Annotated in this window: 51 protein-coding genes and 1 riboswitch; of the genes, 23 read left to right on the plus strand and 28 right to left on the minus strand. The window is 59.7% G+C overall.

Annotation, left to right across the window (positions count from 1 at the left end; translation table 11 throughout):
* Positions 1-330: transposase (locus DXD16_RS10500; RefSeq protein WP_233502656.1), on the plus strand; the 330-nt coding region annotated here is incomplete at its 5' end.
* A 129-nt stretch (positions 331-459) separates the two neighbouring features.
* On the opposite strand, the gene DXD16_RS07000 is transcribed toward DXD16_RS10500, so the two are convergent.
* The 5 genes from DXD16_RS07000 to DXD16_RS07020 all read right to left on the minus strand — a co-directional run bounded on the left by DXD16_RS07000 (position 460) and on the right by DXD16_RS07020 (position 3788).
* On the minus strand, positions 460-726 hold the full coding sequence (locus DXD16_RS07000) for a ribbon-helix-helix protein, CopG family (RefSeq protein ID WP_117655604.1): 267 nt from the start codon (positions 724-726) through the stop codon (positions 460-462).
* Between the two features lie 8 nt (positions 727-734).
* Positions 735-1001 (minus strand): hypothetical protein, encoded by a 267-nt coding sequence (locus DXD16_RS10305; protein ID WP_158551634.1) that lies wholly within the window; start codon positions 999-1001, stop codon positions 735-737.
* A 159-nt stretch (positions 1002-1160) separates the two neighbouring features.
* Positions 1161-2345, minus strand: a complete 1185-nt coding sequence (locus DXD16_RS07010) for a hypothetical protein (protein ID WP_117655606.1) — start codon at positions 2343-2345, stop codon at positions 1161-1163.
* A 318-nt stretch (positions 2346-2663) separates the two neighbouring features.
* Complete coding sequence (locus DXD16_RS07015) at positions 2664-2909, minus strand: glutaredoxin (protein ID WP_117655607.1); 246 nt, start codon at positions 2907-2909, stop codon at positions 2664-2666.
* A gap of 51 nt (positions 2910-2960) precedes the next feature.
* Positions 2961-3788 carry a TipAS antibiotic-recognition domain-containing protein gene (locus tag DXD16_RS07020; RefSeq protein ID WP_117655608.1) on the minus strand — a complete coding sequence of 276 codons (828 nt, stop codon included), beginning with the start codon at positions 3786-3788 and terminating at the stop codon, positions 2961-2963.
* A 141-nt stretch (positions 3789-3929) separates the two neighbouring features.
* Between DXD16_RS07020 and tsaA the strand changes: the two genes are divergently transcribed.
* The 4 genes from tsaA (at position 3930) to DXD16_RS07040 (ending at position 9194) form a co-directional block, all read left to right on the plus strand.
* Positions 3930-4667 carry a tRNA (N6-threonylcarbamoyladenosine(37)-N6)-methyltransferase TrmO gene (tsaA, locus tag DXD16_RS07025; protein WP_233502657.1) on the plus strand — a complete coding sequence of 246 codons (738 nt, stop codon included), beginning with the start codon at positions 3930-3932 and terminating at the stop codon, positions 4665-4667.
* A 111-nt stretch (positions 4668-4778) separates the two neighbouring features.
* A complete protein-coding gene (locus tag DXD16_RS07030; RefSeq protein ID WP_117655642.1) occupies positions 4779-5993 on the plus strand; it encodes a MalY/PatB family protein in 1215 nt (404 codons plus the stop codon).
* Positions 5994-6135: 142 nt separating this feature from the next.
* Entirely contained in the window at positions 6136-7005 is an 870-nt protein-coding gene (locus DXD16_RS07035) for an ABC transporter substrate-binding protein (protein ID WP_117655610.1), read from the plus strand.
* Positions 7002-9194: an ATP-binding protein gene (locus tag DXD16_RS07040; protein ID WP_117655611.1), complete on the plus strand. Its 2193-nt coding sequence runs from the start codon at positions 7002-7004 to the stop codon at positions 9192-9194. Before DXD16_RS07035 ends, DXD16_RS07040 begins: the two co-directional genes overlap by 4 nt.
* 70 nt (positions 9195-9264) lie before the next feature.
* Here DXD16_RS07040 and DXD16_RS07045 read toward each other — a convergent pair whose 3' ends face one another.
* Together DXD16_RS07045 and DXD16_RS07050 are read right to left on the minus strand one after the other, a co-directional pair.
* On the minus strand, positions 9265-9744 hold the full coding sequence (locus DXD16_RS07045) for a pyridoxamine 5'-phosphate oxidase family protein (protein ID WP_117655612.1): 480 nt from the start codon (positions 9742-9744) through the stop codon (positions 9265-9267).
* 41 nt (positions 9745-9785) lie between these two features.
* Positions 9786-12590: a transporter substrate-binding domain-containing protein gene (locus DXD16_RS07050; protein ID WP_158551637.1), complete on the minus strand. Its 2805-nt coding sequence runs from the start codon at positions 12588-12590 to the stop codon at positions 9786-9788.
* Positions 12591-12885: 295 nt separating this feature from the next.
* Here DXD16_RS07050 and DXD16_RS07055 point away from each other — a divergent pair, with 295 nt between their 5' ends.
* The 3 genes from DXD16_RS07055 (at position 12886) to DXD16_RS07065 (ending at position 15311) form a co-directional block, all read left to right on the plus strand.
* A complete protein-coding gene (locus tag DXD16_RS07055) occupies positions 12886-13311 on the plus strand; it encodes a potassium channel family protein (RefSeq protein ID WP_117862347.1) in 426 nt (141 codons plus the stop codon).
* Positions 13312-13346: 35 nt separating this feature from the next.
* Positions 13347-13880 (plus strand): TIGR00730 family Rossman fold protein, encoded by a 534-nt coding sequence (locus DXD16_RS07060; RefSeq protein ID WP_117655615.1) that lies wholly within the window; start codon positions 13347-13349, stop codon positions 13878-13880.
* 126 nt (positions 13881-14006) lie between these two features.
* Positions 14007-15311, plus strand: a complete 1305-nt coding sequence (locus DXD16_RS07065; protein WP_117655616.1) for a chloride channel protein — start codon at positions 14007-14009, stop codon at positions 15309-15311.
* A 95-nt stretch (positions 15312-15406) separates the two neighbouring features.
* On the opposite strand, the gene DXD16_RS07070 is transcribed toward DXD16_RS07065, so the two are convergent.
* Genes DXD16_RS07070 through DXD16_RS07080 form a run of 3 tightly spaced genes read right to left on the minus strand, consistent with a single transcriptional unit; the run spans position 15407 to position 17339 of the window.
* Positions 15407-16105 carry an ABC-2 transporter permease gene (locus DXD16_RS07070; RefSeq protein WP_117655617.1) on the minus strand — a complete coding sequence of 233 codons (699 nt, stop codon included), beginning with the start codon at positions 16103-16105 and terminating at the stop codon, positions 15407-15409.
* Entirely contained in the window at positions 16102-16983 is an 882-nt protein-coding gene (locus tag DXD16_RS07075) for an ABC transporter ATP-binding protein (RefSeq protein ID WP_117655618.1), read from the minus strand. Before DXD16_RS07075 ends, DXD16_RS07070 begins: the two co-directional genes overlap by 4 nt.
* Positions 16984-17006: 23 nt before the next feature.
* Entirely contained in the window at positions 17007-17339 is a 333-nt protein-coding gene (locus DXD16_RS07080; RefSeq protein ID WP_233502669.1) for a GntR family transcriptional regulator, read from the minus strand.
* Positions 17340-17602: 263 nt separating this feature from the next.
* On the opposite strand from DXD16_RS07080, the gene DXD16_RS07085 reads away from it, so the two are divergent.
* From DXD16_RS07085 to DXD16_RS07095, 3 genes are all read left to right on the plus strand, one after another.
* Positions 17603-19216 (plus strand): peptide chain release factor 3, encoded by a 1614-nt coding sequence (locus DXD16_RS07085; RefSeq protein WP_117655619.1) that lies wholly within the window; start codon positions 17603-17605, stop codon positions 19214-19216.
* A gap of 156 nt (positions 19217-19372) precedes the next feature.
* Positions 19373-20095, plus strand: a complete 723-nt coding sequence (locus DXD16_RS07090; RefSeq protein WP_233502658.1) for a VUT family protein — start codon at positions 19373-19375, stop codon at positions 20093-20095.
* A gap of 9 nt (positions 20096-20104) precedes the next feature.
* Positions 20105-20785: an SDR family NAD(P)-dependent oxidoreductase gene (locus DXD16_RS07095; protein WP_117655620.1), complete on the plus strand. Its 681-nt coding sequence runs from the start codon at positions 20105-20107 to the stop codon at positions 20783-20785.
* 50 nt (positions 20786-20835) lie between these two features.
* Here the strand turns inward: DXD16_RS07095 and DXD16_RS07100 are convergent, their stop codons facing one another.
* Both DXD16_RS07100 and DXD16_RS07105 read right to left on the minus strand, forming a co-directional pair.
* A complete protein-coding gene (locus tag DXD16_RS07100; RefSeq protein ID WP_158551640.1) occupies positions 20836-21561 on the minus strand; it encodes a uracil-DNA glycosylase in 726 nt (241 codons plus the stop codon).
* An 88-nt stretch (positions 21562-21649) separates the two neighbouring features.
* Entirely contained in the window at positions 21650-22552 is a 903-nt protein-coding gene (locus tag DXD16_RS07105; protein ID WP_117655622.1) for a DMT family transporter, read from the minus strand.
* A 158-nt stretch (positions 22553-22710) separates the two neighbouring features.
* On the opposite strand from DXD16_RS07105, the gene DXD16_RS07110 reads away from it, so the two are divergent.
* The gene (locus DXD16_RS07110; RefSeq protein WP_117655623.1) at positions 22711-23577 is read left to right on the plus strand and encodes a LysR family transcriptional regulator; all 867 of its coding nucleotides are present in this window, start codon (positions 22711-22713) and stop codon (positions 23575-23577) included.
* A gap of 27 nt (positions 23578-23604) precedes the next feature.
* On the opposite strand, the gene DXD16_RS07115 is transcribed toward DXD16_RS07110, so the two are convergent.
* Entirely contained in the window at positions 23605-24987 is a 1383-nt protein-coding gene (locus DXD16_RS07115; protein WP_117655624.1) for an MATE family efflux transporter, read from the minus strand.
* Positions 24988-25150: 163 nt separating this feature from the next.
* Between DXD16_RS07115 and DXD16_RS07120 the strand changes: the two genes are divergently transcribed.
* The gene (locus tag DXD16_RS07120; RefSeq protein WP_117655625.1) at positions 25151-25963 is read left to right on the plus strand and encodes a putative RNA methyltransferase; all 813 of its coding nucleotides are present in this window, start codon (positions 25151-25153) and stop codon (positions 25961-25963) included.
* A 125-nt stretch (positions 25964-26088) separates the two neighbouring features.
* Here DXD16_RS07120 and DXD16_RS07125 read toward each other — a convergent pair whose 3' ends face one another.
* On the minus strand, positions 26089-26490 hold the full coding sequence (locus DXD16_RS07125) for a hypothetical protein (protein ID WP_117655626.1): 402 nt from the start codon (positions 26488-26490) through the stop codon (positions 26089-26091).
* A 435-nt stretch (positions 26491-26925) separates the two neighbouring features.
* Between DXD16_RS07125 and DXD16_RS07130 the strand changes: the two genes are divergently transcribed.
* Positions 26926-27630, plus strand: a complete 705-nt coding sequence (locus tag DXD16_RS07130; protein WP_117655627.1) for a class I SAM-dependent methyltransferase — start codon at positions 26926-26928, stop codon at positions 27628-27630.
* A 67-nt stretch (positions 27631-27697) separates the two neighbouring features.
* Here DXD16_RS07130 and DXD16_RS07135 read toward each other — a convergent pair whose 3' ends face one another.
* Positions 27698-27994, minus strand: a complete 297-nt coding sequence (locus tag DXD16_RS07135; RefSeq protein WP_055310006.1) for a hypothetical protein — start codon at positions 27992-27994, stop codon at positions 27698-27700.
* A 76-nt stretch (positions 27995-28070) separates the two neighbouring features.
* Here DXD16_RS07135 and DXD16_RS07140 point away from each other — a divergent pair, with 76 nt between their 5' ends.
* The 4 genes from DXD16_RS07140 to DXD16_RS07155 all read left to right on the plus strand — a co-directional run bounded on the left by DXD16_RS07140 (position 28071) and on the right by DXD16_RS07155 (position 34538).
* Positions 28071-28559 (plus strand): N-acetyltransferase, encoded by a 489-nt coding sequence (locus DXD16_RS07140; protein ID WP_117655628.1) that lies wholly within the window; start codon positions 28071-28073, stop codon positions 28557-28559.
* Between the two features lie 257 nt (positions 28560-28816).
* A complete protein-coding gene (locus DXD16_RS07145; protein ID WP_117655629.1) occupies positions 28817-30820 on the plus strand; it encodes a translation factor GTPase family protein in 2004 nt (667 codons plus the stop codon).
* Between the two features lie 93 nt (positions 30821-30913).
* Positions 30914-32032: an AAA family ATPase gene (locus DXD16_RS07150; RefSeq protein ID WP_089572898.1), complete on the plus strand. Its 1119-nt coding sequence runs from the start codon at positions 30914-30916 to the stop codon at positions 32030-32032.
* Between the two features lie 10 nt (positions 32033-32042).
* Entirely contained in the window at positions 32043-34538 is a 2496-nt protein-coding gene (locus tag DXD16_RS07155) for an excinuclease ABC subunit UvrA (protein WP_233502660.1), read from the plus strand.
* 41 nt (positions 34539-34579) lie between these two features.
* Here DXD16_RS07155 and DXD16_RS07160 read toward each other — a convergent pair whose 3' ends face one another.
* From DXD16_RS07160 to DXD16_RS07195, 8 genes are all read right to left on the minus strand, one after another.
* The gene (locus DXD16_RS07160; RefSeq protein ID WP_117655631.1) at positions 34580-35680 is read right to left on the minus strand and encodes an ATP-binding protein; all 1101 of its coding nucleotides are present in this window, start codon (positions 35678-35680) and stop codon (positions 34580-34582) included.
* A 111-nt stretch (positions 35681-35791) separates the two neighbouring features.
* Positions 35792-36391, minus strand: coding sequence for a tRNA (cytidine(34)-2'-O)-methyltransferase (locus tag DXD16_RS07165; protein ID WP_117655632.1), 600 nt, complete (start codon positions 36389-36391; stop codon positions 35792-35794).
* Between the two features lie 99 nt (positions 36392-36490).
* Positions 36491-37621, minus strand: coding sequence for a GTP-binding protein (locus tag DXD16_RS07170; RefSeq protein ID WP_117655633.1), 1131 nt, complete (start codon positions 37619-37621; stop codon positions 36491-36493).
* An 86-nt stretch (positions 37622-37707) separates the two neighbouring features.
* Entirely contained in the window at positions 37708-38049 is a 342-nt protein-coding gene (locus DXD16_RS07175) for an arsenate reductase family protein (RefSeq protein ID WP_055252194.1), read from the minus strand.
* A gap of 17 nt (positions 38050-38066) precedes the next feature.
* Entirely contained in the window at positions 38067-38690 is a 624-nt protein-coding gene (locus DXD16_RS07180) for a flavodoxin family protein (RefSeq protein WP_117655634.1), read from the minus strand.
* A gap of 111 nt (positions 38691-38801) precedes the next feature.
* Positions 38802-39605 (minus strand): diguanylate cyclase domain-containing protein, encoded by an 804-nt coding sequence (locus DXD16_RS07185; RefSeq protein WP_117655635.1) that lies wholly within the window; start codon positions 39603-39605, stop codon positions 38802-38804.
* On the minus strand, positions 39602-40333 hold the full coding sequence (locus tag DXD16_RS07190) for a GGDEF domain-containing protein (protein ID WP_117655636.1): 732 nt from the start codon (positions 40331-40333) through the stop codon (positions 39602-39604). Before DXD16_RS07190 ends, DXD16_RS07185 begins: the two co-directional genes overlap by 4 nt.
* Positions 40334-40458: 125 nt before the next feature.
* The gene (locus tag DXD16_RS07195; RefSeq protein ID WP_117655637.1) at positions 40459-43176 is read right to left on the minus strand and encodes an EAL domain-containing protein; all 2718 of its coding nucleotides are present in this window, start codon (positions 43174-43176) and stop codon (positions 40459-40461) included.
* A 319-nt stretch (positions 43177-43495) separates the two neighbouring features.
* On the opposite strand from DXD16_RS07195, the gene DXD16_RS07200 reads away from it, so the two are divergent.
* On the plus strand, positions 43496-44365 hold the full coding sequence (locus DXD16_RS07200; RefSeq protein ID WP_187365011.1) for a patatin family protein: 870 nt from the start codon (positions 43496-43498) through the stop codon (positions 44363-44365).
* Positions 44366-44466: 101 nt separating this feature from the next.
* On the opposite strand, the gene DXD16_RS07205 is transcribed toward DXD16_RS07200, so the two are convergent.
* From DXD16_RS07205 to thiM, 3 genes are read right to left on the minus strand one after another with little or no spacing between them, the layout of a single operon-like run.
* Positions 44467-45162, minus strand: coding sequence for a thiamine phosphate synthase (locus DXD16_RS07205; RefSeq protein WP_006234517.1), 696 nt, complete (start codon positions 45160-45162; stop codon positions 44467-44469).
* Positions 45159-45500, minus strand: a complete 342-nt coding sequence (locus DXD16_RS07210) for a thiamine-binding protein (RefSeq protein WP_233502661.1) — start codon at positions 45498-45500, stop codon at positions 45159-45161. Before DXD16_RS07210 ends, DXD16_RS07205 begins: the two co-directional genes overlap by 4 nt.
* A gap of 3 nt (positions 45501-45503) precedes the next feature.
* Complete coding sequence (gene thiM / locus DXD16_RS07215) at positions 45504-46343, minus strand: hydroxyethylthiazole kinase (RefSeq protein ID WP_233502662.1); 840 nt, start codon at positions 46341-46343, stop codon at positions 45504-45506.
* 51 nt (positions 46344-46394) lie between these two features.
* Positions 46395-46505, minus strand: a riboswitch (TPP riboswitch).
* Between the two features lie 163 nt (positions 46506-46668).
* Here thiM and DXD16_RS07220 point away from each other — a divergent pair.
* The 4 genes from DXD16_RS07220 (at position 46669) to DXD16_RS07235 (ending at position 51230) form a co-directional block, all read left to right on the plus strand.
* A complete protein-coding gene (locus DXD16_RS07220; RefSeq protein ID WP_158551643.1) occupies positions 46669-47577 on the plus strand; it encodes an HAD-IIB family hydrolase in 909 nt (302 codons plus the stop codon).
* Between the two features lie 10 nt (positions 47578-47587).
* On the plus strand, positions 47588-48484 hold the full coding sequence (locus DXD16_RS07225) for a LysR family transcriptional regulator (RefSeq protein ID WP_117563541.1): 897 nt from the start codon (positions 47588-47590) through the stop codon (positions 48482-48484).
* 155 nt (positions 48485-48639) lie between these two features.
* Positions 48640-49773, plus strand: a complete 1134-nt coding sequence (locus DXD16_RS07230; protein WP_233502663.1) for a 5-methyltetrahydropteroyltriglutamate--homocysteine S-methyltransferase — start codon at positions 48640-48642, stop codon at positions 49771-49773.
* Positions 49774-49895: 122 nt separating this feature from the next.
* On the plus strand, positions 49896-51230 hold the full coding sequence (locus tag DXD16_RS07235) for a uracil-xanthine permease family protein (protein ID WP_089572925.1): 1335 nt from the start codon (positions 49896-49898) through the stop codon (positions 51228-51230).
* 61 nt (positions 51231-51291) lie between these two features.
* Here the strand turns inward: DXD16_RS07235 and DXD16_RS07240 are convergent, their stop codons facing one another.
* Together DXD16_RS07240 and DXD16_RS07245 are read right to left on the minus strand one after the other, a co-directional pair.
* Positions 51292-51957, minus strand: a complete 666-nt coding sequence (locus tag DXD16_RS07240; protein ID WP_117655640.1) for an alpha/beta hydrolase — start codon at positions 51955-51957, stop codon at positions 51292-51294.
* A gap of 207 nt (positions 51958-52164) precedes the next feature.
* Positions 52165-53853: a hypothetical protein gene (locus DXD16_RS07245; RefSeq protein ID WP_117655641.1), complete on the minus strand. Its 1689-nt coding sequence runs from the start codon at positions 53851-53853 to the stop codon at positions 52165-52167.
* Positions 53854-54038 lie beyond the last annotated feature (185 nt).

The raw sequence follows: 54038 nt of genomic DNA on the forward strand, positions 1-54038 counted from the left end.
ACCGCGGCGCAGCTCGCGGTGTCGGTCGACATCGCGAGGTTCCCGGACCACGACCACCTGGCCTCGTACTGCGGCATAGCCCCGAGGGTGAGGAGCTCCGGCACGTCGGTGAGGTCGGTCAGGGCGTCCAGGCGCGGCGACGCGAGGCTCAAGTCCCTGCTGATCTTCTCGTGCAACAGCCTGGTGAGGTCGTCGGGGCGCTACGGCGAGTACTACCGGGCCTGCAGGGCGCGGGGCATGGGGCACGGGCGGGCGCTCAAGGCCGTCGCGAGGAAGCGGCTCAGGGCGATATACGCCGTGATGCGCGACCGGGTGCCCTACCGGGAGTAGCGTCGAAGGTTGACAAAACTATAGGAACACCCAATGACTAGATCAAAAAGCTGTACGTCAGCATCCAAAGATGTCGAAAAATGTCGACTTTGGATGCTGACGTACATGTTTGGGTCGGCGGGGGGGGGACTAGGCAATCATTGCATCGAGTGTAATGAGTTCCCTGAGCCGCTCCGTGCGCGTTTGCCCATGGCGCTTTGCCTTAGCGTCAAATGCTTCAAGAACCGATTCACCCACACGTGCCGATAAAACAACGCTTGGCTCATCGGAGATCGGCGGCCTTCCCAACTTGATGGTGCGACCCTTCGGCCACTCATCTTTTTCGTATGCCTCCGCAGCCTTTTCCAGCTCTCCGGGAGCAAACCCCATCATCTTTTCGAGCTGCTGAGCGTCCATAGCGCCTCCTATCGATCGATTCCGATTTCCCTGAGCACCTTGCGCGTAGGAGGGACAAGGGCGTGGTAAATGATGTAACCATCGCGATCGGGGCAACATCGAGCGATGAGCTCCATGAGACGGTTTCTTCCATCAAGTCCAACGAGAACGTAATCGATGCCTCCATTTTCAAGATCGCGCCTGAACCATGCGAAAGCGGAGTTCCAAGCGCAGGTAATATCCGTCTCCGTCAACCCATGTTTAAGGGCATGGGGGTGGATTGCGATGAGCTCCATAAGGACCTCTCTTTATGTATACAGTTTTGTAGACAAAAATACAAGCAGCTAATTATGTTAAGCGGCCTGTTTTGGTTGGACTATTCGTTGTAAAGCCGACGTCGGAGGGTCCACCACTCCTTCGCTTTTTAGCTCGGTATGTGAACGTCCGTTGAACTCTCAGAGGGGAGCGTCTTCATAGATTATCGAGAGGAGTTTGGAGACCTCGGCTGTTTTATTGCGTTCGTAAAACTCGGGCCGTACGACAATCAATAAGAAAGCTGCGTCTTCGGTAATTTGCTGTGCTGTCGGCGTTCCGTTGAGTCCAACGGAACGTAAAAGCTTTGTCATGATGAAATCGAACTCATCTTCTCTTGCATGGAGATCAGATGCCTTGAGCTCAGGGTCTCTCAGGACGTACTGCTTGAGTCGCTCGGCAGAGCGACTGCACTTTATATGTCCGCAGATGACTTCATCATAGCTAAGCTTTTTGATTGGAAGACGTTCGTGACCGGCGAATATGGCTGCCATCCTAATGCTAACGCGTCGTTCGCGCAGCGCGCGCATCTCACCGGTGTATTCGCTGTGTCGTTCATATTTTCGATAAGAGTATCCGTAGTCATCATAGTAATAAGGGGCTTCATCAACAGCGTCATCGGGCTCTGGCGCTATGAGATAGAGTTTTCTATCTCTGGATATAATGCAGGGATTGTCGATTTGCCCCGATTCGTTCCTGATTTGCCAAATAGTCTCATTTATCTCAAATCTCGAGACTGGATTGGGGGCACAGGAGTTGTAGAGCTCAATAAGTTCATCGAGTGAAATGATTCCACAGGCATCTGTGTAGGCGCGGGCGAAGCGCCGTACTTCTTGATTTGATTCAAGCACACGGCGCTCCCAAGCATCCAAAGTGTCCTGCGGATTTCGATAGCGGGCATGACGATCGATGCGCAACGCGCTCCAATGGTTATCTGCGGCAACGTTCATCAGATCTAAGCGCAGATCTTTGTCGGCGATGTGAGCGAGCGACTGATAATGTTCCAGATCAAGCTCCGGTCGAAAACCCATGTCTTCCGGAACAAATCGTGCGAGCTTTATGCAACGCTTGAGATAAGTCGGGCCCAGGCTTGGGCTAAAGTGCTGCTTGAGGTGGCGAGCGATGGGCGAGAGTAAGCCATTGAGATTGGAGATGGGGTATCCGGAAATCTCTTGCTCGAGACGGCGCCCGATGAGCAGAGCCCCTTCCGAAGATGTCTCATGGTTGATACCTTTCTGGCCGAGGTGTTTGGCCTCGACAATCCTGCTGATATCTGAGCAGGTGTTTGAAATAATGTCGGATGAAAGGGTTGGAATCTTTTTAGCCATAGCGATGCACTCCTGTGTGACTCACGGATAACGGAAACGTTTGGTTGTGAGTGTCGTTCTTTGATGGCGACGACGAACAGGAGCGCAGCCTGTCTGAGATGGGCGAGTGCGGTAACCACCGATCTTACTTACCGAGCTCGCTCCAGCGTGTCATTGGGGACCTCCGCGGGAGCTCTCGACCAGTCTCATGCCTTGAGGCGAGTATAGCATATAAGCAAACATATGTTCTATTAATTTGAGAAACTGAATTCCTACCTACTCATTCAAGTACGTCCCCAATGAGTGAAACTACTCATTTAAGTGCGTCCCCAATGAGTGCTAGAGCAGATGTTCTTGTGCCCAGGTGATGATGTCGCTCGATTCGTAGAGTGGCTTGCCGTCGATGAACAGGCAGGGAACCTGGCGCTTGCCGCCGACGGCGATGAGTGCCTGCTCGGCATCGGGGTCGGTCGAGATATTGCGCTCGGGAATGGTCACGCCGTTATCGGCCAGGAAGCGCTTGACCTTAATGCAATACGGGCAGCCGGTCATAACGTACAGCGCGAGCTCGTGATCAGTAGCCATGGGTCTCCAATCGGTTGAGGTTTCGATTGAGATACCCAAAGCCGCCGCGGTCTATGCGCGAGTCGGCGACGACTCGATGGCCTGAACCAAAAACGCCGTGGCACCTGTCCCGCAGGGCTTGTCGTAGTAGTCAACAAAGCGCTGATCGGCAAGATAGCCGTGGGCGAGGCCCAGATACGCTTCGTCCTGGGGCGCGGCCCCCCAGTTAAGGCCAATCCATCGACGGTGCATTGCGACAAGTTTGCGGGCATCGTTGCCTTCCGGTTCGCCGTCGTCCATGGCAATCGAGAGCTGGCCCAGAATGGCGCGTTCAAGTTCTTTCATGTCGTTCCATGTCTGAGGATCCATGTCCAGTAACGTTTCGTTTGCTGCATCGATAGCCTCGTCGCCATAGCGCGCCCGCGCCTCGGCACCGTAGCGCTCCTCGTTTTCCTGCACGGTGCGCCAGCGCTCCAGTTGCGGCAGCACGGCGCCCATGAGCGAGACGGCTTCGTCGAGCGACATGCCGGTGTTTTGTGCCAGCCGCGGGGCACAATCCTCGATCATCGCCTCCATTGTGGTGTCGTAGGTGTACTTGCCGTGGTCGTAGCACCACTTGCAGTAATGGTCGGTCGTGGCGCCCGTGGCGTCGGTGCCGCAGTCGTCGGGTGTGAGTATCATGCCGCAGCTCTGGCAATAGTGCTCGGGCATTTCGAGCAGGTGAGACAGGGGCTCGCCGGTCACGGCGGCGATGAGCTTCATCATATCGATGCCCGGTGTGACCTCGCTGCGTTCCCAACGGCTGACGGCTTGGCGTGTGACGAAGAGCTTGGCGGCGAGCTGCTCTTGGGTAAGGTGATGGGCGCGACGGACAGCGATGAGCTTTTCTGCAAAGGCCATAACGGCTCCTTTCTGCTGGTTGATGGCTTAAGCATACGCGGCGGCCGGCACCCTTCCAAGCAACCGTTGGTTGCACGACGGGGGACCGCGGCGAAGAATTGCGCGCAACGCCCTACACCTCCATGCCGTACAATGACCGGCATGGAACCTATTGCTCACATACATACCGACCTGCCGCAGAAGTTCGGCATCCCACGCAACAGCTTTTTGGCGCCCCATCTGCAGGGACGCATCGTCTTTGAACCGGAATTTGCCTCCAACGCAGCAGTTGAGGGTCTGGATTCCTTCTCTCACCTATGGCTGCTCTGGCGCTTCGAAAACGGCACGCCCGGCGGCACGGCTAAGGACATAGCTGCCGATGCCAAGACGCAGAACAGGTCCGGCACTAATGCCAAGTGGTCGAAGACCGTGCGCCCGCCGCGTCTGGGTGGAGCCGAGCGCGTGGGCGTGTTTGCCACGCGCAGCCCGTTTCGCCCTAATCCCATCGGGCTCACCTGTGTCAAGCTCGATCGTGTTGAGCTTACCGACGATGGTCCCATCATTCATGTGCTGGGGGCCGACCTGCGCGACGGCACGCCCATCTACGACATTAAGCCCTACATTCCGTTTGCGGACTGCCACCCGGATGCAACGGGCGGCTGGATTGAAGACGCGCCGTGGCAAGAGCTCGACGTCGAGTTTCCGCAAGTGCTGCAGGATATGGTCCCGCCCGCAAAGCTTCCCGGTTTGGTCGAGGTTCTTCACCAGGATCCGCGCCGCGCGGGCAGCAAACACGAGCCAAACCGCATTTACCATTTGGCTTACGCTGGGCTCGACATATCGTTTACGGTCGACGGAACCAGGTTGAAGATAACCGCCGTCAACGGCGCGCAAGACTAACCAGCCATTCGCCCGCACCCGTCAAATTAAGCGCCAAACCCCATGCCAAAATCGCCCGTGCTGGTGGACAATAACGCCTACCAAAACAATCACTTTGCACGGGAGCTCAGCATGAAATACGACTTTAGCTCGCTAATCGACCGCCATAGCATGGACTCCATCGCCGTTGACTCCTGGGGTGAGATTCCCGGTATGGCTCCGAACGCACCCGACGAGGGCTTCGACCGCATCCCCATGTGGGTAGCGGACATGAACTTTGCCACGGTGCCCACGGTCCAGGAGTACATCATTCAGCGCGCCCAGCACCCCATGTTTGGCTATTTCGATCCGCGCCCCGAGTACTTCGACCGCATCATCGAATGGCAGAGTCGCCGTAATGGCGTCGAGGGCCTGGCACCTGAGCACATCGGCTACGAAAACGGTGTGCTGGGCGGTGTCGTGTCGACGCTGCGCGCATATGTCCAGCCGGGCGATGCGGTGCTGGTCCACAGCCCCACCTACATCGGCTTTACCAAGTCCATCGAGGCCGCGGGCTATCGCATTGTCCACAGCCCGCTTAAGCTCGACGACCAGGGCGTGTGGCGCATGGACTTTGAGGACATGGAGCGCAAGCTCGCCCAAAACCACATCCATGCCGCGGTGTTCTGCTCGCCGCACAACCCCTGCGGCCGCGTATGGGAGCGCGATGAGATCGAGCGCGCCATGGATACCTATCGCCAGCACGATTGCGTGGTGATCTCGGATGAGATTTGGTCCGATATCATCCTGCCGGGGCACAAGCATATCCCGACGCAGTCGGTGAGCGAGGATGCCCGCATGCGCACGGTTGCCCTCTACGCGCCCAGCAAGACGTTCAACCTGGCGGGCTTGGTCGGCAGCTATCACATCATCTATAACGAGACGCTGCGCGACCGTGTGTGCGCCGTGTCCAACAAGACCCACTACAACGAGATGAATGTCCTTTCGATGCATGCGCTTATCGGCGCCTACCAGCCTCAGGGCTACGAGTGGGTCGACGAGCTCAACCAGGTCATCCAGGGCAACATCGACTTCTTCTGCGATTATGTGGACGAGCATTTTAAGGGCGTGTCCTATTCGCGACCGCAGGGCACGTACATGGTGTTCCTGGACTGTACGGAGTGGTGCGGCGAGCATGGTTGCGATATTCAGTGGTTGCTCGACGAGGGGGCACGCGTGGGCGTAGGGTATCAGGACGGCCGCCCGTTCCACGGACCCTGCCACATTCGCGTGAATCTGGCACTGCCGATTTCGCGCGTAAAGGAAGCGTGCGGGCGCCTGGACCGCTACGTTTTTAATGCACAGTAAGTGAACGCTGTGTGCGGGGCTTTTCTGCCAGGTCGGCTGGAAATCCCCGCATGGTAAAGCATCGGTAACCATTGGCGCTCGCGTGGTTTCGTCTGCTATTATTTCAGCGTTTCAGTCTGTAAACAGGACCGTCTGGAGCTCGATGAAAAGACCCCGTCGCTCGGTTGCCATATCGTTGTTTGTTGCGCTTGCGGTAGTGAGCGCCTTCGTCGTGGCGATAGCTGGCTGTTCTGGGTCGAATGACGGAGCCTCGACGTCTGCACTAGAAGACTCGGCCTCCTCGCAGGTCAAAGACGACAGCCTTAAGACGCTCAACGTCGGAAGCGATCTCTATCCACCGTTTGTGTATAGCGATGAGTACGGCGATATCGTTGGCCTGGATGTCGAGATTTTGACCGAGGCGCTGGCCCGCATTGGTTACAAGCCAAAATACCAGCTGATCGACTGGGAAAAGAAGAAAGAGCTGCTGGCGAGCGGCGAGCTCGATTGCGTCATGGGTAGCTTTAGTATGACGGGTCGCGAAAGCGAGTATCGCTGGGCCGGTCCGTACCTTGCGAGCCGCCAGGTGGTTGCTGTCGATCCCGAAAGCGATATCTATACGCTTGCCGATCTTGAGGGTAAGGTCGTGGCGGTCCAGTCCACCACCAAGCCCGAATCGATTCTGCTCAATCGTACCAACGAAAGCGTTCCGCAGATCAAGGAGCTCTACAGCTTTTCGGACCGCTCGTACCTGAACCCGGCGCTCGTCGAGGGCCTGGTCGATGCCATTGCCTCGCATGAGTCCTCGCTGCTCACCTACGAAAAAGACTATGGCGTGACGTATCGCATTTTGAATGAGCCGCTGCTAGAGGTTGGTCTGGGCACCGCCTTTGATATCAACGATACGCGCGGCATCGACGTTAAGCTTACCCGCGCCTACCAAGAAATGCTTGCCGATGGCACCATGGAACGCCTGGTGTCAAAGTACTTTGATGACCCTTCGCCATTTTTGAATATGGAGGGCCTGTCATGATTGATGCGCCCGACCACACTGTAGAGGAGCGGGGCGATCGTTCGCCCCGGATATGGCTCCTTGCCACCCTGCTGGGGATAGCGCTCTCGGTTGTTGCCGGCATGTTGAGCTACGGTTACACGACGGCCCAGGCCGAGCAGCGCTTTGCCGACGTTGTCGATTACGTGGCGACGCAGAGCCTTTCCTACGATGCGTTCAACAGCGCCTATGCGACCAAAAACCTGATTCGTGTTATGGAGATTGCCGGAGAGGCGGCGCGCGATATGGAGCGCGACGGCTCGGTGGATAACGCCACGCTAAAACAATATGCCGACCAGCTCAACGTGAGCGCGCTGATCGTGACGGACGCATCGGGCAACTTGGTGTCCGAGTCCTCGACGGATGACGTGGGATACGAATCGCTCGCCGCGCATCTCAAAGAAGCACCTGTGCTGGAGGTGGCGGCCCATCCGCTTAAGTCCTATTCCGCCCGCATCACGCTTGCGGACGATTCGGTCGCAGACATTGGCTGCGTGACTCGGCGGGACGGCGAGGGTATCGTTATCGCGGTAAGGCACCAGAGTGCCAAGGCGGTCGCGAGCAATACGCTCAAGTTGCAGAGCTTGCTCGGTGGTTATGAAACCATCGATAGCGGCAATATCGTGATCGAAAACGATGGCAAGGTTGTTGCGACTAATGCCGTTGAACCCACCACGTCGGGCGCATTCGTTTTGCCTGTGACAGACGCCACCATAGTTGACGGTATTAAGGAACGCTGCCTGGCCGGTAAGGTTAGATTGGTCAACGCCAACGGCGAGTGGTATCTGGGTGCTTTTGGTAAAGCGCGTCAATTCTACGTGTACACCTACACTTCCGCGCGGCGTTACTTTGAAACCGTCGCAGTTGTAGTTGCCAGCGTGTTGGTGCTCTACGGCGGCGCTATAGCCGCAACTGCGTTGGTGCGCCGCCATGCAGAGCGCCAACGCCTGACCGACCTGTTGCTGCAGGAGCGCGACTATGGTGACAAGCTGGCAAAGGCAGCGCGTGAGGCCTCGTCTGCCAACTCTGCAAAGACCGAGTTTTTGCGTCGTATGAGTCACGACCTGCGCACGCCTATCAACGGCATTCGCGGTATGGTCGAGGTGGGCAATGCCAACGCGGGCGACTTACAAAAGCAGACCGAGTGCCGCTCAAAGATCTGGACGGCATCGGGACTGCTGCTCGACCTTGCGAACGAGGCACTCGATATGAGTCGCTTGGAGAGCGGACAGGTCGACCTGAATCTGGTGCCCACAAATTTGGTGGCCCTTAACCGAGAAGTGAGCGATATTCTGGAGCGCCAGGCCGAGGAGCGTCTGGTGAAAATTATCTGCGACCAGCAGACGCTCGATCACCCCTATGCCCGGGTGAGCGCGACGCACCTCAAGCGCTTGTTGCTCAATATTGCCGGCAATGCCGTCAAGTACAGCCGTCGGGGCGGCTATGTTCGTCTGACGTGCCGCGAGGTGGAGCCGGTGGATGGCGTCCCCGTCTATGAATACACGATCGCCGATAACGGTATTGGCATGAGCGAGGAGTTCCAACAGCACCTCTACGAGCCGTTTAGCCGCGAGGAACAACAGGTGGAAGGCGCTTCGTCGGGAACTGGCCTGGGCGCGTCTATCGCCAAGCAGCTGGTCGAGCTTATGGGCGGAACCATGAGCTTTACGAGTACCTTGGGGCAGGGGACGACGTTTACCATCCGCCTGCCGTTTGAGCAGTGCAAGCGCTCCGAGATTCCTCAGGCAGTTCGTGTGGATGCGGTCGACGTCGATGCGGTTCGGGGTCTGCGTGTTTTGCTCGTAGAGGATAACGAGCTGAATGCCGAGATCGCACAGTTTACGCTCGACCGTGCCGGTGCCGTCGTGGTGCATGCTAAGGACGGCGAGTCTGCTGTCGAGACGTTTGCCGCGAGCGCACCGCACGAGTACGACGTGGTGTTGATGGACATTATGATGCCTGGCATCGATGGCCTTGAGGCCACGCGCCAGATTCGAGCGCTCGACCGCGAGGATGCCGCGACCACGCCGATTATCGCTGTGAGCGCCAATGCCTTTGCCGACGACCGTAGGCTTTCGCGTGAGGCGGGCATGGACGCGCATCTGAGCAAGCCCGTGAGTGCACAGGAGCTCGTTGAGGCGCTTGCGCACATAGCCGCCGACGCTTCATAAGCATATGGCCCGGCTCCAATGTTGGTTGGAACCGGGCCATATTGCAATTTGTGAGACCTACTTTTAGGCCTTACTTCTCGTGAATCTGCTTGCCGCAAAGATGCTCAATCGAAATCTCGTAGAGTTGGACGCCCTTGATGTCTTTGGTAATCTCCTCCTCGACTTCTTCGGCGGAAGGGTAGTACTTAAGCGCGAGCTGGCGGACTTTGTCCTCGATAAACGAAGGCGTCTCATCTACTAGGCGGCAGCGGCCAAAGACCACGGTGCTTCTCACGTAAGGAGCCCAGTCATCGTCCTTGTACCACTCGTTGCCGTAAACGGTAAAGCAGACTTTGTCATCACGCTTGAGTGAATCGACCTTGTGGCCAGCCTTGGCGCCATGGAAATAAATCTTGTCGTGCTCGGCGTCAAAGAAGTAGTTGACGGGAATGGCATAGGGGTAGCCATCATCGCCGTTGACGGCAAAGACGCCGCGCTTGCAGGTAGCGAGCAGTTCGCGCGCTTTCTCGTCGGTGATGGCGCGTTTCTTTCGACGTAAGGGCCTAAACATCGTTGGCTTCCTTTCTACTGCGCATGGTGGTTGAGCACAAACTATAGCGAAACAGCCCCATTTTTCTTGATACAGGCGAGTATGTTTTTGAGCTTGCTAAAGTCGAGCGGTTTGGGCAGATGGGCGTTCATGCCGGCGTCGTGTGCCGCCTTGGCGTCTTCGGCAAAGGCGTTGGCGGTGAGCGCGATGATGGGGATGTCGGCCGCATCGGCCTTTTCGCTCAGGCGGATCGCCCGGGTTGCCTCGTAGCCGTCCATGCCCGGCATCATGATGTCCATCAGGATTGCATCGAAGCTGCCGGCGGGACGACCAACATATAGATCGACCGTTTCGTTGCCGTCGGCGGCGCGAGTCACGACGATGCCTTCGCTTTCGAGCAGAGCTTGGGCAATCTCGGCATTGAGTTCGTTATCTTCTGCCAAAAGGACGTTCATGCCGGCGAGTGAGCAGCTGCTTACCTGCGTGTCTGCACATTCTTTTATCTGAGGGTTCTTGTCGATATCGAGCGGAATCCGGACGTCAAACGTACTCCCCACGCCAACCTCACTCGAAATCTCAATCGTGCCGCCCATCATATCGATGAGCGATTTGACGATAGACATGCCAATGCCGGTTCCTTGGAACTTGCTGCGCGCATCGTCGCCTTCCTGGGCAAACGGCTCGTAAATGTGCGTCAAAAACTCGGGCGTCATACCAATGCCGGTATCCGAGACGCTAAAGCAAAACACGGCGTGCTCGTCGTCGACCGGTTTGATGGTCGATGAGAACGTGACGGTGCCTCCGTGCTTGTTGTACTTGATGCTGTTGTCGAGTAGGTTGACAAGGATCTGCCGAATATGGGTGGGGTTGCCGATCATATATTGGTCGACAGCGTAGGGCTCGCTGGTGTCGAGCATGGTTATGCCGCGGTCCGATGCGCGGAGCTTGCACAGTACGAGCGCATTGTCGCACAGCTCTTTAAGGTTGAATGATTCGTGCTCGAGCGTCACTTTGCGCTCCTCGATCCTGCCCATCTCGAGGATGTCGTTAATCAGTGACAGCAGGTGATTGGCGGCAACGCGCGCCTTGGCGCGGCTTTCGCGGGCGACCTGCATGTCGCCTTCTCTCAATTCCTCAATTTCGATAAGGCCCAGGATGCCGTTGAGCGGCGTGCGGATGTCGTGGCTCATGCGCGTGAGGAAAGCGGTTTTGGCGGCGTTGGCGGCATCGGCTTTCTGCCGTTCCTCCTGTGCGCGGTAAAGCGACCAGACAAGGATGACGATGCCGGTGAGCAAAATGCAGATGACGACTGCCGCAATGACGATGCGGTTGCGGTAGAGAAGTCGGAACGCATCCGATTCTTGCGCCGAGTACGATGTGGGGAAATAGCTGTTTGCAGAGAGCGATTCACCTGCATTGACGATGCCCTTATTGATGATTCCCAGCAGCTCGGGCTTGCCGCGCGAAATTAAACACGATAGTTGCGCCGTGTTGGTGAGTTCCTGTGTTTCGAAATCCTCGATGTCGTAGATGTCGCGGAGAGTTTCCAGGCGCGTGCTGGGGACAATGATGCAACGTGCCTTCCCCTCATTGAGGGCTTTGAGCACCTCGCCGTCATTCGAATACTCGGTTACCGTTGCGTTCGGAAAGAGACTTTCGAGCTCAAAACGGTTAACGATTGTGCTCTTTGTACAAGCGATGTTCTTAAGGTCTCTGTTCAGGTTTTTGCCACTGTGAATGGCGGTCAGCGAAACCGTTCCCATCGAGTTTGACTGGATGACCCCTGTCTGCTCGGCGAGCCAGTAGTCGCGAAACAACGGCAGGGCGACATCGATGGTTCCGTTGGAAAGGGCTTTGATCATTTGCTTGTTGTTCGAGAGTGCGATTGTTTTAACCGTAATGCCAAACTTGTCGTGCAACGTCGTTGCAAGCGAGGCGAGCGACCCTTCCATCTCACCGTCGTCATTTTGCGTGCAGTAGGGAAGTTGGTTTTTAAGATAGCCGAGCGTGATGGTATTGCCGTTTTCTTTGAGCCAGGTGGTCTCGGTACCGGTGAGCGATGACGAGCCACTGTTTTGGGTGGAGTAACTCGATTTGACTTCCTCGTTATAGCGCGGGTTATCGCGGGCGATGGTCGTCATGGCGGCGTTGATGTCGTTCATCAGGTCAGGGCGGCTTTTGGGAACGGCAAAATAGTAGTCGCTCGAGCCTACGTAGAACATGGGTGACGCATCGGGCGACGAAATGGTATCGTTCATGATGACGGCGTCGACCTCGCCGTCTGCAAGCGCCTCAAAGAGGGCACTGCCGGTGTCGATTTCTTTATAGGTGCAGGTGACGCCTTCGTCGGCGAGCCACTGCTGGCCGACGATAGTTTGCATAACGCCAGAGTTGCAGCCGATGGTGAGGCCTTGGAGCGCCTGGGGGTCGCCCTTGGCCAGATCGTCGCGGTCGGGCCTGGCGTAGATGTAGTAGCGCTCGGTGCCCTCGGGGTTCGAGGAAAAGAGCAGCTTCTGCTCGCGCTCTGCTGAATACGAGATGTTGGGCATGAGGTCGATTTCGCCTGCTTCGAGCATGTCCATAAGCTCGGAGAAGGTGCCGCTAACGTATTCGTATTGCCAGCCCTTTGTGTAATACGAGAGGGTCTGGAGGTACTCGTAGCCCCACCCCGAGAGTCGCTCGCCCGGCATGCCTTCCTGGAAGCCTTTGTTGTTGACGAGCCAGCCAACGCGGACCGTCTTGACCTGCTGGTCGGAGTCGGCGGCAAAGGCGGGGGCGGGCATGACGGCGCTCAGTATGGCGAGCGCGGCAAGCGCGACGGCCAGGGTGCGATATAGAGCCAAGCGAAGGACGGCGGAAGGTTTCACAGGCAATCCTATCGAGTCGAGATAATACCGCATAAGGATACCAGCTCAGCTTGCCTAACATCCGGCACTTAGGGACGTTCCCAATCTGTCCGGCAGTTGTAGTAGTCATTGGGGACGTTCTTAAACGACTAGTCGCCGGGGACACTCTTTGCCGGAGTTGGCACTTAGGGACGTTCCTTATGTGCCGGCAGTTGGGGACAGTCCCTTTCTGCCAGCACAAAAGGAGCGTTCTCGAGTGCCGAGTGTGGGACAATACCGAACGAACATGATTGGACGCTTGGGAAAAGGGGTCGCGATGAACAAGTTGAGGACGCTTGCCGACGTGTTGCGCCAGGCTGGCTTTGCGCGCATCACCGGCCTGTTCCTTATCTTCTACCTGCTGTGCTCGACGGCCGTCTGGCTGTCCGACCCTGCGACCCTTACGTTTGGCGATGGCCTCTGGTTTAGCTTTGAGACCGTATCGACGATCGGCTTTGGCGATATCCCGGCCGAAACGCCGGTTGCCCGCGCTATCACCGTCGTTTTGAGCGTCATCAGCATCTTCTACATCGCCATGCTCACGGGCGTGGCGGTGAACTACTGCAATACGCTCATCAAGATGCGCCAAAAGGACACCATGGCGCGCTTTATGGACGATCTTGAGCATCTGGAAGAGCTCGATCGCGATGAGCTCGCCGACCTGTCGCGCCGCGTGCGCGAATATCGCCGACGCCAACGCTAGGGCGGGCGCCGCGCGTCACAACAAGGGGGCTGAATATGAATATCACGGTATACCTGGGCGCCAGCGTCGGCAATGACCCGGCGTTTCTGCCTGCGGTGCAAGAGCTGGGCAACTGGATTGGCTCCAACGGGCACGCGCTGGTATACGGCGGGTCCAAATCGGGCCTGATGGGCGCGCTCGCCGATGGCGTGCTCGATGCCGGCGGGCGCGTGACCGGTGTTGAGCCGAGCTTTTTTATCGAGGCCGAGTTTCAGCACGATGGTATCGATGACCTGATCGTGACGAGCGACATGGCCGAGCGTAAGGCCAAGATGATCGAACTCGGCGATGCGTTCGTCGCCTTTCCGGGCGGTACGGGCACGCTCGAGGAGATTGCCGAGGTCATGTCGGCCGTGTCGTTGGGACATCTGAGCGCGCCGTGCATCCTGTACAACTTGGACGGTTACTACAACGACCTTAGGTCGTTGCTCGAGCACATGATCGATAAAGGCCTATCGAGCTCGCAGCGTCAGGCCGGCATCTACTTTGCCGACGACCTGCACCAAATTGTATCGATTATCGACAACTAGGCCTTGGGGCCATCGCGTGTGCGGCGCCCAATGGCGCCGTTCGCGGCGTGGATGGTCGGCACGTCCGCGCTGTGCCCGTCTTACAATAAAACGTATCCTTGTCGATTTTGACCACGGGAGGCCCCGATGGATAACCTTGCAAAACCCAAAAATCGTGCGCTGTTTTTAGTGAGCGTGGCTGTGACCGGTGCGTTTGCAGGCGCTGCGGTCTGGCTGTTCTTCTTTGCGATGGAGCACGGTATCGACTATCTATGGACCGAGATTCCGCATATGCTGGGCGTCGCTTCGCCTGAGCTCGCGAGCGGCCCGTTCGGTTTTCTGCCGTATCCGTTTTTCGTCTGCTTGCTGGGCGGCCTGTTAATCGGTCTGTACGAGAAGATGACAGGCACCAAGACCGATGACCTCAATCAGGTCATGGCCAAGGTCAAGCAAGACGGGCGCTACCCGCACGACAACCTGGGCAAGCTTTCGCTCGCGGCGTTGCTGCCGCTGCTGTTTGGCGGAAGTATTGGACCGGAGGCCGGCCTGACCGGTGTTATCGCGGGTCTGTGCAGCTGGGTCGGCGACCGCATGCGTCGCTTTGGCGCCGAGTTTAGAGAGCTCACACTGCTGGGTACCCAGGCTGCCCTGACGGCGCTCTTTACCGCGCCCGTCTTTGGCTTTGTGGCACCGCTTGCCGGTAGCGCCGACGGCCAGGGAGCCGACGACGATCAGGGCTCCGAATCCGATGAAATCACCATCAAGCTGCCCAAGGCGCAAAAGACCGTGGTCTACGGCATCGCGATTGCCGGCGGCCTGGGCACCTATCTGTTGCTCGGCCAGCTTATGGGCGGCGGTATGGGCATGCCGAGGTTCGAGGCCGCCCAGGTGGGCAACCTCGAGCTCGCCTGGCTTATTCCCCTGGCGCTCATCGGTACGGTCTGTGGCTGGCTGTACTTTGTCTCGGAGCACGCAAGCGAGGCGTTGGCCCACGCCATAGGGGAGCGCCCTGTTGCCAAGGCCATGCTGGCCGGTTTGGCGCTCGCTATCTGCGGCACGGTCCTGCCCTACACCATGTTTGCTGGCGAGACGCAGGCCGACGTGCTCATGGAGACCTATATGACCATTCCCGCCGGTGTGCTCATTGCAACTGGTCTTATCAAGGCCATGCTGACGCCCGCCCTCATCAACCTGGGCTGGCGCGGCGGTCACTTCTTCCCCGTTATCTTCTCGGGCGTGAGCCTGGGCTACGGCTTCGCTATCCTTACCGGGGCCGATCCGGTCTTTTGCGTCGCCGTCTGCACGGCATCGACGATGGGTGCGGTCATGCGTCAGCCGGTCATGGTCGTGGGCCTGCTGCTCATGTGTTTCCCGCTCAAGGGTATCGTCTGCATGATCATCGCCGCAGTCATCGCAGCGGGCATTCCGCTGCCCAAGCCGCTGCGCAAGTAGTACGGTGGCGCACGCCGGGGACATGCCGTTTGCCATGGATTTGCGGATGGGCGATTGCGACCGATTGTGGCCTACGTGGGTCAAGTTTCGTGTGGCTACAAATCGCGTACTCGATAGACCTTGGTGCTGACGGTGCAGCTGATTGCACATAGCGCGAGGGCCAGTACGGCAATTCCTGCGCACAGGCAGCCGAGGACGGCAGGATCGGGATTCGCCCCAGCAATCGACATGAGCCAGTTGCTGATGGGGTTGGAGGAGCTCAGCGTGGCCATGGCAAGGCATCCGAGCAGGGCAAACAGGCCGACGGAAAGGCGCAGCGCCTCCATGTGTCCAAATCGAAAGAACAGCGGCTGTGCCAGAAACACCATCATGAGGGAGATGAGCATCGATGCGGCGGAGGCTATTGTGGTCTCAAAGACGATCTGTCCCGTCGAGGGCATGCCCGTGTGATCGAAGAACGGAAGAGTGATGGTGCTCAAAAGCACGGTCGCGCACGCCATGATGGCCGAGAAGGCAACAATGCAGAGGTAACGTGCGCAGATGATGTCTTTGCGCGAGAGGGGCAGCGTTGCCCGATAGCGCTCCCATCCGTTTTGATTGTCGTAGCCGGCCAGCGAGTTCATGACCACGATGGGCGACATGGCACTGACCGCGCAGGCGCCGGCGCTCATACTGGCATCGCCATCCGATGCGTTGGCGAGGGTCAGTACGACGAAGATGAACAGGCCGACGCCCGCGATGCTCGGGACAAGCGTGCGGACGATGGCGAGCTCAGACATAAAGGCGCGTTTCATTTCGAAGCCCCTTTCAGTATGAGGCGAAGATAGTCATCAATGGTTGCCCGATCGCAGGGAATCTCGGGAAAGGCCTCGAGCGTATCGCGACGGTTGGGCACGAGCACGTCCACGCTATAGGCGTGGTGGGCGGCACGGGCGCCTTCGACGCAAGCCATGAGCTCGGACGCCTGTGCTTGGGTGCAGTGGGCGATGCCGGCTCGGTCGGTAATGTCCTCGCGCGGCAGGTCAAACACAATCGAGCCGTTATCGATGCAGATGACGCGGTCGGCAGTGCGATCGAGGTCGGATATAATGTGGCTCGAGAGCAGCACGCTGTGCTGGCCGTCGGCGACAAAGGCAAGCAACTCGTCGAGCAGTTCCTCGCGCGCCATGGGATCGAGGCCCGCGGTGGCTTCGTCCAAAACGAGCAGCTTGGCATTGTGGCTGAGCGCACAGGCGAGCTGCAGCTTCATGCCCATGCCGCGGGAGAGGTCCTTGACCTTCGTCTTGGGATCGAGGCCAAATCGGTCGATGAATCCGGCGAACGTTTCGCAGCTCCACGTGGGGTATGCCGGGCCTACGAGCTTCTCGACCTGGCCCACCTTGAGCGTGGAGGGGAAGGGACACGTGTCCAGGACAAGCCCGATGCGGGAGCGCAGGTGGCGCTGCGTCTCGTCGGGCGCGTTGGCGTCGCAGCGCTGTCCAAGCAGATGCACCTCGCCGGCATCGGGCTTTATAAGCCCAAGCGCGGCGCGAATGGTCGTCGTCTTGCCGGCGCCATTTGCGCCCACAAAGCCAACGATCTGGCCGGGCTCCACGGCAAGCGTGACGTCGCGCAGTGAAAAGCGGTCGCTCACGCGGCGCGATACACCTTTAAGTTCTAGCAACTTTTGCATGGTATAGCCTTTCTTGCAGATGGCTACTGCATGGTTTCGGGGGCTACGAGGTCGAGCATCTCGTGCAGCTTGTCGCGCGTGACGCCCAAGGCTTCGGCTTGGCTCGCCGCTTTCGCAAGCAGCTCTTCGATATGGCAGAGCTGGTTTTCGCGCAAGAGTTCTTGGTTGCCCTCGGCGACAAAACAGCCCTTGCCCTGCACGGTGCAGATAAAGCCGAGTTGCTCCAGGTCGGCGTAGGCGCGCTTGGTGGTGATGACACTCACGCCAAGATCGCTCGCGAGTGCACGGATGCTGGGGAGTTTGGCTCCCGCAGCGAGCGCGCCCGAAAGGATCTGAGCTTTGACTTGCGAGGCTATTTACTCGTAGATGGGCTTGTCGCTCGAATTGGATAGGATGATGTCCACAGCGGCTCCTTAGCTGTTGGGCTGCACGTGTATATAACCGGTAAGCACAGTATATATACACTATGTACAGTTACGCAAGAGACAAATTAGGATTGGGCCGGCTACCCAGGCCCCAACTGATGAATTTGTCCTGATAGGCGCCCTAGAGCGGGATTTCGCGGCTACAATAGTGCGGTTACATCGACGTAATGCACTCAATGCAAGAAAGGATCCGCATGGCAAGCCTGTCGGATGAAATCTCGTCGCGCCGCACATTCGCGATCATCAGCCACCCGGACGCCGGTAAGACCACGCTTACCGAGAAGCTGCTGCTCTATACCGGCAGCATCCAGACTGCCGGTTCGGTCAAGGGCAAGAGCTCGGCCAAGCACGCCGTCTCGGACTGGATGGACATCGAGAAGGAGCGCGGTATCTCCGTTACCTCCTCGGTGCTGCAGTTCACCTATAATGGCGCCTGCGTCAACATCCTCGATACCCCCGGCCACCAGGACTTCTCGGAGGATACCTACCGTACCCTTATGGCCGCCGACGCCGCAGTCATGGTCATCGACGGCGCCAAGGGCGTCGAGGCCCAGACCAAAAAGCTCTTTAAGGTCTGTACGCTGCGCCACATTCCCATCTTCACCTTTGTGAACAAGCTCGACCACGAGGCTCGCGATCCGTTTGGGCTCATGGAAGAGATCGAGAATGTCCTGGGAATCAATACGTATCCCATGAACTGGCCGATCGGCAGCGGCCGCAACTTCCGCGGCGTGTTCGACCGTCAGACCCGTCGCGTTATCGCCTTTGAGGGCGACGGTCACGCCAACGCCACCAAGAAGGTCACCGAGGTCGAGGCCGAGCTGGGCGATCCGGCCATGGACGAGCTTATTGGCGAGGAGAACCACAAGAACCTGATGGGCGACATCGAGCTGCTCGATGGCGCCGGTGACGAGCTCGACCTGGATGCCGTGGCCTGCGGCAAGCTGAGCCCGGCGTTCTTTGGCTCGGCACTCACCAACTTTGGTGTGGAGCCCTTCCTTAAAGAGTTCCTGCGTCTGGCCCCGACGCCGCGCGCCTATACCGATACGCTCACCAGCGAGCCGGTCGCGCCCGCCGAGAACGACTTTAGCGGCTTCGTGTTTAAGATCCAGGCCAACATGGACAAGAACCACCGCGACCGCATCGCCTTTGTGCGCATTTGCTCGGGCAAGTTCGAGCGCGGCATGGACGCCTTCCACATGCAGGGCAACCGTAAACTCAAGCTGGCCACGGGCACGTCGATGATGGCCGATGACCGCGCCATTGTGGACGAGGCGTACGCGGGCGATATCGTGGGCCTGTTCGATCCGGGTATCTTTAGCATCGGCGACACCGTGTGCTCCGGTAAGCGCCACGTGCAGTATCCACAGATCCCGACGTTTGCCCCCGAGATGTTCGCTCGCATTACGCAGGTCGACACGCTCAAGCGCAAGCAGTTTGTGAAGGGTATGGAGGAGCTTGCCCAGGAGGGTGCCATCCAGATCTTCCGCGAGCTGGGTGCCGGCATGGAGAGCGTCATCGTGGGCGTGGTCGGCGTGCTGCAGTTTGAGGTGCTCGAGCGCCGCCTCAAGGCCGAGTACCGTGTTGAGGTTCGTCGTCAGCCGCTGCCCTATACGGACATTCGCTGGATCCAGAACGACCCCGATACCATCGATATCCCGGCCCTTTCGCTCACGCGCGACACCCTGCGCGTCGAGGACATGCGCGGCGGCAAGCTGCTGCTGTTCACGAGCCCGTGGAACGTTGACTGGGCGACCGACCACAACCCCGACCTTGTCCTGTCGGAGTTTGGCAACGTAACGTTTTAGTGCGCCGGCGCGGTGGTCCTGCGGGGCTGCCGCGCCTTTTGCTTGCCTGCCGCCGCGTGAGCGGCTATCATACCCACCGTCGTCTCAAGACCGGGGCGTCCGAGCAGTTCGGGTCCGATATCCTGCTCGTTAAACCTAAAACCAAAGGAGTACATAATGATCAAGAAGGTCATGGAGGACTACAAGGTCCTGTTGCGGAGCATTCCCGCGGCAACGGTTTCGCTGTTTTTCGTGAGCGTCATCATGATGAACCTGCTGGCCAACAAAGAGCTCATCAGCCTGCCGTATCTGGCACTCGATTGCGGCTTTGTGGTGAGCTGGGTTTCGTTTTTGTGCCAGGACATGATCTGCAAGCGCTTTGGCGCCAAGGCATCCATCAAAATCTCTATCCTCGCGCTGCTGGTCAACCTGGCCGTGAGCCTGTGCTTTTGGGCATGCTCGCTCACGCCCGGCATGTGGGGCGCCTACTACGACACGGGCATGATCGAGGTCAACAGCGCCCTTAACGCCACCATTGGCGGCACCTGGTACGTGGTGCTGGGCTCTTCGCTGGCAATGCTCGTTTCTGCCGTGGTTAATTCCACGCTCAACCAGTCGCTCGGCCGTATGCTCAAAAAGAATAACTTTGCGAGCTTTGCCTTCCGCTCCTATGTGTCTACGGGCATCGGTCAGTTTGTCGACAACCTGGTCTTTGCCATTGTGGTGAGCCACACGTTCTTTGGCTGGACCTGGGTGCAGGTCCTTATGTGCTCGCTGACCGGCGCTGTTGCCGAGCTGCTGTGCGAGGTCTTCCTGAGCCCCGTGGGCTACAAGGTCGTGCGTGGCTGGGAGCGCGAGAATGTGGGCGCCGAGTACCTCGAGCGCCACGCAACCGCCTAAGGAGCAAGTATGCGGGTTTTGATCACGGGCGCTTCGGGCGGTATCGGAGCCGCGTGCGTGCAGCGCTTTTTGGACGAAGGCCACGAGGTCGTGGGCTTTGATCTGCTGCCGGCGGCGATCGAACACGAGCGCTACCGCCATCTGATCGTTGATGTCCGCGAGCCGGACTCGTTTCCGGGCAACCTTGAGCCTCAGGTAATCGTGAACGTTGCCGGTACGCAGGATTCGGCCGACGACATCGCTGCCAACCTGCGTGGCACCATCAACGTGACCGAGCGCTACGCCTTTGTGGGAGAGGGACTTGCCGCCAAGCCGGCGCCGGCCATCGAATCCGTGGTCAATGTGGGGTCGGCGAGCGGACATACGGGATCGGAGTTTCCCGCCTATGCCGCCAGCAAGGGCGGCGTTATCGCCTACACCAAGAACCTTGCAAACCGCCTAGCACCGCAGGCCATCGCCAACAGTGTGGACCCGGGCGGCGTTATCACGCCGCTCAACCGTTGCGTGATGGAAGACGAGCACCTGTGGAACCAGATTATGGAGCTCACGCCGCTTAAGCGCTGGGCTACCGCCCAAGAGATCGCCGAGTGGATCTACTTTGTGGGCGTGACCAACCGGTTTATGACCGGGCAGAGTCTGCTGATCGATGGCGGCGAGGCCGGCCGCACTCAGTTTATCTGGCCCGAGTAGAAAACGCGCCCGATGGAAATCCGTCGGGCGCGTTTTTGATGTATTGATTTTTAGCCGAGGCAAGTCCAGTTGACGGGGGTCGAGCCATGCTGTTCGAGTAGCCGATTGGCTGCCGAGAAGGGGCGCGACCCCATAAAAGCGGGGAGTTCTGCCGTGGCGCGGTTTGCCGAAAGCGGCGAGGGGTGCGTAGAAGCTAGGCAGAACTTGCCGGTTGCCTTGCCCGCGCCGATCGCGTCGAGCTTGCCCTCAACCATTTGCTGGGCAAAGCGGCCCCATGCCAAAAAGACTACCGGCTGGGGCAGCTGACAGCAGCGTTCGATAATATAGTCGGTGAGCGTGCTCCAGCCCAGCTTGGCGTGCGAATTGGCGGCATGCTCGCGCACGGTGAGCGTAGTGTTGAGGAGCAGGACGCCCTGTTGTGCCCATGGGGTTAGGTCTCCCGTGGCGGGAATGGGGCAGCTCAGGTCGGCATTGAGCTCCTTATAGATGTTGCGCAGGCTCGGCGGCAGCTTGGTTTGCGTCGCGGGGACCGAGAACGAAAGCCCCATGGCCTGGTTGGGTCCGTGATAGGGGTCTTGACCCAAGATGACAACTTTGGCTTGGTCTGCCGGCGTGTAGACGAGGGCATTGAGGATGTCGTCTTGTGCCGGGTAGATAGTCTGCTTGGCACGCAAAAGGGCGATGCGCTCGAGCAGCTGGTTCGTAGTGTCACGTACCGGCTGCGGCGCATCGCCCAACCAAGTTGCTATGTTGCGGTCGCGGGTCGCGGTGTCCATGGGGCTCCTTTGCGGCAGATGCTCTGTTGGCATCTATTGTAAAGGCACACCGGAAACCTTTATGCCGCGGCTGCATAAGGAGTGGGGACTACGAGACGCGCTCGGGTGCTCCTGCCATGTGAGCGTGTCCTTGCGAGCGAAGGCGCGGGAGCTCGACGGTTGCCACCATGACGCCGGTGAGGATGAGGGCGGCGCCAAAGAAGGCGATGGGGCTCAGGACCTCGCCAACCAGGAAAAACGAGAAGACGGCGGAGCAGACCGGCTCGAGCGAGAAGGCAAAGCCCGTGGTCTCGGCGGGCACGTGGGGCTGTACGAGCGTCTGGGTGATAAAGCCGTAGGCAGAGCAGATGAGTGCGAGTGCGACGACAACGACGATCTCGTTGGGTGTGCTGGGAAGCGTGAAGCCGCCCAAGGTGCACGCGCCGATGCCCGAGAACAGACCGCCAAAACCCAGCTGCCAAACACCCAGGGCCAGTGGGTCGACTTCTTCGACAAAGCGCTTCGCCACAATGATATGGCCGGCATAGACAAAAGCGGAGAGCAGCATGATGATCGCGCCGGGATTCAGGCTGGTAAAGTCGGCACCCGAGAGCAGCAGCATACCGCAGGTGACGATGGCGGTGCCGATGAGTGCCTTGCGCTCGGGGGCGCGACGCAGCAGGGCGGCGTTGGCAAACGGCACGATCACGACCGTCAGGCTCTGCAAAAAGCCGGCGGTGGAGGCGGAGGTAAGGCTGGAGCCCAAGCACATGCAGGTGAGCTCGGTTGCCATGATGGCGCCGATGATGGCGGCGCGAACCATGAGGTCGCGGTTAATGCGCAGCGCGTGCTTGTGGAAGAGCAGCAGGCAGGCCACAAAGGCGATGATGCAGCGCAGCGCAACGATGCTCGTGGCGTTCATGCTGTCCATGCCGATCTTCATGAGGGGGTACGAAAAGCCCCATGCGACGGGAACGGAAAACGAGAGCGCGATTGCTTTTTTGCGATCCATGGGACTCCTTTTGTTACAGAACGGTTTCGCAAAAAGGATTCTGCTCCCAGATTTAGATGTAGTAAAGCGAATGTATCTTCAGTATGATTAAGTAATACTAATGTAGGCGGAAAAAGCGCTGGCAAAACGTTTTACGGCTACGTCGATGTGGAGGCACGATGGCATCGCGGTATCAGATTGTTTGTATGGTGGTCGATCGCGGCAGTCTTAAGGGTGCAGCCGATGAGCTGGGCTATACGCAAAGCGCGGTGAGCCAGGCCGTCAAGGCGCTCGAGCGCGAGCTGGGTACCACGCTTATCGAGCGCGGCAAGCAGGGCGTTTCGCTTACGCGCGACGGCAAGCAGTACCTGCCGTATCTGCGTCAGATTGTAACTGCCGAGGCCGAGCTTGAGGGCAAGCGCCAGGAATTGCTGGGACTCTCCTCGACTGATATTCGTATCGCGACGTTTACTAACGTGAGCCGCACCGTATTGCCGCGCGTGATTCGCGACTTTGGGGCTCTGCATCCGGGCGTGCACTTTACCCTCAAGCAGGGCGATTACACGCGCAACGCCCAGTGGGTGCACGATGGCGTGGTTGACTTTTGCTTTACGGCGCGCGGATTTACCGCCGGGCTCGAGAAGCGCGTGGTCTATCACGACGAGTTGGTGGCGCTGTTGCCGGCCGCGCATCCGCTGACGGCAAAGGAAAAGGTGACGCTCGCCGACCTGGCGTCCGAGCCGTTTGTGCTGCTGGATGAGGGCGAACAGAGCCTGGTGCTCGATGCATTCGCGGCGCATGGGCTGTCGCCGCACGTGACGAGCGAGGTGACCGATGACTACACCATCATGGCGATGGTGGAGGAGGGCCTAGGCGTGAGTATGCTGTATCGCCGTACCGTCGAGGGCATGAGGGCCGATATTCGCGTGCGTCCCATCGTGCACGCTCCCTCGCGTGACGTAGTGGCAGCCTGGCGCAGCTGGGACACCATGCCTATCGCCACGAGGCACTTTATCGACTATATGAGCTCGCATATTGTCAATTAATGACTGGCATGGCGTTGAGTGCGGTGTTTAGCGGGCTGTCGCTTTGGCTTGGGCGGCGCGATAGGTGCGTGCCGGGTGGCAGAGTAGTACCGCCACGACCATAAAGAACGCCGTGGTGCCCAGGCTGATGGGGTAGACCATCATGATGTTCGCAAAGGTGCGGAAGTGCGGGAACACGCAGAATACCCAATAGAAGCGAATACCGCAGACGCAGATCATGGTGATGAGGGCGGGCATGAGCGAGATGCCAAAGCCGCGCAGGTAGCCGGACATGTTTTCGTAGAACATGCTAAAGGCGTAGGCAGGGAAGATCGAGCACACGCGGATATAGCCGATCGAGACGATGTTGGGGTCGCTGTTGAACAGCGCCAGGATTTCGCGTCCCAAGCCTACGATGATGACGATGGTGGTGAGCGCGACGATACCGCCTTCGACCAGGCAGACCTTGAGCGTCTTGGTGCAGCGGTCGATTTGGCGGGCACCGTGGTTTTGTCCCACAAAGGTGGTGCAGGCCTGGCTAAAGCTGTTGAGCAGGTTGTAGCACACGTACTCCAGGCTCATGGCAGCGCTCGATGCCGCCATGACCTCGGTGCCCAAGCTGTTGATGGCGGACTGGATGATGATGTTGGCGACGGCAAAGACAGCGCTTTGGATGCCGGCGGGCAGGCCGATCTTGACGATGCGCTTGAGGGCGACGGGGTCTAAGCCTAAGTCGCGTGGGGTGACACGAACGACGGAGTCGGTCTTGAGCAGGCGGACAAAGAGCGTGACGGCGCTGACGGTGTAGGCGATGGCAGTGGCGATGGCGACGCCCGCGACGCCCCAGTGGAGCACGGGGACAAAGATGAGGTCCAGGCCAATGTTGAGGACGGTGGACACGGCAAGCGCCTGCAGCGGCATACGGGTGATGCCGACGGAGCGGAAGATTGCGGCCTCAAAGTTGTAGAGCAAGATCGAGGGCATGCTGAGTAAAAAGACGCGCAGGTAAAGCGATGCAAGCGGCATAGTTTCGGCAGGGACATTGAGCGCGGTGAGCATGGGCTCGGCAAAGATCTCACCCAGCGCGATGACGACAAAGCCCACGAGTGCCATCAGAATCGAGGTATGGACGGCGCGCTTGACCATGTTCTGATCGTTGCGGCCGATGGCGTTGGCGATGACCACGTTGGAGCCAAGCGACAGCCCAATAAACAGGTTGATCATAAGACTGGTAAGCGGAACATTGGAGCCGACCGCCGCCATGGCGAGGGTCCCCTGGTCGCCCGAGAAGTTACCGATGATGACCGTGGCGATGAGGTTCGACAGCTGCTCAAGGATGCTCGTGGCGGCGACGGGAAAGGCGAACAGGGGAATATTGCGCCACAGCGAGCCGGTGGTCATGTCAATGTGCCTAGATGCGGTATCAGCCATACGCTCTCAATCTCTAATATGCTCTTTCGTATGCTCTTTCGTGCTTATTTGCGCAGACGATGATACTCCTAATCGACTAGTCATTTAAGAACGTCCCCAATGACTAGGTGGGGAAGGCGTGCGACAATGGTGGGCGTTGTGTTGTTCGCGCTAAGGAGTTGCCATGTTGTTGTGTCCCGTTTGCCATGAGCCGTTGGTGGACGACGAGCGCGGTGCTGCATGTGCGGGCGGACACCGATTTGACCGTGCGCGCGAGGGCTATCTGTATCTGCTGCGCTCGTCCAAGAGCGGCGACTCCATGGGCGATCCCAAGTCGCAGGCGCGCAGCCGTCGCGACTTTCTTAACCGCGGTTACTATGCGCCGTTGCGCGATGCGATGGTCGAGCTGGTGCGCGAGCGGGTGTCTGAACGTGCCGCGTCTACGAACGGCCCCATGACCTTGCTCGATATTTGCTGCGGCGAGGGCTACTACACCAGCGCCATGGGTGCGGTGCCGGGCGTGGATGCTTACGGTTTCGACCTGGGCAAAGAGATGGTGCGCCTGGCCGCCAAGCGCGGCGATGCGACCTACTTCGTGGCCAACATGAAGGATATCCCTGTGGCCGATGGCGCCTTCGATATGGTGACCGAGCTCTTTGCCCCCTTTAACGAGCGCGAGTTTGCCCGCGTGCTGGCACCCGAGGGCTCGCTCTACACCGTGGTGCCGGGTGCCCGTCATCTGCTTGGGCTCAAGGAGGTGCTCTACGACACGCCGTACCTTAACGACGAGAAGCTGCCGAAGACGACCGAGCTCGAGTTGGTGGGAACGCAGCGGGTGTCTGCGAACATTACGCTCCAGACCCAGGCTGACATCGAGGCGGTGTTCCAGATGACGCCGTACTACTACCGTACGCGCCCCGCCGACAAAGAGCGCCTGGCAAACCTGGACACTCTTCAGACCGACATCGACTTCATCATCGCCGAGTACCGCCACTAATCTACCAAAAAGGGACAGGTTTATTTTGGCAGGTTTTATCTGGGCAAACGTAAAGGGCCGACCGCGGAGATGCGCGATCGGCCCTTTTTAGTTGCTTGGCTACAAAGGTTTTGAGAAGCGAGCGCTTACAGGCGGTCCTTGTTCTCGGCCTTAACGGTGTGCGCCTGCTGAACAAAGAACAGGTCGTACACCACGATGACAAAGGCGCCATAGTTGATGGCGTCGCCGCCAAACGCGGGAAGCGTGAGCACGGCCTGCGCAATCGTGGCGATTGCGGCGACGATACCGAGCTTAAACGCGCCGTCTACCTGCGAAGGCTTGTTGGCGCCCTTGATGCCCGCAACACCTGCGGCGAGATCGATGAGGCCCTTGGCGACAAGCACGACCGTGGCGAGCATGGCGTACGGCCCGTAGGTGGACTCGAACTTGCCGGTCGCGATGCCGGCGATTCCAATGACGAGACTGGCGATGCCCAGAACAAAATAAATCAGGGCAAGGATTTTGAGAGTCTTGCGAGTGAAACTCATGGCTGGTCCTTTCGATACGAGTACGTCAACCTGGCGCACCCCATGTGCTGCACATATGGTGAAGCACATTGTAGTTCAACGGGGCGATGCATGCGTTTGAAAGCGTCTCTTGCCTGTACGGTCCAACCTTTCAAAAAGGAAAGCTGGACGTAAGCCAAATCGATGGCAGCTCATGTGCGGCGCTGCGATGATGGGGCCGTAACAAGGAGCTGGTCTCAAGGAGGAGCCGTGATGTACGGAGCAGGACAAGTGCGCGAGCCGCGGTCGTTGGGAAGGCGCATGAGCGATTCCGTGATCGCTGCCGTGTGCACGGGATTGATGGCGGTGCTTTGCATTGGGATGTTGTGGGCCATGTCGCATGTGGGACAATAGCGGACGATTGGGTGCCGACACATGCGGCGCTCACGTATCCGCTTTGCTTGCTAAGGAGTGCCCATGGGCGTCGTCGATCCCTTTTCTGTTGCTCGGGCCGCGGGGCTTGAGCTGATCGGGAAGCCCGAGGGCCTCACGCTCACCGACGGTGCGATGGAGCTGCGCGCCGATTTTGTCCGCATGCTTCCGCGGCTCAGGCAGGGCCGCCTGCAGCAAGAGCTGCTGGTTAAGGCCGCGCGCGCGAAAGGCATCGAGCAGCCATGGGCGATTGACGCCACGGCAGGCTTTGGCGAGGATTCGCTGCTGCTGGCCGCCGCGGGTTTTACCGTCGATCTGTACGAGCAGGATTGCGTGATCGCGGCGCTGTTGCAGGATGCTTTGGATCGCGCGGCAGATGATCCGGCGCTTGCGGTTGCCGTGGCGCGCATGCACTTACATGCGGGCGAGGACAGCATTGCCGGCCTTCGCCATACGGCTGAGCTGGTCGAGCGCGATGAGCTCGCGGCTCCCGACGTGGTGTATCTGGACCCCATGTTTCCTGAGCGCACCAAGAGCGCGGCGGTTAAAAAGAAGTTCCAGCTCTTGCACCATTTGGAGCAGCCGTGCGCCGATGAGGAGACGCTGGTCGAGGCCGCGCTTGTGCCGCGCCCGCGCAAGGTCGTTATCAAGCGGCCGGTGAAGGGGCCGCTGCTTGCCGGCGTTAAGCCGAGCTATCAGCTTGCGGGCAAGGCCGTCCGCTACGATGTTTTGGTGCCGCCGCGTCCGTAGCCTGCGCGCGATGGCCGGCGATGTGTCGGTGCCGTGCCGCTGCGTCGGCGTCGCGCCGATGCGGAGCCTATTTCCAAGGGTGCGACGTCAGATGCCATCCGCCGCAGTATTCGCATTTGTAGCAGGCCAGGCCGCGCCGTCCGCGGTTTTCGCAGTCGGCCATAACGGCCTCGGCCTCGGCGCGTGTGTCGTAGCGGTTTTTGCGCTCGCACGACTTGTAGCGCCAAGCCTCATCGCGCTCGGCGTCCAGGGCGTCGCGGCGCTCGTCCTCGCGTGCAAACAGGTCGCTCATATCGCCGCCGGTGGCAGCGCCCAAAAACTCGCTTTTGGCCTTTGACCAGGCGGCTCGCTTTTTGCTCCCCATCTGCTTCGTGCCCTTTCCAAACGCTGGTATCATTGCTCAATCAAAGTGATACCAATAAACGTGAGGTCGCCGCGTGATGATCAGAAAAACCCTCGATACCGACATTCCCGCCGTCATGGCTATCTATGATGCCGCCCGCGCCTTTATGCGCGCGCATGGCAACGCCACGCAGTGGCCCGAGGGCACGCCTTCGGCCGAGCAGTTGGCTGCCGATATTGCCGCTGGTGGCAGTTACGTGTGCGAAGTCGACGGCCGCGTGGTGGCGACGTTTGTCTTTTTGCCGGGCCCGGACGAGTGCTACGACGTCATCGAGGACGGCCAGTGGCGTAGCGACACTCCGTACGCCGTACTGCACCGCGTGGCGTCCGACGGCACCGTGCACGGTATCGCGGCTGCGATGTTTGCCTTTGCCAAGGAGCGCGCCGACCATCTGCGTATCGATACGCACGCGGACAACCTGCCCATGCAGGGCGCGAGCATGAAGGCGGGGTTCGAGCGCGCCGGCGTCGTGTATGTGTCGGACGGCACGCCGCGCGTCGCGTTCGATTGGCTGCGCGAGGCATAAGAGCGGGGACGCGTATCAACAATCCATGTACATGAAAATGGCCCCGGGTGGGGCCATTTTTGGTCGCTGCGCTGTTAGGGGAGGTGCCGGCTTTCGCAAGGCGCGAACCTACGAAAATCGCCGCGCGGCAACGCAGGGCGATGAGCTCGGTCGGGGGATAGGGCCCGCTTCGCCCGCCGGCTCGTAAATTGTATCATCCAGTGTGGAACGAGAATGCCTGTCGCCGTGCGCGACGGGCTTGCAATAAGAGGAGAGCCATGTCGAAGCAAGCGGTCGTTGGAATCTTGGCGCATGTCGATGCCGGCAAGACTACGCTGGCCGAGGCCATGCTGTTCAACGCAGGTCGCATTCGCAAGCGCGGCCGTGTGGACGACGGCGACTCGCACCTGGATACCAACGCTATCGAACGCGAGCGCGGCATCACGATTTTCTCGTCGCAGGCCGTGCTCGACCACGGAGATGCCAACGTCATGCTCGTGGATGCACCGGGGCATGTCGATTTTTCTGCCGAGGCGGAGCGCACGTTGCGCGCGCTCGACTACGCGATTTTGGTTGTGGGCGCCAACGATGGCGTGCAGGGACACACCGAAACCCTGTGGCGCCTGCTTGCGCGCTATGACATCCCGACGTTCGTCTTTATCAACAAAATTGATTTGGAGCATCCCGGCCGCGATGTTTTACTGGCACAACTTGGGCAGCGCCTTTCCGAGGGCTGCCTAGATGCCAGCGAACTACTGGCGGGTGGTGCCGTTCAGGAGGACGCTGCAGCGTTGGACGAGGCGGCGCTCGATGAGTTTCTTGAGACGGGCGAGCTTTCTGTTGCGACGCTGTCGCGCATGGTTGCCGAGCGCAAGCTCTTTCCCTGCTTTGCCGGCTCGGCGCTCAAGGACCAAGGCGTTGACGAGCTGCTGGATGGCATATGCGCGCTGATGCGTGAACAGGCGTGGCTCCCGGAGTTTGCTGCGCGCGTCTATCGTGTCAGCCGCGGGGATCGTGGCGAGCGCTTGGCTTGGGTTAAAGTGACCGGCGGCACGCTGCATGCCAAACAGATGATTGACGGACGTTCCGGTGCCGAGGCATGGGAGCAGAAGGTCGATCAGGTACGCATCTATAACGGCGAGAAGTATGAGCTTGCCCAGGAAGTTGCCGCTGGCGGCATCTGCGCCGTGACGGGCCTCGCACACGTTCGCCCGGGTGATGCCCTGGGCGCGGAGCCCGCGGGCGATGCACCTGTCATTGCGCCGGTCCTCACCTATACGGTGCTACCGGGCGAACACGATGTCCATGCGGTGTTTAAAGCGCTGACCGAGTTGGCGGACGAAGACCCCATGCTCGGCGTAAGCTGGAATACGCATCTTGAGCAGATTCACTTGCAGTTGATGGGAGCCGTGCAGCTCGAGGTCGTGCAGCGGGTGTTGGCCGATCGCTTTGGCCTTACGATTGAGTTTGAGTCCGGCGGCATTCTCTATAAGGAGACGATCTCGCAGCCGGTCGAGGGTGTGGGCCACTTTGAGCCACTGCGCCATTACGCCGAGGTGCACCTGCGCCTTGAGCCGCTGCCGGCGGGCTCAGGCGTGCAATTTGGTACCGCTACCTCGACTGACGAGCTCGATCTGAACTGGCAGCGCCTGGCGCTCACCAACGCCATGGAGCGCGATCACCTGGGCGTGTTGACCGGCTCGCCCATCACCGATGTGCGCATCACGCTTACGGGTGGCCGTGCACATGCCAAACACACCGAGGGCGGTGATTTTCGTCAGGCCACGTACCGCGCGATTCGCCAGGGTTTGATGCAGGCGCGCGAGGCCGGCGCGGCGGTGTTGTTGGAGCCGTGGTATCGCTTTGAGCTCGAGGTGCCGGGGGAGTGCGTGGGCCGGGCGCTTTCGGATGTCACGCGCATGGGCGCCGAGTACAAGCCGCCGGCGATGGCGGGCGACCGGGCGAAGCTTGTGGGTCGCGTGCCAGCATCCGAGGTACAGGATTATGCGCTGGAGGTGGCTGCCTACACGAGCGGCCGCGGGCATTTGTACCTTGAGTTCGCCGGTTATGCGGCTTGCCATGATGCCGAGCGCGTCATCGAGGCGGCCGCCTATGAGCCCGAGGCCGATCTGCCCAACACGCCCGATTCGGTCTTTTGCGCCCACGGCGCCGGCTATACGGTCAAATGGTACGACGTGCCCGCCGCGGCACACGTAAAGATCGATCCCGCCACCTTCCGCCCCTATCGCCCCGCCGACGCCGAGTTTTTCGGCCACATGTGACAAAGGGACAGTCCCTTTGTCACATTCAGTTGGTGTAACTCGGTATAAGTTGGTATAACTATTACCAGCCTTTGCCAATTCGAGGAGGCCGACATGAATCCAAATCCCTTTAAGCCAACGGCTGGTAAGCGGCCTCCGATACTCATCGGTCGCGAGTCGGTCATCGAAGATTTTGAGGAAGGGCTCGACAACGGCGCCGGAGCGCCGGGCAGGCTCATGCTCATTACGGGAAACCGCGGCTGTGGCAAAACGGTTCTCCTGCGGGAGCTGCAACGTCTAGCCAGCGAGCGCGGATGGGCGGTTGTCTCCGATTCCGCTTCGCTTGGTTTGTGCGACCGCTTGGCCGACGCGCTTCGCTCGAATAAACCCGTTGTGACGTCAATGGAGTTTGGGCCGTCGTTTGGCCGGATGTCGGTCGAGGCGGCGCGGGCAAAAGGCGAGACATTGCGAGGGCTGGTCAACGAGCGTCTCAAGAAGCTCGGTCCGGGCAAGGGCGTCTTGTTTGCGATTGACGAGGCACAATCGGTGTCTATCGAGGAACTGGCGGCTCTTGCCGTCCTCTATCAGCAGGTGCTCGGAGACCAGGATGCCACGGGCTTGCCCGATAGCGACCAGCGCGGTCTTGCGCTGGCGTTCGCCGGCTTGCCCAGTATGGTTGACGATCTGCTCGAAGAGCCGAGCGTGACGTTTTTGCGGCGTGCCCAGCAGCGTACGTTGGGGGCAATATCTTTGCCCAAAGTGCGCGATTCGTATATCCAGACGGTCAAAGACGCTGGTCTTTACGTTGACGCGGAGACGGCGGACCTTGCGGCGCGCAAGAGCATGGGGCATCCCTATATGGTTCAGCTGGTGGGCTATTACATGTGGCGGTCTGCTGTCCGGCGTGGCTCGCAAGTCATCGAAAGGCGCGATGTCGAGAATGGCCATGCGGATGCCGTCTCCGAGTTCTACGAAGCGGTTGACGCACCTCTGTATTACGGTCTGCGCAGCCCTCAGCGCCTCTTTATCGAGGCTATGGCGGTTGACGAGGACAAGCCGACGCGCACGGCGGATATCATTGAGCGCTGCGACCGTACCCAGAGCTGGGCGAGTAAATATCGCGCAAGCCTGATTCGCGAGCGCGTCATCGAGGCCGCCGGATACGGCCTTGTGCGGTTTACCGTGCCCATGCTGGGCGAGTATATCCGCGACCGCGTTTTATGGCATGAGTAGGGTGATAAAGGTGACGGAACAGAAGATGAGCCCGCAGGCTATCGAGGTGCGCGGTGCACGTGTCCACAATCTCAAGGACATCGATATCGATATTCCGCTGGGGAGGCTCGTGGGCATTGCCGGCGTGTCGGGCTCGGGCAAGAGCTCGCTGGCGCTGGGAGTTCTTTATGCCGAGGGCTCGCGCCGTTACCTGGAGGCGCTCAGCACCTATACTCGACGTCGCCTGACGCAGGCCGAGCACGCCCAGGTGGACGAGGTATTGCACGTACCGGCGGCACTCGCGTTGCATCAGCGTCCCAGTGTGCCAGGCGTGCGCTCGACCTTTGGTACCATGACCGAGCTCAACAACAGTCTGCGTTTGCTCTTTAGCCGCTGTGCCCATCACGTGTGCCCACATTGCGGGGCGCGTGTGGAGCCGAGCCTTAACGTGGCTGCGGGCCTGTCGCTCACGTGCCCCGCATGCGGCCGCGAGTTCTACGCGCCGAGTGCCGAGGACCTTGCCTTTAACAGCGGCGGTGCGTGCCCTACCTGCGGCGGCACTGGTGTCATGCGCGAGGTGGACGAAGCGAGCCTGGTGCCCGACGAGTCAAAGACCATCAACGAAGGCGCGGTGCTTCCCTGGGGTACGCTCATGTGGGATCTGATGAAGCAGGTAGCCGGCGAGATGGGCGTGCGCACCGACGTGCCGTTTAACCAGCTCACGCCTCAAGAGCGCGACATCGTGTTCCACGGTCCGGCGGTTAAAAAGCACATTCTCTACGTTCCCAAAAACGGCGAGGGCGCCACGCCGCTCGATTTTACCTATTACAACGCTGTCTATACCGTCGAGAATGCGCTCGCCAAGGTTAAGGACGACAAGGGCCTCAAGCGCGTGGCGCGCTTTTTGCGCGAGGGGCCATGCCGTGACTGTGGCGGCACGCGTCTCTCCGAGGCCGCACGCCATCCCCAGGTGCGCGGTATCAATCTGGCGCAGGCCGCGGCTATGACGCTGGGTGAGGCGATTGAGTGGGTGCGCGGGGTGCCCGCATCCTTGCCGGCCGAGATGCAGCCCATGGCGACGGATATCTGCGATTCGTTTTTGAGCACGGCCCGTCGACTGGTCGATCTGGGCCTCGATTACCTTTCACTCGACCGCGCCGGTGCCACGCTCTCCACGGGCGAGCGTCAGCGCGTGCAGCTCGCCCGCGTGGTGCGTAACCGATCGACGGGCGTGCTGTATGTGCTGGACGAGCCTTCGATCGGCTTGCATCCTGCCAATGTCGACGGCTTGGTGGGCGTGATGCGCGATCTGGTGGTCGACGGCAATACCGTGGTTGTTGTCGACCACGACACGCGCGTGCTGGCAGAAGCCGACTATCTGGTCGAGATGGGCCCCGTTGCGGGAGCAGGCGGCGGCCATGTAATCGCCGCCGGTACGGTATGTGAGGTCGAGCAATCGCAGGGCAGCCGCATCGCGCCGTTCTTGCGCTCGGACCCCAAGCGTCTGCGCCCGCAGGTGGCTGACGACGAAATGTTCGACCTAGGCCATATCCACATGGCGACCGATGCCATCCATACCGTCAAACCGCTCGAAGTCGATATCCCGCGCGGCCGCCTTGTCGCGGTGACGGGCGTTTCGGGTTCGGGCAAGACGACGTTGGTGCTCGAGACGCTCATCCCGGCGCTCAAGGCACAGGCAGCCGGTGAGCGCCTGCCAAGGCACGTGCGTTGGGTCGATGCCGAGGGCATCGCGCGCGCCAACCTGATTGACGCCACGCCCATCGGCGCCAACGTACGCTCGACGGTAGCGACCTATGCCGACATCCATGATGAGCTGCGCCGCGCCTTCGCCCGTACGCCCGAGGCCAAGGCGGCAGGATATAAAGCGGGTGCCTTTAGCTACAACACTGGCGCTTTGCGCTGCCCTACGTGCGATGGCACGGGCTCGATATCGCTCGACGTGCAGTTTTTGCCCGATGTCGAGATCGTCTGCCCTGCATGCCACGGCTCGCGTTATGCAGACGCGGCCTCGCATATTCATCGCGAGGGCAAGGACGGCAGCCTGCTTACGTTGCCGCAGCTCATGGATATGAGCGTGGATGAGGCCCTCGACGCGACCGTCGGACTCAAGAAGGTTCAGGTGCGTTTACAGACCTTGCACGACCTGGGCTTGGGTTATCTCACGCTTGGTGAGCCCACGCCGGCGCTTTCGGGCGGCGAGGCGCAGCGCCTTAAGCTTGCGAGCGAGATGGGCCGCGTGCAGGACGATGCCGTATTCGTATTCGACGAGCCCACGATTGGCCTGCATCCGCTCGATGTTCAGGTGTTGCTGAGTGTGTTTGATGGCCTTGTTGCCAAGGGCGCCACGGTTATCGTGATCGAGCACGACCTCGACCTTATCCGTAACGCCGATTACGTGATCGACATGGGCCCGGGCGGCGGCGACGCAGGCGGACAAATCGTCTGTGTCGGCACGCCGGGCGACATCGCTGCCTGCTCCGCAAGCATCACCGGCCGCTACCTCTAACCGAATGTGACAAAGGGACTGTCCCTTTGTCACATTGATGCCTATTTCACGCATTGAGCGGCGAGATAGTCGCGGAAGAACGGTAATTCAAAAGCGACGATACCGCGCCCGCGTTCCCCAATAATGCCTGCGTCTATCATGCGGCGTCGGTAGCGGGAGACCTGTTGCGGCGAACGCTTAAGGCGCCCGACAAGGTCGGCGGTGGTGGACTCTTCCTCGTCATCGAGCATGGCGATGAGGAATCGCTTGTCCTCTGCAGTGAGTTCCCGATAGGTCGCCGCGAGGATCCGGTCGTCCATTTCGTCGCGTGCGATTTTGATTCCCTGGTCAAAGTCGCGAGACGATATTTCTCTCGAGTTGCTCGTGAGATCCCAGGCGCGGTAACCCACAAGCTGCAAAAGGAAGGGAAAGCCCGAAATCGAGCGAACGGCCTTATCGATTCCCTCGGCATCCGCCAAACGGTCGTTTTCCTGGATCGTTCGGATCAAGGCCTCGCGTACATCGTAATCGGCGATACGCCCCAGATGATATTGCTGGGCGCGACGAAGGAACGAGACCGTCTTGTGGTTCAGCAACGTCGAGACGTTGTTAGGAAGTCCCGCCATGAGTAGGGCGACGCGTTTCCCATCGGTCACAAAGTGCTGATACGTGGCTGCGAGCTGGATCATCTCGTCGAGCGTCGGGTCGACCTCATCAACCGTGACGAGCAGACCGGTGCCCGTTTCGTTGAGCTGGTCGATGATGTCGCTCATGCGATAACGCCAAGTCGAGGCATCGTGAACGCGATTGACCTCGATACTGCCGAATGGTGCAATTCCGAGACCGGTGACTTCGAAGTTGTTAGACGGGTCGATGAGATGGCCTGCAGCACGTTTCGCCCCGAACTCGATTTCCTCAAGCATTCCCGAGAGCGCGGTCGTCTTTACGGCTATCCAGCCGTGGGATTCTGCCCTTGTCGCGAGCGACGACATGAGAGCGGTTTTACCGGTTCCACGCGCACCTGAGAAGATCGAGGTCAATTCCGGGCGTCTACGCTGGCTCAAGAAGGCACGGTCCAAATCCCGAATAATCTGTTGTCTGCCGGCGAGATGGGCAGGAACCTCACCAAAACTGGGGGTAAACGGGTTCTCGAGATATTCCACAAGGCTCTCCTTTCACATCGCCGTTTAACTCCATTTTATTCTAGTTAATTCTGGTTAAAAGCGACGGCTCGTTATTTGGTGCATCAATGTGACAAAGGGACAGTCCCTTTGTCACATGCCAGGAAAGCCTGTCTGGCGCAGGGCTTCGTAGAGGACGATGGCGGCGCTGTTGGAGAGGTTGAGTGCACTAATGCGGTAGTCGGCCGGGTCGATAAAGTTGCCGCAGATATCCTGCCGAAGGATGGCTTCGTGGCTGTCCTTGGTATGCCCGAGCGCCTCCTCGTGGGCCTCCCAGACTTCGGCGTTATCGAGCGAATCACAGTCGCGCAGCATGGGAATGCGCTCGCAGCATGCGGGCGCCGCGGCAAGCAGCGGCTCGGGAATCCCCGAGCTCTCGCTGCCAAAGACCAGATAGTCACCGTCGCGGTAGGTGCTTTGCGCATAGGTGCGGCGCGCCTTTTTGGTCAGCAGGTGCAGGCGCTCGTCGGCGGGGGAGAGGTCGTTGCGCGCAAGGAAATCCTCCCAGCCGGCATAGGTGGTCACGTCCAAGTTTTGCCAGTAGCCCAGGCCGGCGCGACGCACCGTCTTGTCGTCGAGCGAAAAGCCCAGCGGCTCTACCAGGTGCAAATGGGCACCGGTGACCACGCAGGTGCGGCCGATATTACCCGTATTGGCCGGAATCTCGGGTGCATACAGCACGATATTGAACATGAATCTCCTTGGCATAGAACGAAAAACCACCACGAAGGGGACAGGCACCTTCGTGGTGGTTTGGCGGTTACGTGGGCGGAAAATGCCCGCTTCGATAACCTAGGCGCGGTGCCAGTCGGTCAGGCAGGCATCGAGGGAGGCGATGAGCGCATCCTTGTCCATGTGACGGCCGATGATGCACAGGCTCGTCATGCGGTCGCCCGTCTCGTCGTCCCAAATCTGCATGATCTCGGGGTTCTCGTCGATAATCTTCTGCTTCTCGCCCTCGGGCGCAGAATCGACAAACAGACCGTTCTCCATCAGGCGCATCTGGTGGCCGGCCTGCTCAAACATGTAGCACATGTCCGGATTGCCGGTCTGCCACAGCGGGCCCTTGACGCGGATGACCTCGTCGGGCCACTCCTGCTCAACAAAATCGGTGAACTTCTGCAGGTCAAACGGCTTGCGGCGCGAGTACACAAAGGTCTCGATGTCGTACTCGAGCACCTCGGGGTCGTCGTGCTCCTCGGGATGCTCCATGGCCTCGATCCAAGCGGCGGAGTTGTAGGCGCGCATAAAGTCGAAGCGGTCGGTGTCGAGCAGCTCCTCCATGGGGACCTCGCCGTTTTGGGCTTCGACAATCACGGCGTCCTTCTGTAGGCTGCGCACAATGGCCTTGAGCTCGGCAATCTGCTCAGGCGTGACGGTATCGGTCTTGTTGAGGATCAGCGTGGAGCAAAATTCGATCTGCTGGATGAGCAGGCTCTCGATGTCATCCTCGTCAATGTCCTCGGCCAGCAGGTCGCGACCGCCGTTGAACTCGTCGTACATGCGGGCGCAGTCGACCACGGCCACGATGTTGTCGAGCGCGAGCTTGGGCTCGCCGCCCACCTTGGCCTCGTCGCAGAAGCTCGAGATGGTGTAGGCGATGGGGATAGGCTCGCAAATACCCGAGGCCTCGATGATGATGTAGTCGAACTTGCCCGAATCGGCGATGCCCTGCAGCTGGTTGGCCAGGTCGTCCGAAAGCGTGCAGCAGATGCAGCCGTTGGTGAGCGGGATAAGGTCGTCGGTCTCGGAAAGGCCGCCGTCGGCGATGAGGCTGGCGTCGACGTTGATCTCGCCGATATCGTTGACGATCACGGCGGCGCGGATGCCGCCGTCGTTGGCGAGGATGTGGTTGAGCAGCGTGGTCTTGCCGGCACCGAGGTATCCGGTAAGCATGATGATCTTCACGGGTTTGTTGGGCATGTGCCCTCCTTTGTTAGACATGGCTTACAGTTGAATCATATGCCAAACGCCTGCTCTTATACCCACGCGCCGGCAAATAACACAGGCTACTCCCAGGCTCCCCATACATCGGGGCAATAACCGACGGTGGCCTTTTTGCCGTTGCGCACGATGGGTTCGGCCAAGACCTGCTGGTTTTCGAGCAGCTTGTCGAAGCGCTGGCTAGGGGTGAGGTGCTGGATGAGCGCGAGCGTCTCCTCGTCCTTAGCCTTGGGGTTGAGCAACTTGTCGATACCGCCGACCGCCTGCATCACGCTCGTGAGCTCGCCCTTGCTCATCTCCTTTTCTTTAAGGTCGATAAACTGCACCTTAATGCGGCGCTCCTTAAAATAGCGCTGCGCCTTCTTGGTATCGAAGGACTTTTTGGTACCGAAGATCTGCACGTTCATTGTTTGGTTCCGCCGTTCTACCTGATGAAGTTGGTCCTAGCGCGATCGGCCTGGGGCGCTTCGATGCCGGCGGACTTTCCCGCCTCGATGCAACGCAGCAGCCAGGCCATGTTTTTGCCGATGTTTCGCATGGTGGCAAGGCCTTCGGCGTCCTGGGCGGCCTCGCCCGGCATGGCGCCAAAGACGTTGTTCCAGTAGGTGGATGCCACCACGGGCATCTGGTTGATGGTGAAGTACTTGTTGAGCACATCGAAGGTGGTCGACGTGCCACCGCGACGGGCAACGGCGACAGCGGCGCCCGGCTTGTGCGCAAAGGCCTTGCTGCCTGCATAGAATGCGCGGTCGAGTGCCGAGAGGATGCGTCCGCTGGGATGTGCGTAGTAGACGGGCGAGCCAAAGACAAAGCCGTCGGCCTGTTCGGCGGCAGCGATCAGCTCGTTGACCACGTCGTCGTCAAAGGTACAGCGACCGCCAAGCTTGCCGCACTGGCCGCAACCGATGCAATCGCGAATGGGCTTGGCGTCCAGTTGAAACGTCTCGGTATCGATGCCCTCGGCCCTAAGTTGCTCGGCGACCTCGGCGAGTGCGCGGGCGGTGTTGCCGTTTGCCTTGGGGCTGCCATTGACCAAAAGAACCTTCATCACAAACTCCCTCTGCTGTCGGTGACTTCTGCGGAGGATTATCGCACGAGAGGGCAGATGGCGCGGGGCGCGATGCGAAACGGCTTGTGTTTCACATCGCGCCCTACGTCGCTAGTCCAGCTTGGTGCCCGGTACCTGCGGCGCCTCTTTAATCAGCGCATTGAGTTCGTTCAAAATGGAAACGGGCTGTCGGTCGACGGCGTCCAGATGAAGCGTCGCCACGCGAAGGGGCGGCTGATATTCAAATGAGCCAAGGAGCACGGGCGATCCCAAGAACCGTTCGATTTCGTCTGCAACCGCGTCGGTCTCTTCGGGATCAAGCTCGTCAAAGAGCGCCACGAACATCGGTCCGGTCGAGCGGAACAGACGACCCTTGCCGCGCGAGCAATCCATGAGGCAGGCGGCGCTTTCTGCCAAAACGCGGTCGCCTGCATCAAAGCCAAAGCGGGCATTGACCTGTGCGATTTCGTCGATTTTAATGGCGATCAAGCCCGCGTTTCGTGCCACGCGACGCATCTCGCCAATGGCGTTGACCAGGGCGTGGATATCGCCCAGACCGGTCACGGAATCGGTCGTATCTGCCAAGCTTCGGTTGGTGACAATGCCCACATACATGTTGGGCTCGGTATCGGTGCCGTCCAGGCGGTAACCCGTGCAGTCGCAAAGCGCGTATTTTCCGGCGGTATTCATGACGCGATACTGCATGCAGTGGAAGTGCCACGTGCCGTTTACCACCATATCGAGCTCGGCACGTACGTTGTCGCGGTCTTCGGGGTGAACACGGGCAAGCCATATATCGAGCGAGTTGTAGGGATGCTGGGAGGGTAGGTCAAAATCGCGCACGGCATTAACCGACCATTGCGATTCGCCGGTGTCGAGGTTAATGATGAACGGATAGCGTGTCTCGGAGCTCATGGAGATCGCTTGGAACACTCGGTCGTTGCAGGGGGGGGTTGTTCGGTGATCGGGCGTTGCAGCGCATCGCCTTCTTCCGGTTGTTGCACACGGTACATGAGCTTGTAGCGATACATTTTGCGGTCGGCGTCCTTTGTCATCTGGCGACGCGTATCGCCTGCAAGTGGGTCGACGCGCGAGCAGCCAAAGCTAAAGCTGGCGATCATGGGCGCCTTGCCGTCCGATGTTGCCTCGATAAGATTGGCACGCGTCCGCTCCAGGCGCTGCTCGAGCTCGGCTTCGTCTGTCGTGGGGGATATAAGTACAAATTCGTCTCCACCGATACGGAACAGCAACTCATCGTGCTCCATTGTCTCGGTGAGTGCGCGGCAGATGCTCAGAATGTAGCGATTGCCCTCGGCGTGGCCAAACTTATCGTTGCAATGCTTAAGGCGGTCGATATCGATATAGGCGCAGGTGAAGGGGGTGCCTTTGCGCCAGAGCTGATCGACATGGCGGTCGAGTCCGCCACGGTTGCCAAGATTGGTGAGCGAGTCGATATAGGCGCCGTGCTCAAGCAGCTCGCGTTCTTGTTGCAGGATGGCGAGCGTTTTCTGCAGTTGCTCACCGATGGCACGCAGCTCCGGGGGCAGCGCGGCAACATCGAGCTCGGTGGTTGAGGCCCCGTTCGCAAGTCGCTGAAGATGAGCGATGATTGATTGCTCGCCCAGGCGATACGACTCGTTCATGATGGATTGCCTCCTTGGATGGAACAATGGTTTGTATCTTACTCCCAATTCGGTTTAGATTGGAGTATTAGTTAGCTCATGGGAACAAACGCTCCCCTCGACGGTGGCGTTTGCGTGCGAGCGTATTAGTTGTTGTCGCCACCATCGAGCAATGCCTCAAAATCCTCCGCCTGCATGGGGCGGTAGTAGAGGAATCCCTGAGCGTAGCGGGCGCCCATGTGGCGCAGCATGTTTGCCTGCTTGTCCGTCTCGACGCCTTCGATCACAACGGGCAGATGGAGTGACTGCGCCATCTCGAGCATTGATGAGATGATTTGCACGCTGCGGCCCTCATCGCCGTTATCGGGCACAAACGTGCGATCGAGCTTGATGACGTCGACGTTGACGTTCTTGAGCATCGCGAGCGTGGACTGGCCGGTGCCAAAATCGTCCATATAGGTCGAGAAGCCGCGGGTGTGCAGGTCGGCCGTTAGTTTATCCACGGCCTCGGACTCTCCCGTATAAGCTGTCTCGGTGATCTCGATGCGCATGAGCTCGGGCGGCAGGTTGTATTGGGCGGCGAGCGCTCCCATATGCTCGGCAACGTCGCAGGCAAGGATATCCACGCGCGACACATTAAGCGAGATCGGAACCACACGAAGCCCCCGATTGATGCGCTCGCGCAGCCACAAGGCAACGCCCTGCCAAACGTATTTGTCGAGCGTCACCACAAAACCGCTTTCCTCGAGAGCGGGGATAAAGGTGGCGGGCGAAATGAGGGAGCCATCCTTGTCGATCCAGCGCGTGAGCGCTTCGGCGCCAATGATCTCGCCGGTTTCCATGTCGACCTGGGGCTGCAGGTAGTAGGTAATACGGCCGTTGGAGAGCGCGTACTGGAATTCGGTCAGCGTGCGGTGGAACGAGATTTCGCGCTCGTACTCCTCGGGGCGGAAAATGGCAATGCGCTCCTTAAAGTCGTTTTTTGCGCGCCGATTGGTAAACATGGCCTTGGCCTGCGCATCGATGGTGATTTTCTCGTTGGAGTCGATGGGGTAGACGCCCATGGACGGCCAGAATCCCACGCCGTCATCATACTTGGCCACGGCCTGGCGAACGCGGCTATAGATCTGATGGACGGTGTCGTGTTCAAAGGGGATGAGTATGCAAAAGTCGTCTTGGCCCCAGTACCCTGCGACGCCCATGTTGGCATTCTCGATGTCCTTGAGGACCGTGCCCACATCGGCGAGCATGCGGTCGCCCTCGGCCTGTCCGTGCCATTCGTTGAACAGTCGCATGTGTCCCATATCGACGGTGGCGATACACCAAGCGCCGTTGCGCCTTGTCTCGAGAAATTCGTTGGCGCGGCGCATAAACACGCTGGGTCGATAGAGACCCGTGAGCGGATCGATGCGTTCGGCGATGGCGCTTTTGCGCTCCACCTCGGGTATGGGGAGGCTGTCGTTGGGAACAAGCCCGCCGGCCGTGCGAATGCGACGGTCGAGTTCGCCTAAAACGGCGGCCGTTTGATTGGTCAGGTGCTCGTAAAAGGCCGGAACGACAAGACAGACGGGGGTAATGGTGTCGTCCGCGATTCGAACGGGAGCGAAAACGGCCTCTTTGAGATGTTGGATCAGTTGCTCGAATGCTTCGTGATCCAAATTGTTGCTAAGCACGACGAACTGGGCGTTGCGTGAGCGGAAGACGCGACTCCTGCCGCGAGTAATCGACAGCATGCGGCCTGCGTATTCGGCGAGCATGTTGTCGACGGCCTCGGCCCCGTAGAGCTCGTTGAACTTTGCCGTGCCGCGAACGCGCACTGCTATAAGCCCCGTCTTGCAACGGTCGCGACGGCAGGCATCGATAGCGTTGATCAGCGTGCGCTGCGTTCCGAGGCCCGTGGCGGCGTCGACGGTCTCGGCAAGCGAGTGGTTGACGAGCTCGCCGACATAGAGCGAGGGGACATTTCCGTCGCCGTCGATACGAAACCCGCGAGCACGGCCGAGGATGTAGTCGCCGGCGGCGTTGCGCACGCGGTACTGCATGACGTGGCGATGTTTGGAGCCGTCATAGATTTGGTCGATGTCGTTGGTATAGGCCTCAAGGTCATCGGGATGGACACGCGTTTTCCAGTAATCGTGGCAGTTGTCTATATGCTCCGAAGGAAGACCAAGATCGCGCAAGGCGCCTTGTGACCAAAGGGTTCGATGTTTGTCCAAGTTCTCGATAAAGAAATATCGGCCTTCGTTGAGCATCGAAAGGGCGTCGAAAATGCGATCGCTTATTTCGAAGTCGTCGGTGTGGGCTTGTGCGATATTGCGTCGATCAAGGTGCACGGCATGACGTAGCTTGTAGTCGTACATGCGATGATCGGCATCGTTCGTCAAGCGATTGGGGGCTTCGCCCAGGGCGGGGTCGGCGTGTGCCACTCCGTAGCTAAACGAGTGAGGCATCTTGGAAGCGTTGTTTTCGAGCAGTACCGTTCGGCAGTGTTCCAGACGTTCGGCAAGGTCGTCCTCGGTCGCAATCGTAGATAGGATGGCGAACTCGTCGCCCCCCAGACGAAATGCCGCCTCGTCCACCTTCATATACAGTTTGAGATAGAGGCTCACCTGCAAGATATAGCGGTTGCCCTCGTCATGTCCAAAGATGTCGTTGCAGTGCTTAAGGTTATCGATGTCGATAAACGCCATGGTCACGGGCAGTTCCTGCTCCCAGAGTTCCTCTAAGGAACGGGTAAAGCCGCCGCGGTTGCCAAGTCCGGTGAGCTCGTCGGTAAAGGCGGTCCTGATCAGATCGTCCTGACGCTCCAGAAGGTCACGGATGGTCTTTTCGAGCGTTTCGGTATTATTGCTGGCGTTATCCATACTGTAAGCGGCTTTCTGAGGTCGGGGCGGATTGCGTCGGGCGAGCTCGTTGTGCACATGCGTTGCTGCTCAACGCCTTGCGTGTTTCCAAGCCCCCGCCTTGCTGCGTCGTTGGGTTTATTTGTCGGTTCGTGCTCTCGGCTGATAACTACTGAGTAGTATAAACAAGTGTATGGAATTATGTAGGGGTGCCCATGTTGCGGGCGGCCATTATTCGCCAAACGGTAACGCGACGATGTTCGATGAAAATGCGACTGAGACGATATTTGTTGATGGGTATACTTGTTCCGTTTTAAAACGCAGGAACGGAGATGGTCGCATGGCACAGTCAAATATGACGCGCACGGTGGGGCTGGCGCTCGAGGGAGGCGGCTACCGCGGTATGTATACGGCGGGCGTGCTCGACGTTTGGATGGAGCACGGTTTGACCTGCGACCATATGGTGGGCGTCTCGGCGGGCGCGGCATTTGGCTACAACTTTAAATCGCGCCAGATCGGCCGCGCCATTCGCTATAACAAGGCCTATTGCGCCGACAAACGCTATGCGAGCGTGACCAGCTGGCTGCGAACCGGCGATATGTTCAATGCCGATTTTGCCTATCACGAGGTGCCCATCGAGCGCGATCCCATCGACCTGGAGGCGTATCGCGCCTGCCCCATGCGGTTTACGTGCGTGTGCACCGATATCGAGACGGGCAAGGCCGTCTACCACGACCTGCCCTATGGCGACGAGCGGGATATCGAGTGGATCCGGGCATCGTCGGCGATTCCTGTGGCGACGCGTCCCGTTGCTATTGACGGGCATAAGTATCTGGATGGTGGCGTGGCTGATTCTATTCCCAGCGCATGGCTGTTTGCGCAGGGGTATGACCGCAATATCGTGGTACTCACGCAGCCGGCGGGCTTTGTGAAGCAGCCCAACAGCGTGATGCCCATGCTGCGGCGCGTGTTCCGTCACTATCCGGAGTTTGTTGCAGCGCTTGAGCATCGGCATGAGGTCTACAATGCCACGCTCGATGACCTGGCACGTCGAGAGGCTGCCGGGGAAATCTTTGTGGTGCGGCCGAGCGAATCGGTGAAGGTGCCGTCGCTGTGCCGCGAACCGGATGAGCTCGAGCGCATCTACCAGGTCGGCCGCCACGATGCAGAGGCGACTTTGCCGGCGTTGGAAGCGTATCTGGCGGGGTAAGGGTCGCATACGGAAAGCGCATCCCGGAATGGAGGCCCAAACTGGGATGCGCTTTCCATTGCTGAAGATATGAGGCTGCGAATCAGCTGTTCGGCCTATGCCTATGCCTGCTGCCAGGTGTCGACAAGCTCCTTGGCCGCGGCGTAGGGATCGTCGGCGCTGCAGACGGCGCTCACCACAAAGAAGCCGTCGACGCCGGTTGCCTTAAGCTGCGGCAAGTCGGCCGTCTTAACGCCGCCGCCCACCACGATGGGCACGGGGCTTGCCGCGTGGAGTGCGGCCAGGTCCTCAAAGCTCTTGGTGATGATGGAGCCATCGGCTGCGCGTCCGCAGTCGCGCTTGGTCTCGGTCTCGTGGAGCGGGCCGATGCCCAGGTAGTCGACCAGACTCATGTCGGCGGTCTTGACGTACTCGAGCATTTCCTCGCAACGGGCCGAAAGGCCCACGATGGCGTCGGGGCCCAGCAGCTTGCGACAGACCTCGACGGGAATATCGCTCTGGCCCACGTGCACGCCGTCGACCGCAATGCCCTGCTCGCGTGCGGCGAGTACGCAGTCAAGGCGGTCATCGATCAGCAAGGCGACCTGACCGGTCTTGCCGGCCTGTGCGATTGCCTGCGCGGCGTCGCCGGTCAGCGCAATGATCTCGCGGGCGCTTGCCACCTTGGAGCGCACCTGAATGCAGGTAAAGCCGGCGTCGAGCGCCTGGGCCACCACATCGCCCACGGGGCGTCCGAGGGTGTTTTCGGGGCCGAGCACCAGATAGGCCGAGATATCAAGGTTGTCGCGGATGCTCATCGTGCTTCCTCCTGCTTTTTGATCTGCGCTTCCATGCGCTCGAGTTTGCCGGTCATGGTGTCGGTAAATCCAGGTCGAATATCGGCTTTGAGCACGACTTCGGTTCGGATGCCCTTGTTCGCTAACACAAAGGTCGCGTCGCGCACGACCTGCATGACCTCGTCCCAGTCGCCCTCGATCTCGGTGAACATCGAGGTGGTGCGGTTGGGAAGGCCGCTCTCGCGAATGACGCGCACGACCTCGGCGACCTCGGCGGACAGTTCATCGCCGGTGCCGCACGGGGCGATGGCCACAGCGACGAGCGTGTTCATGCCGGCATTGGTTGCGGGCTCGGACATGGCTTATGCCTCCTCGAGCTCGAGTTGGTTATCGGCGATGTCTTGGGCGGTTGCGCGGTAGAGCTCGTCGATAAAGGCGACCTTAAAGCTTGCCGGGGCATCGGCGACGGCGGCGGCACGCGTGCCGGCGACGTTGTAGACGGCGGTACCGCAGACGGCTGCCGTAAACGGATCGGCAGCGCAGGCGTACACGGCCAGCACGCCGCCCTGCGAGCAACCGCAGCCGGTAATCTTGGACATGAGCGGGCTGCCGCCGTGGGATTTGGCCACGGTCGTGCCGTCGGTAATCAGGTCGACTTCGCCCGAGACCACAACGGCGCCGCCGGTGTAGCGAGCGAGCGCCACGGCGGCATCGCGGGCGGCGTCGACCGTGTCGGTGGTATCGACACCACGTACGCGGCTCAGATCGGCCGACTCGCCCTCAAGACCCCACAGGCCGGAGAGTGCGATGATCTCGGAGGCGTTGCCGCGTACGATGGCGGGCTTGTACTGCTTGAGCTCGTTTACCAGCTGGGTGCGCAGGCTACCGATGCCCAGACCCACCGGATCGAGCACCCAGGGCTTGCCGGCGTCGTGTGCCGCCTTGGCCGCGCGGGGAATCGTCTGCTCGTAGATGGGGAAGAGCGTGCCCATGTTGAGATAGATGGCGGCGCCGCCGGCAACGAGCGCCTCGCCCTCGTCGGGCAGATAGACCATGGCGGCCGAACCGCCCACGGCGAGCTGCGCGTTGGCGACAAAGTCGATCGTCACCGTGTTGGTGATGGAGCCGGCCATCGGATTGGTGGCTCGAATCTCCTCTACGGCCTTGACCATATGTTGCTTAAGCTGTTCCGAATCAATCACTGCACATGCCTCCTTGGCATAGAAAAGGGGCGCTGTGCATAGACAGCGCCCCTGTAAAGGCGGCATGCTCCCTACGCCAGCATTAACTGACAGGTTCAAAGGATTGGGCCCTATGCCCTCTCAGCCTTGTGGTTTGCACCGCCGGCACTCCCGCATCGAATCTGTTGTTCCCTATACTAGCGCACCTGCCAATATGGGACAGGTTTATTTTGGCAGGTGGCAACAGGGGCGCTGCATTTTCCCAGATAAAACCTGCCAAGATAAACCTGTCCCTTATTGGCAGGTCGTTACAATAGACGGGATAAAGAATGACCGAGGGGACCTTATGATCAAACTTGTGCTGACCGATATGGACGATACGCTGATTCCTGCTGGACACGATGGCGCCAGCGACTGCGCCATCGAGGGCATTCATGCCATGCAGGCGGCGGGCCTGCATTTTGGCCCGGTTTCGGGTCGCCAGCCGTCCGCGATGAGCTGGATGTTCCGCAATCGCTCCGAGTGCTTCTCGACCGGTGCGTTTTGCAACGGCCAGGTGATGTTTGTCGATGGCGAGGCGGTTGCCTCGCGCGCAACTGATAACGATGCCCTTATGCGCCTGGCCGACTACCTGGAGCAAGAGACCGACGATACCTATTTGAAGGTCTACCGTCTGGGTGATGACTTTTGGGACAACGACGCCTATTGCGTGACAAGCGATCCCGAGCGTGTGCGTCGCGCCATGGAGTCAGGCGGCAACGCGTGGCTCAAGGGCGAAGAGGCTCCCTGTCGCCCTGTCGTTGACGATGCCCCGGCATACAAGGCGAATATCTGGAGTGCCCGTTCGCGCGAGGAGCTCGCCGAGCTGCGCGAGCGTGTTGCCGCCGAGGTGCCGGAGCTCTCGCTCGTGTTTCCCAACAACCGCGTGCGCCTGTTCGACGTTCTTCCGACCGGCTGGGACAAGGGCTGTGCTGCGCTGGAGCTGGCGCGCGCTTTGGGCCTGACGCCCGACGAGGTGGCCGTATTCGGCGATTCCGATAACGATTTGCCCATGATCGATGCCGTTCCCAATTCCGTTGCAGTCGCCAATGCCAACGAGGCCGTCACGGCTGCCGCGCGCTGGCATATCGGCGCTGCGGCAGATGATGCGGTTGCCGGGGCTCTGCATCAGATTGCCGCCTGCGCCGCGACGGGGGAGATGCCGTCGTTTATGCGTCAGATGGACGCGACGGGTTTCGACGTCACGAACGTCTAGGGAGAAAGCCATGAAGCTCCAGCAGCTCAGATATGTCGTCAAAGTTGCCGAATGCGGCAGCATCACCGAGGCCTCGCGCCGGCTCTTTGTGTCGCAGCCTTCGATTACCGCGTCAATTCGCGATCTCGAAAACGAGATGGGTGTACACATCTTTGAGCGCACCAACAAGGGCGTCATTGTGTCCGAGGAAGGCGAGACCTTCTTGGGCTACGCGCGCCAGGTGCTCGACCAGGCCGACCTGCTCGAGGGCAAGTACAAAGGCACGTCCGAGCAGGTGCCGCACTTTAGCGTGAGCTGCCAGCATTATTCCTTTGCCGTTAATGCATTTGTCGATGTGATCCGCGAGTTCGATGCCGCGCGCTACGACTTTACCCTGCGCGAGGAGCAGACCCACGAGATTATCGAGGACGTCGCGCATATGAAAAGCGAGCTCGGCATCCTGTATCTGTCGGAGCACAATCGCGAGGTCATCGAGCGCATGCTGGCGGCCAACGAGCTCGTATTCGAAGGACTCTTCTGCGCTACGCCGCATGTCTTTGTGTGCTCCGACCATCCGCTGGCGGGTCGCTCGAGTGTGACGCTCGAGGACTTGGAAGACTACCCGTTCCTGTCCTATGAGCAGGGCAGCTACAACTCGTTTTACTATTCCGAGGAGCTGACCTCGACCTTTGAGCGCCGCAAGAATATCCGCGTGCGCGACCGTGCGACGCTGTTCAACCTAGCTATGGGCCTTAACGGTTACACGGTGTGTTCGGGCGTGATCAGCCATGAACTTAACGGCCCCGGCATTATCTCCATTCCGCTCGATGTAGACGAGTACATGGAGATCGGCATCATCACGCGCAAGAACACGACACTTACGCGCTACGGGCAGGCCTATATCGAAGCGATTCGTCAGCACATCTAGACTGCTGCGTTCTGCACGGGTCAAATCTCTTTATGGCAGTCCCAACTAATATAGGAAGCATCTATATCAAACTGTTATAAACGCATATTTTACGATGTCCATATGAGCGCTCATACTCTGTCCCAGTAAAGCAACCAATGCAAAGGGAGATATCTATGAGCACTTCGATTCAACCGAACGCGCCGTTTCGTGCCGATATCGTCGGCAGTTTTCTTCGTCCACAGGCTGTAAAGGACGCCCGTGCCGCCTATGTCGCGGGTAAACTCGACGCTTCCGGCCTTAAGGCCGTCGAGGACGAGGCCATCCGCGACTTAGTGGCCAAGCAGAAGGCTGCCGGCCTGCAGGTGATTACCGATGGCGAGTTCCGCCGCAGCTACTGGCACCTCGATTTTATGTGGGGCCTCAACGGCATTGAGCGCCGCGCCTCGCGCACGGGCTACATGTTCCACGATGAGGAGACTACCGCCGACACCGCCGTGGTAACCGGTCCCATTAGCGGTGAGAATCATCCGTTCGTCGAGCACTTCAAATTTATCAAGTCGCTCGAGGGAGAGGGCCAGGTCGCGCGCCAGACCATTCCGGCGCCGATCCAGACGTTCTCCGAAGTCACACTCGACCGCTGCGATGGCCAGCAGGAGAGTCTGCACGCCGTCTACAAGACCGACGAAGAACTCGTCGATGCCATTGCCGCAGCATACCGCACCGTGATTGCTGACCTGTATGCCGCGGGCTGCCGCAACATCCAGTTTGATGACTGCACCTGGGGCATCTACTGCGATACCGACTTTGTGTCCAAGACTGGCATGAGCCCGGTTGACCTGCAAAGGGTGAGCGAGCTGGGCGTGGCGCTCAACAACGCCGCCATCGAGGACAAGCCCGACGACCTCGTCATTAACACGCACGTGTGCCGCGGCAACTACCACTCTACCTATGCTTTCGAGGGCGGCTATGACCCCATCGCGCCGTACCTGTTTGCACATGAGGATGTCGACGCATTCTACCTGGAGTTCGATACGCCGCGCGCCGGCGGTTTTGAGCCGCTCAGCTACGTTGCCCCGGGCAAGAAGGTCGTGCTGGGCTTGGTGACCACCAAGGCCGCAGAGCTCGAGAACGAGGATGTTATCGTCGAGCGCATCCGCGAAGCCGCAAAGTACGTGCCGCTCGAGAACCTGTATCTGTCTCCCCAGTGCGGCTTTGCCAGCTGCGAGATTGGCAACAAGCTGACCGAGGACGAGCAGTGGGCAAAGATCGCCCTGGTCAAACGCATCGCCGAGCGCATCTGGAAGTAGTGCTGCCGTTCGCAGGGGCGTCGTGGTCGGAGCGGCATGCATCGCGTACAATGGTTCGGATCGTATCGTTCGGGCAGGTAATCCGATATGCCCGAGCGCCCTTCCATTATGAAAGGACATCCATGTCCCAATCCTCGACGCCCGCCGTCGCCGATGCCATCTACGATGCGTCGTCGCTCGGTCGCCCGCGCATGTTCCTACTCGGTCTGCAGCATCTATTCGCGATGTTCGGTGCCACGGTGCTCGTACCCGTGCTCACCGGTCTCTCGGTGTCGGCGACCCTTTTGTTTGCCGGCCTGGGCACGCTGCTCTTCCACTTCCTATCGCGCGGCAAGGTGCCAGCGTTTTTGGGATCTTCGTTTGCCTTTATCGCGGGCTATGCCGCCATCGCGCCCAACGGCGAGGCCGAGCTTTTGCCCTACGCCTGCCTAGGTGTAGCCTGTGCCGGCCTGCTCTATCCGGTGCTGGCGGCCCTGTTTCGCGCGTTTGGTGCCAAGCGCGTTATGCGCTTCTTCCCGCCGGTAGTGACTGGCCCCATCGTCATTTCCATCGGCCTGATCTTGGCAAGCTCTGCCATCGCCAACTGCCAGACCAATTGGCTTGTTGCCGTTGTCGCTGTGGCGGTGATCGTCATCTGCAACATCTGGGGCCGTGGCATGGTCAAGATCGTGCCGATTCTGCTGGGCGTTGTGGTGAGCTATGCCGTTGCGACTGCGCTCGGCGAGGTTGATTTCTCGGGCGTCGCAGCCGCTCCCTGGGTTGGCTTGCCCGTCGTGTGGGATAACACCGTGTTTGCGCTCTTTGGCCCGCAGTTCGATAGCGGTCTTGCCACGACGGCCATCATCACCATTATGCCGCTGGCCTTTGCGACCATGATCGAGCATATCGGTGACATCTCGGCTATCGGCTCCACTTGCGAGCGTAACTACATCGCCGATCCTGGCCTGCATCGCACGCTGCTTGGCGACGGCCTGGCGACCATTCTCGCATCGCTCTTTGGCGCTCCGGCTAACACCACCTATGGCGAGAACACCGGTGTGCTTGCCCTAACGCGTGTGTTTGACCCGCGCGTGATTCGCATTGCCGCATGTTGTGCCATTGTGCTCTCGTTCTGCCCCAAGTTCGCGGCTGTCATTGCGGCCATGCCGGCGTGTGTAATCGGCGGCGTGTCGCTCGTGCTCTATGGCATGATCAGCGCCGTGGGCGTCCGCAACCTCATCGAGAACCAGGTCGATTTCCAAAACAACCGCAACGTGCTGGTGGCCGCCCTGGTGCTCGTGCTTTCGCTCGGCATTGCGTACAGCACCGCCGGCGCCATCGTGCTTGAGCTGGGCGGCGTGACGATTTCGCTTTCCGGCCTTGCCGTGGGCTCGCTGGTGGGCATCGTGCTCAACGCCATCCTGCCGGGTAACGACTTTGAGTTTGACGTCTCCGAGCTTGAGGAGGCTGCTGAGTAACAACTGCGTCCAGCTAAAACAAGATATGGTGCCCATGCGTATATGCGCGTGGGCACCATTTTTAATGCGTCAGTATCCAGTGGATGCCGCGGGCCATGCGCAAGTCGGTCTGGGAAAAGTGATTGCCGGGGTTGAGCTCCAGCGTCGTGGGAATACCACGTTCGCCGAGCAGCTTTTCCATTGCGCGCGTATCGTCGAGTACGTGCCGCATCATGCGGTTGGGAGTCTTGGTCTCCTTTTTACCGAGCGACAGATAGACAGCCTGCGGGCTGCCGGCAAATGGCGCCGTGCTGGCGCGATCGACAAAGTCGGGAAACCATAGCGACCCCGATGCGCTCGCGGCGCGGTCAAATGCGTCGGTTTGCCAGAGGGACCAGAGTGCGAAGAGGCCCGCGAGCGAGTAACCGGCAATGCCACGCCAGGTGGGCGGCTGAGGAAGCGATGACTCGACCTGGGGGATTATCTGATTCAGCAGCTCATCAAGAAAACCGGCAGCTTGGCCGCCGAAAGGCTCGGCATCGCGTACGGTCCCGTCGCATGCCCAGGGGCTCAGCTCGCGATTCCAATCGAGCCCGCCAATGGTGACGAGGGCGAATGGCGGACAGTCGAGCTCTCGGCAACACTTATAAACCTCGCTGCCGTCGCCCACGACCACAGGAAGGTAGATGACAGGCGCGCTTTCCGTATGATTCGAATAAACGGTTATCTGCTTTTGATGCGCTTCCATGACGGGCTTCTCTCAGTGTTGTGATATCGGCAGCCCCAATTGTCGCACGCCAGCGTATGCCGGTTGGGCTAGACCAAAGACAATCTCGTGCATCCCCTGCGGACGCATATGGAAAACGCCACCGCCGGAGGGGAGCTCGGCGGTGGCGTTGTTAAACGGTGCTGGGGCTCGGGGCCTTCGCGGGAGCTGCCATGTGCGCAGAGGCGTCTAAGAGCGCTTACGGCTCGCCATGGTGCCTGCGGCGATAGCGGCTGTTCCCGCAAGGACGGTTGCCACGATGGCCGCACCCGAGGTGTCGCCGGTTGCCGCGAGCACGCCGGTAGTCTTGGCTTTCGTGGTTGAAGCCGCAACGGCCTTGGTCGGCTTTGAGCCCTCAGGCTTGGGGTTCTGCTTGGTCTCGTCGGGCTTGGGGTCTTCCGGCTTGGCTACCTCGGGAGGTGCGATGGTCGTGCTTTTGGCGACTGCTTTGATATAGAGGGAGTCGACCGTGGCGTCGCCCGTGCCGATGGCTTGGCCTGCTTCGTAGATGCCGTCACGGAGCTTGCGATAGTCAATGACCTTGCCGCCTTCGGGCGTCTGGATGGCGGCGTTCTCAATCTTGATGGTGCCGATTGTCTTGCCGTCAGCGCTCATGGCACGGGCAAAGATTGCCGCTGTATCTCCTTCGACCGTTACCTTGCTGCGGATGATCGAGATGACTGCGGGTGTGACGCCCTCGCTGGTCTGGGCGATGATGCCGATGTTCTCGCCTTGGGGTTCGCGCCTCGTCTCGCCATCTTGGTTTTCGCTGTAGGGGATGGGGCCGTCGCCGTTCTCGACATAGCGGGCTATGGCCTTGACAACGGAGTCGCTGATGTAGATGTGGCCACCCTTCTCGTTGGGTCGATCGTTTCTGGTGGAGAATGCAGCCGAAACCTCGCCTTCCGCAAGCGCGTCCACGGTGGAGCCGTTCTTGACGACGATATCGTCTTGGTAGGTGAAGAGGGCAATGGCGCCACCGTATCTGCCTTTACTTGCACGGACTGTCACGTTTGCATGATCGAGCGTGATGCCCTTGTGGGCATAGACGCCATATTCAACACCGTTTACGTTGAGGGAGGCGTTTGTGGCTGCGAGGCTGCCCTTGGCCTCGACGGCAGCGTCTTTCTCGGAGCTTGCCTCGACCGTCCCGCCACCCTTGATGGTGAGGTTCTTGTCGGTTCCAATACCCTTGTCCTTGGTAGCCCTGGCGGCGACGGCTCCGTTGTCGTCAATCGTGATATTGCCGTTTGCCCTGATGCCATCCGATGCACCCGTGGCGTTGACGTTGCCCGAACCTTTGATAGCGAGATCACCCCCGGCATTGATGGCATCAAGCCCAGTGCTCGTGGCGTTGACGGATCCGGCTCCGTCGATGTTGATATTACCCGTGGAGAGGATAGCGTCCTCAGTAGATGTCACGCTGAGCGTGCTGCCCGCGTCGCCTTGGATATTGAGCTCGGCGTTCTCATTCTTGCCATGAGAAGCCTTGATGCCTTCGATCCAGTCGGCAGTGACGATGTTGTTTCCCGAGTAATTCACGTTGAGCTTGCCTGCGGCCTGGATCTCGCCGCCGTTATAGTTGTTGAGCTTCAAGTCGTCGGCGCCGTCCCACGACCAGGTGCCGGTCTCGTCGCCCGCCGCAGTGCCGGCGTTGTATTTGGTTTCGCCGACCTTGACCCATTCCGCCGCGAGCGAGACGCTCGGCATGAGCAGCGAGCTCACCGTGAGCGCGCACACGGCGCCTACGACGATGCGGCGCGTCACGCGGCGCCAGCTGCCGTGCGCGAGTCCTATGCGACGGCGGACGTCGGGTTCGGCAACATGGGTTCCGGCGGTAGCGTCATTGCGTTTGGGGGTCGTGAACAAGGCTGCCATGGTTGCTCCCGTTCTCATAGGGCCTATACGACTAGATTCAGCGTATCTGCTGGATGTTGCCGGCGGTAGTGCCGTTTGGAGGGCAAAATGGCCAAAATGGGGGAGAAATAGGCCGCACGCCGGCGCAGGGACCGGCGCTAAAAGAAAGGCTCTGTTAGACCAAGGTTGACATAAAAACGATGTCA

Origin of the sequence: Collinsella sp. TF11-5AC (genome assembly GCF_003436775.1) — a bacterium.
GTDB lineage: Bacteria > Actinomycetota > Coriobacteriia > Coriobacteriales > Coriobacteriaceae > Collinsella.

Bases quoted from the DNA above. Each gene is read 5' to 3' on its own strand.
- DXD16_RS07000 (WP_117655604.1), bottom strand. From the start codon at position 726: ATGGACGCTCAGCAGCTCGAAAAGATGATGGGGTTTGCTCCCGGAGAG.
- DXD16_RS10305 (WP_158551634.1), bottom strand. From the start codon at position 1,001: ATGGAGCTCATCGCAATCCACCCCCATGCCCTTAAACATGGGTTGACG.
- DXD16_RS07010 (WP_117655606.1), bottom strand. From the start codon at position 2,345: ATGGCTAAAAAGATTCCAACCCTTTCATCCGACATTATTTCAAACACC.
- DXD16_RS07015 (WP_117655607.1), bottom strand. From the start codon at position 2,909: ATGGCTACTGATCACGAGCTCGCGCTGTACGTTATGACCGGCTGCCCG.
- DXD16_RS07020 (WP_117655608.1), bottom strand. From the start codon at position 3,788: ATGGCCTTTGCAGAAAAGCTCATCGCTGTCCGTCGCGCCCATCACCTT.
- tsaA (WP_233502657.1), top strand. From the start codon at position 3,930: ATGGAACCTATTGCTCACATACATACCGACCTGCCGCAGAAGTTCGGC.
- DXD16_RS07030 (WP_117655642.1), top strand. From the start codon at position 4,779: ATGAAATACGACTTTAGCTCGCTAATCGACCGCCATAGCATGGACTCC.
- DXD16_RS07035 (WP_117655610.1), top strand. From the start codon at position 6,136: ATGAAAAGACCCCGTCGCTCGGTTGCCATATCGTTGTTTGTTGCGCTT.
- DXD16_RS07040 (WP_117655611.1), top strand. From the start codon at position 7,002: ATGATTGATGCGCCCGACCACACTGTAGAGGAGCGGGGCGATCGTTCG.
- DXD16_RS07045 (WP_117655612.1), bottom strand. From the start codon at position 9,744: ATGTTTAGGCCCTTACGTCGAAAGAAACGCGCCATCACCGACGAGAAA.
- DXD16_RS07055 (WP_117862347.1), top strand. From the start codon at position 12,886: ATGAACAAGTTGAGGACGCTTGCCGACGTGTTGCGCCAGGCTGGCTTT.
- DXD16_RS07060 (WP_117655615.1), top strand. From the start codon at position 13,347: ATGAATATCACGGTATACCTGGGCGCCAGCGTCGGCAATGACCCGGCG.
- DXD16_RS07065 (WP_117655616.1), top strand. From the start codon at position 14,007: ATGGATAACCTTGCAAAACCCAAAAATCGTGCGCTGTTTTTAGTGAGC.
- DXD16_RS07070 (WP_117655617.1), bottom strand. From the start codon at position 16,105: ATGAAACGCGCCTTTATGTCTGAGCTCGCCATCGTCCGCACGCTTGTC.
- DXD16_RS07075 (WP_117655618.1), bottom strand. From the start codon at position 16,983: ATGCAAAAGTTGCTAGAACTTAAAGGTGTATCGCGCCGCGTGAGCGAC.
- DXD16_RS07085 (WP_117655619.1), top strand. From the start codon at position 17,603: ATGGCAAGCCTGTCGGATGAAATCTCGTCGCGCCGCACATTCGCGATC.
- DXD16_RS07090 (WP_233502658.1), top strand. From the start codon at position 19,373: ATGATCAAGAAGGTCATGGAGGACTACAAGGTCCTGTTGCGGAGCATT.
- DXD16_RS07095 (WP_117655620.1), top strand. From the start codon at position 20,105: ATGCGGGTTTTGATCACGGGCGCTTCGGGCGGTATCGGAGCCGCGTGC.
- DXD16_RS07100 (WP_158551640.1), bottom strand. From the start codon at position 21,561: ATGGACACCGCGACCCGCGACCGCAACATAGCAACTTGGTTGGGCGAT.
- DXD16_RS07105 (WP_117655622.1), bottom strand. From the start codon at position 22,552: ATGGATCGCAAAAAAGCAATCGCGCTCTCGTTTTCCGTTCCCGTCGCA.
- DXD16_RS07110 (WP_117655623.1), top strand. From the start codon at position 22,711: ATGGCATCGCGGTATCAGATTGTTTGTATGGTGGTCGATCGCGGCAGT.
- DXD16_RS07115 (WP_117655624.1), bottom strand. From the start codon at position 24,987: ATGGCTGATACCGCATCTAGGCACATTGACATGACCACCGGCTCGCTG.
- DXD16_RS07120 (WP_117655625.1), top strand. From the start codon at position 25,151: ATGTTGTTGTGTCCCGTTTGCCATGAGCCGTTGGTGGACGACGAGCGC.
- DXD16_RS07125 (WP_117655626.1), bottom strand. From the start codon at position 26,490: ATGAGTTTCACTCGCAAGACTCTCAAAATCCTTGCCCTGATTTATTTT.
- DXD16_RS07130 (WP_117655627.1), top strand. From the start codon at position 26,926: ATGGGCGTCGTCGATCCCTTTTCTGTTGCTCGGGCCGCGGGGCTTGAG.
- DXD16_RS07135 (WP_055310006.1), bottom strand. From the start codon at position 27,994: ATGGGGAGCAAAAAGCGAGCCGCCTGGTCAAAGGCCAAAAGCGAGTTT.
- DXD16_RS07140 (WP_117655628.1), top strand. From the start codon at position 28,071: ATGATCAGAAAAACCCTCGATACCGACATTCCCGCCGTCATGGCTATC.
- DXD16_RS07145 (WP_117655629.1), top strand. From the start codon at position 28,817: ATGTCGAAGCAAGCGGTCGTTGGAATCTTGGCGCATGTCGATGCCGGC.
- DXD16_RS07150 (WP_089572898.1), top strand. From the start codon at position 30,914: ATGAATCCAAATCCCTTTAAGCCAACGGCTGGTAAGCGGCCTCCGATA.
- DXD16_RS07165 (WP_117655632.1), bottom strand. From the start codon at position 36,391: ATGTTCAATATCGTGCTGTATGCACCCGAGATTCCGGCCAATACGGGT.
- DXD16_RS07170 (WP_117655633.1), bottom strand. From the start codon at position 37,621: ATGCCCAACAAACCCGTGAAGATCATCATGCTTACCGGATACCTCGGT.
- DXD16_RS07175 (WP_055252194.1), bottom strand. From the start codon at position 38,049: ATGAACGTGCAGATCTTCGGTACCAAAAAGTCCTTCGATACCAAGAAG.
- DXD16_RS07180 (WP_117655634.1), bottom strand. From the start codon at position 38,690: ATGAAGGTTCTTTTGGTCAATGGCAGCCCCAAGGCAAACGGCAACACC.
- DXD16_RS07185 (WP_117655635.1), bottom strand. From the start codon at position 39,605: ATGAGCTCCGAGACACGCTATCCGTTCATCATTAACCTCGACACCGGC.
- DXD16_RS07190 (WP_117655636.1), bottom strand. From the start codon at position 40,333: ATGAACGAGTCGTATCGCCTGGGCGAGCAATCAATCATCGCTCATCTT.
- DXD16_RS07195 (WP_117655637.1), bottom strand. From the start codon at position 43,176: ATGGATAACGCCAGCAATAATACCGAAACGCTCGAAAAGACCATCCGT.
- DXD16_RS07200 (WP_187365011.1), top strand. From the start codon at position 43,496: ATGGCACAGTCAAATATGACGCGCACGGTGGGGCTGGCGCTCGAGGGA.
- DXD16_RS07205 (WP_006234517.1), bottom strand. From the start codon at position 45,162: ATGAGCATCCGCGACAACCTTGATATCTCGGCCTATCTGGTGCTCGGC.
- DXD16_RS07210 (WP_233502661.1), bottom strand. From the start codon at position 45,500: ATGTCCGAGCCCGCAACCAATGCCGGCATGAACACGCTCGTCGCTGTG.
- DXD16_RS07220 (WP_158551643.1), top strand. From the start codon at position 46,669: ATGATCAAACTTGTGCTGACCGATATGGACGATACGCTGATTCCTGCT.
- DXD16_RS07225 (WP_117563541.1), top strand. From the start codon at position 47,588: ATGAAGCTCCAGCAGCTCAGATATGTCGTCAAAGTTGCCGAATGCGGC.
- DXD16_RS07230 (WP_233502663.1), top strand. From the start codon at position 48,640: ATGAGCACTTCGATTCAACCGAACGCGCCGTTTCGTGCCGATATCGTC.
- DXD16_RS07235 (WP_089572925.1), top strand. From the start codon at position 49,896: ATGTCCCAATCCTCGACGCCCGCCGTCGCCGATGCCATCTACGATGCG.
- DXD16_RS07240 (WP_117655640.1), bottom strand. From the start codon at position 51,957: ATGGAAGCGCATCAAAAGCAGATAACCGTTTATTCGAATCATACGGAA.
- DXD16_RS07245 (WP_117655641.1), bottom strand. From the start codon at position 53,853: ATGGCAGCCTTGTTCACGACCCCCAAACGCAATGACGCTACCGCCGGA.